Source organism: Allolucifera butyrica, assembly GCF_900476375.1.
Taxonomy (GTDB): Bacteria; Bacillota; Negativicutes; order Sporomusales; family UPPP01; genus Lucifera; species Lucifera butyrica.
Genome location: NZ_UPPP01000085.1, coordinates 1 through 44,059, shown reverse-complemented (window position 1 = coordinate 44,059; position 44,059 = coordinate 1). Strand labels below are relative to the sequence as shown.

The window sequence follows — 44,059 nt, the reverse complement described above, 5'->3', positions numbered from 1 at the left end:
GGTCGATGATTCCGTAACTGCCGTCTTCCAGGGAGAACCTTATCTGTTGCGGCGCAGCCGCGGTTACGTGCCGGTCCCGATTGCTCTGGCAAAAAATCTCCCGCCGGTCCTGGCCTGCGGTGGTGAGCTAAAAAATACGTTTTGCCTGACCCGGAAGAATCAGGCATTCCCCAGCGCCCACACAGGGGACTTAGAAAACATGGCCACCTTTCAATACTACGTCTCGGCTATCGATCATGACTGCCGGCTGCTCAATATTGCACCCCAAATCGTTGCTTATGACCTGCACCCCGAGTATCTTTCCAGCAAATATGCCCAAAAATTGGCCTTGCCTCAATTTGGTGTTCAGCATCATCATGCGCACATTGCTGCCGTCATGGCGGAACAAAATATAACCCAGCCCGTAATTGGCGTCGCCTATGACGGAACCGGCTACGGCACGGACGGCGCCTTATGGGGCGGCGAATTTCTTATCGCCGATTATAAACAGTTTGTCCGGGCGGCTCATTGCGTTTATCTGCCATTGCCCGGCGGCGCCCAAGCCATTAAAGAACCCTGGCGCCTCGCTCTCTGGCTGCTTGACCATCTGTTTGGCGCCCGGCTAACAACCCTTAACCTGCCGCTGGTGCATCAGCTTCCCGCCTACTGGCGGACCTTGCTGCAGGCAACGGCCCAAAACATCAATGCACCACTTACTTCCAGCATGGGCCGTTTATTTGACGCCTGTGCCGCTTTATTGGGCCTGCGGCAATACAACAACTATGAAGGTCAAGCTGCCATAGAACTGGAAAGGCTGGCCGGAACGGCAGCCGGTGAAATTCTTCCCTACCGGATTATAACCGGTACGCCGCATCGGCTTGATTTCTGCCCCTCCTTTGCAGCTCTGGCGGAAATGGTCCAAAAAGGAGCGGATCCTCAGTATGCCGCCGCTTCCTTTCATGACACCATTACAGCAGCAACCGTGAACATGCTTAAGATCCTCCACCGGGAAACAGGTCTGCGTCAAGTAGCGCTCAGTGGCGGCGTATTTCAAAACATGCGCCTTCTTACTCAGTTGACCACAGACCTGATAAAGGAAGGGCTGACCCCGCTCATACACCGCCAGGTTCCGGCCAACGACGGCGGGCTGTCCCTGGGACAGGCCGTCATTGCCGGGGAAAACTTTCTCTAGCTTTTCTTATCCGACAAGAAAGACCCAAAGGGTCTTTAAGTGGAAGGAAAGTATTTTACTTTTCGGCATTTATAAGAAAAAACACATATTCAGAAACAACCCGAAAAGTTATACTTTCCGATCCCACAGAAAAGGGAGCACTATGCTCCCTTTTTCCATCGCTTCAGCTGTGGTAATTGTTGATTCAGGATTTCCCGCGCTTTGGCTTCTTCCATACCATGTTCCTTCATATACGGTACACAGATCTCTATCATCTGTTCCATAGTAATATCCGGCTGTTTAAAACAGCCATTTTCATAGCAGTAAAAGCAATAGTCCCGGTTTTTTTCTCCCGTTTTTTCTGTTCCCAGTAAACTGGCGTCTGAGAGCGGCATACCGCAGCTTTGGCAAAATGGATCTTTCACGCTAAGCACCTCCTTGTTTTTCTGCCCCTAGTATACAACAGCAAACCTGACAACATTATGTCAGGTTTGCTGTTGCTTTTTTCCGTCGTATACGTCAAGAATGGCTGCCGCTCTTTCACAGATAATCGTTTTTATATGCAAAGGCTGTAAAACCTCCACATCTTTGCCAAAACTTAAGATAAATCCATATACCCATTCATCCTCCGGATAGACTACCGTTACATAGAGAAAACCGTCTTCCCCATAATGAAGCTCACCGGCGAAAAGGTATTCCTCTACCCGTCCCCGGACCCGCGGTGAAAACTTCAGTTTGAGTTCGACGCCCGCTCCTTCCCGGCCGGCTTGGCCATTATACCATTGTCCGGCGACGGCCCGTGGCTGAAATGTCGTCTCCAAACATTGCAGCTTTTTCATTCTGGCCAACTTGAAAAACCGGTAATCATTGCGCAAATGACAAAAAGCGTAAAGATACCACGTTCTTTCTTTGAAATATATTTGCAGCGGCTCGACCGTCCGCTCTGTTTCTACTCCGTTGGCTGCAATATAACGGAAAGAAACGGCCCTACAACCCTCCACCGCCTCATTTAACACATTCACTCTTTCTTTAAAGGCTTCCCTTTCCTCCCAACCACTTAAGTCAATCACTACCTGATTGCACTTTTCATTCACCTGCTCCATCTTGTTCCTGGGAATCAGACCGGTCACCTTTTCGATAATATGCAGTATCTTCTTATCGCCCAAGGAAGATTCCAGCCCTCTTAAGGCCCGCAAAATGGATATTATCTCCTCATCACTCAGTATATTTTTATCTACCCGGTAATTCTCCAAAATGCCCAGTCCGCCATTTGCACCGGGGTACGCCACCACAGGGATTCCAGCTTCATTGATTGTTTCAATATCCCGGTAGATGGTCCTTACGGAAACTTCAAATAACCGGGCAAGGTCCTTCGCCTGAATCCGTTTCCGGTTGATAAGAAGCATAACAATTGATAATAACCGGTTAAGGCGCATAGTTTGCCCCCTTTCGTCCCTTTGTTTCCTTTCTCTTTTCCTTTGCCAAACCCTCCTTCTTACTTACTTCCGACCAATTCCGTTTATAATTTTTTTACTTTTCCACCGATTTTTCTTATAATTATTAGAGAGAGCAAAGAAAGGATTGAAAATATGCTATGAAACCAATTCTATTACCCTTACCGACCTACTTGGGATTTCTTTTTTTCTTCCTGGTATTTGAATTATTTGTCTATAGCAAATTACAGCAACAGGTTGAACGCTTTAGGCTTGCCAGGGTACGTGGAGCGATTGTCTCTTCCTATATCCTTTTAGGACTGGCATTCGCCGCTATAAAAATATTACCACCTATGACTGCCTTACTGCCCGCTTTTTTGGCTTCTGCCGTTGCGTATTATGTATTGTTTATCAAATATAAGAAAAACCGCTAGTGCGGTTCTTTCGCAAAAATAAACACGCGCCCTTCTGAGGGCGCGTGTTTTAATTTTAAAACGGATTAAGGCTAAACCCGGAACTTCTCCACAGCCTGTTGTAAATCTCCGGCCAATTGAGCCAGACTTTGGCTGGAAGCGGCAATTTCCTGCATAGACGCCGACTGTTCCTCGGTCGCCGCCGATACGGTCTGCGCCTCGGCGGCACTCTCTTTACTCACCTTATCGATATCGAGAATGGACGATACCAGGGACCGGCTGCCGCTAGCCATCTGATGGATAGACTGGGAAATCCCTTCAATCTGTCCCGATAGCTGTACAACGGAATCAACGATCTTCTTAAAGGTTGCGCCGGCCGAATTTACAACTTCCATTCCGGCTTGAACTCCCGCCATGCCTGCCTGAGTGGCGGCCACAGCCTGATCCATATTGGTCTGATTCCTTTCAATCAAGGCCGCAATCTGCTGCGCAGCCCGGTCGGATTCTTCAGCCAGTTTTCTAACCTCTTCCGCCACGACGGCAAAACCTCTGCCGTGTTCGCCGGCTCTGGCAGCCTCAATCGCAGCATTGAGCGCCAGTAAATTCGTCTGGCCGGCAATTGTCGAAATAAGATTTACAATCTCAGTTATTTCCTGTGAACCCTTGGCCAGGTCTGTTATCGCAGCCTGCACGGCGGTGGACCCTGCCTCTATTTTTTGCATTTGATCAACCGCTTGCTCTATCGCCTTCCGGCCATGGTCCGCTTCCCGGGATGTCTCTTTCGCAATTTCCGCCACCCCGTTCGCTGTAGTGGAAATCTGTTCCGTATTGCCTGAGATTTGCTCCGCCACGGCACTGATTTGCGTGGCTGAAGCCGACTGTTTCTCCGTACCCACCGCGATCTCCGTAATCGACCCGGCAACCTGATTGGCGGCATCCGCCGACTGATGCGCACTCGCAGTCAGCTCTTCACTGGAAGACGCCACCTGCTCGGCCTGCGTTTGCACCTTCTTTACCAGTTCCCGCAGAGTTCCCCGCATCTCGCGGAACCCTTTGCCCAATTGGCCGACTTCATCATGGGAAAGAACTTTCGCTTCCCGTTCCCGAAAGTCGCCCTGCGTCAGAAGCAGGCATTCATCCCGCATTATTTGGATCGGCTTCACAAAACGTTTGCTCAAAATAACAATGAACAATATGGCAATTACAATAAACACCAATGACACAAAGAACAAGATCCGTGCCAGAGACGACGCCTTCTTATAGACTTCCGCCTCCGGCGCCGTAACGGCCATAACCCAGTGCTGATTTCCGGCCAGTTCAAGCGGAGTAAAAACAGCAAATTGGTTTCCTGTATCCATCCGGTATATTCCACTCACCTGTTTGAAGTTTGCATTAGCAGCTTTAAACAGGCTAATTAAGCGGTCATCCAATTCGGTCTGTTTCATTTTTAACTCAGGATTAATTTTCTTCACACTCAGATTTAACTTTCCAATCAATTCAGGGTTTTTAGGATGAGCAATGACAACTCCTGAATTATCGACCAGAAACCCATACCCCGTATCCATATATTTCAAATTTTTAATCAGACTCGATAAATTCTCCAGAGAATAGGTGGCGCCCAAAACGCCTGTCAACTGACCATTATCCAATACAGGTACGGCCAGCATTACCGATAACTTACCGGTAGCTTGCGAAACCAACGGGTTGGAAACAACCGGCTTCCTGGTGGAAAGCACTTGTTTAAAATAATCGCGACCGCTTAAATTTTCAACATGTCCGTCTTCGAGAACCGCTGAACCGTTAGGATAAATGAAAAAGACAACATCAAAATCGCTAAGCCGCTTTTTCATTTCCCCCAGAACCTCAACAATTTGATTTTTATCACTGCCGGTCCGGACCCGTTTCATGCTGGCTACTTCTTGAAGATGAACCAGCCTTTCCTGGATATTAGCCTGAATCTGGTTGGCATAGTCGGTTCCGATCGCTTTACCTGACTCGCCGATACTTTCCTTCAATGCCTGACTGGATAAATAATAACTCAGCCCGGATAATGCGGCAAATGTAAAAATAAAAAAAGGCAGCAAAAGAAGAAGAAGCTTTGCCCGAATACTGGTTATTCTCATAATTACCTCCTCTTAGACTATGGCGCGACGCTCCCCTACAATTACAACAAAAACAATGGGTCAACCCGGCTACTAAAAGCTGACTGATTTCTCTGCTATGTAATGTAGTATAGACCTCCGCTCTCAATCTTTCTTTTTTGTTCAAATTCGACATCAGCTACGAAAATCCTTTTTTAAATTACAGCATTTTACAAATAAGTAACTACTCAATAACCGTAAAAAATAAAACCAGCGGCTTCCGCTGCGCTAGTTCATGGCAGGAAAGCCGCTGGTTTTCCGGGCTCGAATGGCGTATATTTCTTTTCCTAGTTCAATCACTGTTATTTCATCAAATCCGGCTTGGGTTAAAAAATTCCCGGTTGCCTTCCGATCCAACCGCTCCGTTAGGGGAGGCCCCATAGAAGATTCCTTTTTCTCCCATTCCAAAACAGCGATTTGTCCCTCCCGTTTCAAAATCCGCCGGACTTCCTGCAAAAAAAATGCCGGGATGCTCCGTTTCGTGAAGAACAAACGCCACCAAGGCTAAGGTAGCCGTATTGTCCGGCAAGAAAAGCCGGTTCTTCTGCACTTTAACAGTTTTAATATTCGTCAAGTCTGCTGCGCTGGCCCGCCGTTCCACTTCCAGCAACATTTCAGCGGAAAGGTCCAGGGCAAGAACTTGCCCGTCACTACCTACGATTCCGGCCGCCGGCAAGGCAAAGTATCCGGTGCCGCAACCGATATCGACAACGATATCACCCGGTACCAAACCTAATTTTTGCAATGTCAACTGCGGCGGCAGCATTTTCTGCCGGGCCGGACTATCTAATTTACTTTTTTGGCTGATATCAAACTGATGTGCCATATTTCCTCCCAATTCATAATTTAGTCAGCTTGGTTGCCAATAATTCCTTACTGCCAAACGGACCAAAAAAATCCCAGTCCTTTTTGCAGCCAGTCCAGCCAAATAAAAATCCCAATAACTATCAGTATATATCCGGCGATTCGCTGGATATGAGGCAACCATCTGTAAATGTTCCGCATCCGGCTTAAATATTTTTTCAAGACGACAGCCATCACAAAAAACGGCAGAGAAAATCCCATGGCATAAATAAATAATAATAATGCACCAACACCGGCCGTATTCGATCCTCCCGCGTACAGCAGGATCGACGCCAATACAGGACCGGTACAGGGGGTCCAGCCAACGGTAAACGAAAGACCAAGCAGGAATGCCCCCAACGGTCCCTGAAACGTCCTGACAATAAAAGGACGGTATTCCCGTTCCAGCGGGGCCAGCCGGAAAAGGCCGGATAAGCATAATCCCATAAGGATAATAAGAACCGCCCCAATTTTACGAACTTCCGGCTGATACTCGAAAAACCATTGCCCCAATAGAGAGGCCGTCGCCCCCATAATCGTAAATACTAAGACAAAACCAGCCAGAAAACAAAGGGTATTCACATATATTTTCCCCCGGTTATCCGCTTCTTCCGCTGCAGTCCCTGCCAGTAAGGCGGAAAAAGTCGGCAACAATGGCAAAACACAGGGAGACAGAAAAGAGACCACGCCGCCGGCGAATGCCGCTACCAATCCGATTTGATTCAGCTCCATCGTCTTCACCTATAACTTCTTAATAACGTTTTCCAGTTCAGCTTCCGTGGTCCCGCCGGTCTTGCGGTAACGAATAATCCCTTTAGAATCGACAATAAGGGTCGTGGGAATCGCTGTAATCCGGAAAATCCGGGCCACGACTCCGTCCTTGTCGAGCAATACCGGCATAGTATAGCTATTTTGCTGCATAAAAGCCGTTACTTTCTCTGCCGGTTCCTGTAAGTTCACGGCGTAGAATTGCACTTTGCCCCCATCACGGCGGTAAAACTGTTCTAACTCCGGAAATTCGGCCCGGCACGGCGGACACCAGCTGGCCCAGAAATTTATAACGTATGGTTTGCCCGGAGTCCCAATCCGGACTGGCTTATTATCAGTACCGGCAAGCGTAAATACCGGAACCTTCTTGCCTTCCGTTACACCTGTTTCGGCCTGCTCCTGCTGCGACTCCTTAGGCCGGACATGTTGCTCCTGAGAAATAAAGTTATACCAAACGCCGACGCTGGCGGCAATAATCAGTAAACCGATCACCCAAAAACGTCTATTCAATAGAATCTCCCTCTTTTCAGTTTTGATCAATCAAATTATTTTTATACTATAGGCTTATTATACAATGCTCCTCCCCCCGGGGGCAAGGAGTCCTGTTGTAAGACCCAAAACCGCTAATGCGGTTTTGGGTCTTATGGCACCGGAAAGTATTTGATATGTATAAGCTATTGAGGATAAATCCACTTGATTATTTCACCGCCCACACTCATGACCCCGCTTAAAAATACAACGGCGGCGGCAATTTGGCGAAAAACCTGCGGAGCCATCCGTCGAAAAATCCGTTCGCCAAAACATACACCCAAAACAACCCCGGACAATAGATACGGACTATGCCGCAAGATATTCGCATCTAAAGTTCCGGCATAATACATAATAAAAAGAGTTGTAATATTACAAAGGCAGAAATACCGCACCGTGTTGGCCCGGAACGCCTGTTTATCTTGCTGCTGGTTCATCAGAAACAAGGCGACCGGCGGACCGCTCATACTTGTCGATCCGCCCATGAATCCGCTTATGATTCCGACCAGCAGTATTGCCAGCCGCGGGCGTTTGAGCGGCACGGCATAATTGCCGAACATACTTATGGACACCAGTATAATGATTATACCAATATATAATTTAAGAACCGAAACGTCAATGACCTTTAACACGTAAACTCCCGGCAAGATACCAAATAAACTCGCCAAAAACATAAGCCAGACCATTTTCAAATCCCCTTGCCCGCGTGTCTGGGAAATGACCATACAATTCAATACAAATGCGCCCATAAGCATCAAACTCACAACTTGTTTCGGTTCCATAACCAAAAGCAGCAATGGCGCCCCCACTACCGCAAACCCGAATCCGGTAATCGATTGCGCCATCGCGGCAAAAAATACGGTTAACCAAACATAAATCATTGTAATGTCCATTCGGCTTCCTCCCGGCATGACGACTGCAAGACAACATCTTCTCTTACCAGCTCCGTTGAAAATGCTGTTCCATAACAGGTTAATTATATCCTTATCGGCACCTAAATGTTAAGAGATTCTTTCATCAAATCAGCCGGAGATTACTGCAAACAACGTAAAATAAAAAAATCCAAGCCTTTCCGGATAAATTCTTACCGGTTTATGTACATCTCTGCAGGCACTCTGAATATGATACAGTAGAAAACGTTTGGAGTGATCATTGTGGATTGCTGGCTTTTTCTGCTTCTTTCCGTATCCTATTTTATCGGCATTGTATCACTTATCGAATTAATGCATGTAAGAGAACCATCCTGCCAGAAAGGTCCTTTTATTAAGCACAAATTCTAACCGCAGTTGTTCTAACCTTTATTCTAAACATCCTCCGCTTAAGCACCCGGCAATAAATTGCCGGGTGCTTTAAGCGTCGTAATCCATTTCCGTTTCACACCCTGACTTGTAGCGACAATATTTCTCCCAATTTAGCCACAAATATAGATAATGAGTTTATATTTCGTCTTACCGGGAAACTTGCTGCCGAATACCAAGATTTATACCCGGCAGCTAAAGCCACCGGGTATAATTATACAGATCCATTATGCCATTTTCACCAGGCTCCATACTCCTATATTCAGATCCCATGCCAAACGGGCTGTTTTTCCGTCTTGTAACTCTACATCAAAATATTGAACCGGCCGCTCTGTCCGTTTTGTTTGTCCTATACGATGCTGTATAATCCGTTTAATGTTGTGGCGGATATTATTATGCCGGAACATACGTGGCTCGGTTCTGCCGGAGATGTCAAAATTCACACCAACGTATACCGGTTCATCAATATACCTCACGCCGGTGTCACTCAAGCAGCGGTGATATTGGACAATAAAATGGTTTAATTTTCGATTGGCCTTAATCACTTCGTCGTCATTAAGACCTTTTTCCTGCACAATTTTATATAAATTAATACGCAGTTTTTCTATTATTTCTTCCAATTGCTTAAGTTCATCCATTTATTCTCTCCTCTTTCCATTCATAAACTTTTTAATCTTCTATCACACAGCGATAATATCTATAAGAAAGGCTAAATTAAGTTTTCTTTATTTTATATTCTACTGACAAATTGTGACAAACTTATGACAAAGACTGCTAAATATCCCACTTTTCGCAGTCCCTGTCATATGACAATAATTCTCCTGAAAAAAATGTGAGAAAATATATTCTCTTTTCCAGCATTATGGCAGAATCAGCCTATCATCGATTACAAAAATAACCTAAAAAAGGTCAAAATAGAGCCCTTACCGAAGTAAGGGCGCAAAAAAGACTTATTGATATTAACAAATGGAAGAGCTGCTTGAAGACCAGTCGTTATTGTCGAAACAACAGAAGAATAGCAGCAAAATGATTATAACAACAATAATCCAAATGCCGCCACCGCGACCAAAGCCACCAAAGCCCATACAAATTCCTCCTCCAACTATAAACTCGATACAGCTTATGATAGACGAAAGCTATCGGTTACTACCGAATAAATCGGTATTATAAAATATTATAATGTTCCAATAATGATTTTAAAGTCTTAACGGGAACCATTTTCTCACCATTTATTTCAAAAAACAAAATTAACGCAACTAGTACGTTCAAGAACGCTGCGGCACTTAACTCATCATTACCGTCCATGTTCTTTTCATCACATCCATTTGCATAAATACTTACATAATATAATATATGTTTGAAGCAGATTGCAGTGACGAATTTTTCCCAATCTACTTTCCGATCCCATAACAAAAACAGGTATGAATTCTCATGCCTGTTTATTTTTACTATGGTGCACACTTACCATAGCTTTAACTCCCTATGTATGGCGGAGTGGCCGGGATTTAAACCCGGGCCAGGATTGTCCCTGCTAACGGTTTAGCAATTTGATATTTCATATTGTTAGGTATAGTTTACAACTGTTTATGCCAGTAGTTCCGCACAGTTATGTATATTGCTGCTAATTACACAGCTTTGTTATCGTCAATATAAAACTGGCGACAAGAACGCACAAAAAGACCGTTTAAACATCATGTAAACGGTCTTGAAGTCTTTTGTATGGCGGAGTGGCAGGGATTTGAACCCTGGCGGGGCTTGCACCCCCTAACGATTTAGCAAACCGTCCTCTTCAGCCACTTGAGTACCACTCCGTGAATGAATAATCTGATTTATGAAGTTCCTGGCGGAGGGGGTGGGATTCGAACCCACGGTCCCTTGCGGGATCACTGGTTTTCAAGACCAGCTCCATAAACCACTCGGACACCCCTCCGTGTCCGACACAACTGTTATTATAACAAAGGCAAAGTACAATGTCAACTAAATTGATTATGGCAATTTTTACACTTCTATCGTAAGAAAGACCTAAAAGGTCTTTAAATGGAAGGAAAGTATTTTACTTTTCGGCATTCAAAGCAAAAAATGCGTTTTAGGGAGATAGCCCGAAAAGTTATACTTTCTGATCCCGCGAGAAAAACTGCTGGCGCGGTCTTTCGGCTCGTGGCACAGGGCTCAGGGCGCGGAAAAACCCGTCTAGAGATGCTGGCGGCATCCAGGCAGAAGGCTTGTCTGTCATAAGCGGAGGTTACGGAGCGTTGATTTAGAATTTTTGACATGAACCGGCCTGAAAATAGTTTACATAATTAAATTACTATGTTATTATACATGATATCCTGTCTATTTTCAGCATGATAATCCGGCTTCTACCCTTTTTTATAACAAACAAAGTAATGAGGTGATTTTCATGAAACAAATAAAATCAGTCGCAGTTTTGTTGATTATAGCACTTTCGGTAACCTTTGTTACGCCGGCTGTCCCCGCGTATGCATTTTCCTTGAATGACATTCTGACCTCATCCAGCAGTTCCGGCTCGGGCTCCGGTAATAGTTTCATGAATATTCTACTGGGACTGTTATTAGGGAAATTTTTAAGCAATATTGGCGGCACAAGTACCTCCGCTTCTGACAATTCCCTGCCGGCCGGTCTGACGCCCGCCAGCGGGTCTTCCTCAGCCACGGCCAATGGACAAGCCATTGTGAATACTGCAAAAAAATACATGGGCGTTCCTTATGTTTGGGGCGGTGATCAGCCCACCGGCTGGGACTGTTCCGGTTTTACCCAGTATGTAATGCGGCAAAACGGCATTACGTTGCCGCGAACAGCCGCTGAGCAATATGCTGTCGGCACTCCGGTGGACAAGAACGACCTTCTTCCCGGTGACCTGGTCTTCTTCACCACTTATAAACCCGGTGCATCCCATGTAGGTTTTTATATAGGCGGCGGTAAATTTATTCACGCCAGCTCCGCTGCAGGTAAAGTCACAATTAGTTCCCTGGATGAGAAATATTACAGCGACCATTATATTGGTTCCCGGCGTTATATCCATTAATTTCATCCCCCCAGCCTCCGGGTTGAGGGGGATTTTTTTTGCCCCCGATTCTATTGTAATCTGAATATTCTCATGGTAATATGCGGGTATAGGCACATTTTAAGAAAATTCATTTGCGGAAAGGAAGGTCGCACATGGTACTCATCCAGTATATATGTCCCAAATGCCGCTGCCATCTCCTGTGGGCCATGCGCACGGCCACTGTTTATTGCCGCAAATGTGACCGGTGGATTACGGTAAAGGAACTTAAAGAAGCTTATCCTTTGGAAATGGACCCCAGCAAAGAGAAAGAACAGCTAAAAATGTTTTAGTGTATAATAAAGAACCACTTCTATTCTGAATGGAAGTGGTTCTTAAGTTTATTCTCCCAATCCATTTTGTTTGTACCAGTTGGCTTTTCCCCGCAAAATATCGCCGCCGGATCCCGGTTCCTCCCCATTATGCAAAAACCAAAGATCCCAACGTTCCCAGGTCGCATCCGGACCGTACCCGTCTAAATTAGCCGCTTCGGCATGAGTCATAATATGCGCTGCATCAATCGGAATATCCAGTGCTTCCGCCAGGCAAACAATAACTTGTGCCATACTCTCGATCTGCATATCTGTTGGCGGCTCGTCGCCAAGATTGTTAGAGGTGGCAAAAGCGGCGCAGGCCATAGCAACACCAATCGCACCGCTGTTACGGTGCCATGTGTGCGCCTTCAGTTCGGCAAAGTTTTCCGTGGTCACATATACACTGCCGTCGGCATCAATGTTAATATGATAATCGCCATAAAACTGATGATAATGACCCGCAGACCAATGAAGATATATTATGACTTCCCGGTTTATTGACCGGGCCGATTGGTACAATGCTTCTTTAGAAGCAGCCGCAATCTGTTTTACTTCCTCTAAAGTAACATTCCGGCCCCGTACCACTTCGGAAAACATAACTTTATGCTTTTTTTTCCTTGGAGGCACTTTGACCACTTCCCTTCTCTACCATCATCCTATGCAAAGACGGGAGGCAAGGTGCCGTTTCTTCCTGAAATACGGTTATTTCCAGTGTAGCACTGCCAAAAATCAATTAATGCCAATTCCCCGGCAACACCTTAACCGCAGCAACATAATATATACAGTGCTAAACTCTTTAGAGGGGGATCTGTTTATGCAGGTGTATGCGCTATATGCCCTAATCGGTACCGGCCTGATTACAGTCGGCTATCTTGTTTATCTTTTCCTGATGTTGCCGCGAAATACCCGTACCAAATAAAAGCTTCTCTTCAGTTCCAATTAATCAAGATAAAACCCGGCAACCTACCTGCCGGGTTTACAATGATCTATAATATTAGCGAATCCGCTTTAGACAACGAGGCTGCATAAACCATTGCAGTTCAGCGTGCAGCGGCTGCCCGGCATCTATACGGATTCCGGCAGCGGCACATTTCTTATAATGCAGCGCAATCCCCGTCAAATGTTTCGTATATTCCTCCAAAAAAAACTTTTGCCCGACAATGATAAGACAGTCCTCACCGATATTTTGAGTAATAAGATCCGTAACACTCCCGTAATCACTACTCGTGAGTCCATTGGCAAACTTAATTTTAGCTCCCAGTACATCAGCCATAATTTCCGCTGTTTGCAAGCAGCGCGGTAAAGAACTGGACCATAACTGGACCTTAGTCTTGGCCGCGATGAACCTTGTCAATCCTTTGGCAATCTGTTTGGACGTTTTGCGGCCCTTGCCGGTCAAGTTCCGCATTTCGTCGGTCATATCGCCGGAAAGTTCCTCTGCTTCGCCGTGCCGGACCAAAATAAATTCCATAACTGCCTCCTCATCCTTCTTGCAATTGAATCTATTGGGGTATATTGGCAAATTATTGACAAAATCCTGCTTCATTCCAATAAATAAAATAAATTATTTAAAAAATTATAATTAAAAGGTTCTGCATCCTTTTAAGCAGTTTCAAACAAGATATTATAATCGCATCGCCGCTTCGGCTGCCAGGGGCGATCTTTCGCACTCTTCCGGCAGCATTGTTACCTGAAAACACAGCTTGGACCCTATCATTTTTTCACTTGCATAACTTAGCCCGTTTGACTGACTATCCAGTAATGGGTTATCAATCTGGGCAGGGTCACCCAGCAAAATAGTTTTTGTGCCATATCCCGACCGGGTCAGAACCGCCTTAGCCTGACGCGGAGTGGAATTTTGCATCTCGTCAAAAATAACCCAGTACTTGTTAAGAGAGCGCCCTCGCTGGTAGGCCAGTGCTTCCGTCTGAATTATGTGTTTTTCAAACAACATATTTACCGTGTCCTCTACTTGAGCGACGTCCTTATCCTCCGTTAAATTGCTGCCGGACATTAACGTAAACAGGTTGTCTTTTATGGAGCGCATATATGGTTCCAGTTTTTCCGACTCGGAACCGGGAAGGAAACCCAGCCCTTCATCAAGCATGCAGTGCGGACGGCAGATCAACAAGTGATGGTAGTCTTTGGGACGGCAATCCATAATATTATGCAATCCCACAGCTAAGGAATAGAAGGTTTTAGCCGTGCCGGCAGGACCTTTAATGATCACCAGCGGAGCCTCGGCGGCGCTCATCATGAGGCATTCCTGCAAGAATACCTGTCCTACATTGCGGGGAGTAACTCCAAATGGATTCCGGCTGCGATAGCGTAAATGAATAATCTTTTGGCCGTCATATCTGCCTAATGCGGTATGACGGTCATTATCAGTTGATTTTATAAGCAGAAATTGGTTCGTTTCAAAGGTTGCCGCTGTAAACAAACCGACATTCTCATCATAGGCGTAAAATTTTTCAGGGTCTATATAATTAGCATCATCCCGGTGAAATTCATTGATTACATCACTCGCGGCATAAACGGTCTGGCGTCCTGTATATTGCTGCTCAATACTTGCCACCTTATCGTTGCGAAAATCCTCAGCGGCGATCCCCAATATGGCAGCTTTGACCCGCATATTGGTATCGCGACTAACCAGGATCGTTGATTGTCCGCTCTCCATGAGTCCTTTACATACCTGTAAAATGCGGTTATCACCTTTTTCCCGTTCCCAGTGCGGCGGCATTTCCGTATTCATATGATTCGCTTCAATACGAATCGTACCACCAAATTCGTTCAGTGATACCCCTTCCAATAAATTGCCTTCCAGGCGGAGTTTATCGATTAATCTACTTACATAGCGGCTGTTGGCACCACGCTCACTGCTCTCCTTTTTAAACCGGTCCAGTTCCTCAATTACCACTTCCGGAATCACAACCGCATGTTCGTTAAATGCGAAAACTGCATGGGGAGAATGAAGCAGCACGTTTGTATCAATTACGTAACACTTTGACATTTTATTTCCCCCTTATGATATTTTGTTACAAACAGTCAAAGAAATGAATAGAAAATTAAATTCATCTTAACTTTCGGAGAAATCAAAACTCGCACTTCTTACTTGTTATATCCCTATAAAAACAAAATACCACCTGTCCTCAAGGGAATGTCAGGCGGCAACATGGCAAACCTCCTTATTCAGGATGGTTACAATCTCTTCATTGACGGGGCAAACAACACTGGACGAAGCTAGTAACGGGTGGGTAAGCAGTATAAAGCGTCTAGGCATGAGTCAATACCTCCATGATTCGACTAATAATCTTCTAATTAACACCATAGCACAAATAGTTTGGTTATTGATTAACAATTTGTTAAACTTAATTTAAAAATTCGCTTCATGGACATACTTTTCCTGCCAAATAAACATCCATATAGACATTTTTCTACATGGATGTTCCATATTGCGGGTAACACTCCCAGCCATAATAAGCCGGTCTCCAGCCATACCAGGGCCGGCAAGGAGAATACGGGTAACAAGAGTAGTGATAACGGGGTCGGCAAGTCACCGCCACTCCGGCTGTAGCTATCAAAAGCACGGCAATCGGCGGACAACGATTCTCATAGTCATCATAAGGGTACCGATCCTCCCATTCCCTGATTTCCGGCTCTTCCCAGCTAAAGTGACCTTTTGGCCGGATCATAGTTGTTCACATCCTTTCTTTTCTTATTACATAATATGCCGCCCCCAAAAATTGCGTGCCCGAATGCTCTCCGGTCCTGGTCCACTTAAAGGGATCAGTAGATTTTATTTTACCATTCCCTCTTTCTATGCTAAGTCGGTAAAAAATTCCGCGATTCGTTCTAAATAAATTGTATTTCTCTCGTCCCTGGCAAGCAATTCATATTGCACAATTGGCATAATATTACTATAATAATAAGTAAGTGATATTCTTAACTTGATTAATCCTAAATAATTACCTAAGAAAGACCTAAAGGGTCTTTAAATGGAAGGAAAGTATTTACTTTTCGGCATTCTAAGCAAAAAGTGCGTTTTAGGGAGATAGCCCGAAAAGTTATACTTTCTGATCCCATAAAAAAACAAATGCAGGATGAACATGTTGTTCATCCTGCACGGTGCTGATTATGAAGCTGAGTTCACCGCTCTATTCGGACGGTATCACTCTGTCTTATATTTATTTGCCTAAGATCTTCTTCAACTCATCCAGCTTTTGTTTTACATTGTCTTTATTAATAATTTCCGTACCCGTATCAATCCGTTTATCAACGGCTTCTCCTTTGGCCGCTTTAATGGCGGCTTCTACGCCTTGGAAGCCGATATTATAAGGACTCTGGGCCACGGAAGCATTCAATTTTCCTTCACTGATTGAAGTTAACCCATCGGGCGAACCGTCAAAACCAACTACGGGAACATTAATATGAGCAGCTTCCAGGGCTTTCAACGCGCCCAGGGCCATCTCGTCATTAGTGCAGAATACACCTTCAAATTCCTGTTTGCTTTGAATGATATTTTCCATAACCGTTACAGCCATAGCCCGGTCGCTGTTGGCCGGCTGAATCGTAGCTACTTCCAGACCGGCGGCTTTCAGGGCCTCAACCGCACCGTTAGCGCGGTCGTCATGAGTAGGATCGCCAAGGGCGCCGCGAAGAATCACCACTTTCTTACCTTTGCCCAGGATTTTGGCCAGGTATTCGCCGCCCAGCTTACCACCGTTCAGATTACCGGTACCGACAAAAGAAACTTTGCTATCCCACTTGGCATCGGTATCGGCAAGAATTACAGGGATTTTCGCGTCTTTCGCTTTGTTGAAAACAGGAATCGCACTGGATGGCTGTGATGGTGCCACGACTAAAGCGTTGACCTTTTTCGTGATTTGGTCCTCGATCATGGAAATCTGCCCGGTTACATCGGTTTCGGCATTGGGTCCCAGGACGGTTACATCAGCGCCGTATTTTTCGCCGGCAGCTTTGGCTCCCGCCTCAACAATTTTCCAGTAATCACTGTTCAGCGCTTTAACAACAACGCCAATTCTCATCTTCTGGTCCGTTTTGGTCTGTCCCTGCTGCGAACCGCCGCAGCCCGCGACTACCAGCGCCACCACTAAAGATAACGCCACCAATAAATACATGCTTTTCCTCATTACACTTTTCCCCCTTTTTGTCTTTAGTTCCATCCGAGTTACCAAGGTAATAAGCATGCCTCACTTGCTTTCACATCACCTCCTTAGCTGAATGCTGCGGCTTATCCCACTTTTATTTAGCCTTTTTCGCCGCTTTATGCCGCAATACATCAATGTATACCGCCAAAATAATAACAATACCAATAGCTACCGTCTGCATCTCGGCGGATACACTCAAAAGATTCAGACCGTTGCGCAGGACCGCCATGATCATAGCACCAATCAGGGTTCCCCAAACAGTCCCTTCACCGCCGAGGAAGCTGGCGCCGCCGATAATCGCTGCGGCAATGGCATCAAACTCATACCCTAATCCGGCCAGCGGAAACGCTGCATTAACGCGGCCGACAAGAACCAGTCCGCCGAGCGCCGCCATGAAACCGCTGATACTATACACAATAATCAGAACCTTATCAATATTTATACCCGACAGCCGGGTCGCTTCCGGATTACCGCCAACGGCATAAATATAGCGTCCAACCGTGGTATAGTTAAGAAAAACATGGAAAAGTCCGTAAACGATCAGTACCAGAACGAAGCTGACCGGTATAGGTCCCCAAAAAGCCGCCCCCAGATACTGAATGGACCAGGGAAAGTTGGAAATCGGCGAAGCCGCCGTCAGGATAAGAGCCAGTCCGCGGGCCACATTCATAGTACCCAGCGTGGATATAAAGGGATGAGGCAATGACATTTTTGTCAGCGTCAAACCGTTAACGCAGCCAACTAAAGCGCCTATTCCCAGGCAGGCAATGATACCGAGTATCGGAGACATTCCCATTTTTACCACCAGAATACCCATGACACATGTGCTCAAGGCGACAACGGAACCAACCGAAAGGTCAATCCCTGCTGTCAGGATGGTCAGTAGCATGCCAATGGCAATAAGACTGTTAATTGCTGACTGTCGGGCAATATTCATGATATTGTCCATCGTCAAAAAATAGGGCGATAAATAGGTCAAAATACCGGATAAAACCACCAGACTGATCAAAGCGCCCAGTTTTTGCAGAACTTCTTTAATACGGAATTTGCGGGTCCCTGCATCAGCCGGCAGCGCTTGCGGATTTGTACTCATCACTTATACCTCCCGTCGCAGCTCTCATAATTTTTTCCGGAGTTGCCTCGGACTGGGCGAATTCCGCGGTAATCTCCCCGTCATGCATAACCAGAATGCGGTCGCTGATCCCCATAACCTCGGGCAATTCCGAGGAAATTACGATGACTGCCGCCCCCTCGGATACCAAGCGGTTAATTAGATTGTATACCTCTACTTTGGCCCCTACATCAATTCCGCGGGTAGGCTCATCGAAGATAAAAATCTTCGCCTGAGAACAAAGCCATTTGGCAATTACCACCTTTTGCTGGTTGCCGCCCGATAAAAGCCGGGTGGTAATCAGAGAATTGGCCGGGCGTACCTGCAGGTCTTTAATCAGGCTTTCCACTTCGTTTTCCAGAGCCTTGGTATTAATAAACGGACCGAACGTGCAAAATCTTTTCAAGCCGGATAAAGTAGAATTAAACCGGATATCATGCATCAATACCAGGCCTTGTCCCTTCCGGTCCTCCGTTAAAAAGGCCATGCCATGCCGGATAGCATCTTCAGGACTGTTGATTTTCACCGGCTCCCCGTCGATATAAATTTTACCGCTGTCAATCGGGTCCGCGCCAAAAATAGCCCGGGCCAATTCAGTGCGTCCGGCGCCGACTAATCCGGCAAAACCGAGAACTTCCCCCTGATAAAGGTCGAAAGAAACGTTATTAAGCAGATCGTTCTGAGTAATTCCTTCAGCCCGTAATGCCAAACTCCCCTTTTTTGCAACAATTTTCGGAAACTTTTCTTCCAGCGTTCGGCCAACCATCAGTTGAATCAGTTTTTCCTGGTCGGCTTCCTGCTTATCCATGGTAGTAATTTTGCAGCCATCCCGCATTACCGTAATCCTGTCGGCAACATCCAGCACCTCTTCCAGCCGATGGGAAATGTAAACCACGGCGATCCCTTTTTCTTTCAGTTTATGAATATTTTCCAGCAGGATTTTTACCTCTTTTTCCGATAAACTGGATGTCGGTTCGTCCATGATAATTAATTTGGCATTCTCGACAAGGGCCCGGGCAATTTCGACCATCTGCCGGTATCCCATACCGTAGGACCGTACCAGTTTGGTCGCGTCAATGTCAACCCCCAGGTCATTCATCGTCTGCTGTGCTATCCGGTTCATCCGGCGATAATCCAGCAGCCCGACACCGGGGATACGCATTTCCCGGCCCAGGAATATGTTCTCCGTAACCGTCATGTTAGGAGTCAGGCTTAATTCCTGATAAATGCAGGCAATGCCTAAATTATGCGAATCTTTCGTACTCGCAAACCGCACTTGGTTTCCCTGGCAAGCCATTTCCCCTTCATCATATTGATAAGCCCCTGTCAATATTTTTATGAGAGTGGACTTGCCCGCCCCATTTTCGCCGACCAGGGCGTGAATTTCCCCCGCCTTAATATCCAAATCCACATTGTTTAACGCTTTTACACCGGGAAAACTCTTGGATATCCCCTTTAAACTCAAAAAGTATTGGTCCACGGTTGCCCCACCTCCTTTGTTTTCATCCTGCCGGACTAAGGTTCTACCACGGGTAAAATGGAACCGCCATGCGGAATCAGAATAACTTTTGCCTCGTCACCAAGTTTTTTGAATGCCTGCTCAAGCGCTTTTTGAACGTCATGGAAAGGTTCAAAAAATATATTTTCAACTTGAGAATCCGCTAAATCAGAGACTATATAGACTTTTTGCTGTTGCAAAATCATGGCTATGGCCGCCGCTTTATGTCCGCCCAATTTAAAGTCTCTTTTTATCCGCTCGACCAGTTCTCCCGGCGTCTGGGCCCCGACAATCCATTCTTCAAAGGTCTTTTCACCAAAGCCTTCTTTACAGGAGGCGACAAAGATAATAATCCCGCCCTTTTTTACGGCATGTTTGGCATTATCCAATGCTTTTTGCGCCTGATAAAGATTTAAGTCTTTGGGAAATCCGCCGGGCGAAGTAATTACGATATCCGCCTTCTCGCGGATTTTAATTTTATAGAAACGGTCGAGAAATTGGCATCCTTCCCGGTGAGCTTCGATATAATGACCGGCAACCGCCTTAATGATCTGTTTCTGTTCATCCAATACCACATTCAAAATAAAATCGATGGGTATAAATTTTGCCACGCCATCAATATCCAAGCGTACCGTATTGGTATCCATATTTCCGGCATGGGAACACTCGTCAACCATTCTGCTGTGATTAGCCTGGATGGCGGCCCGGGTAGACACGCCCGGCATAATGGCTTTGGCCCCGCCACTATAGCCGGCAAAATAATGGTACTCGATATTGCCGAGACAGATCCTGCGGTCGGCACCGGCAACCAGATTACAAATATCTACGGGAGTTCCGTTTGGGGTACGCCCAAAATTTCTAAACCCGTTAACGCCGCTGTCAACGCAGCGAATCCGGGTGTACACTTTTTCACCGACAAGATATTTCTTTTCTTCCTCCGTATGCTGCCGGTGGCTGCCCAGAGCAAATATAACGGTAATATCTTCGTCAGGAATTCCGGCTGTTCTCAGTTCGTCCAAAAGCGGCGGTAAAACCGTATGACTGGGCATAGGCCGGGTTATATCACTGGTTATAACCACAATTTTTTCACCCGGCCTTACGATTTCACACAGCCGGGAAGAATGGATTGGATTTTTCAAAGCCCGGACAACTTCGGCTTCTCCCGTCAGGCCGATTTCCACCTGATTGGCATGCAGCACGCCCAGTAGGTTGCGGTCGGGAATGGATACGTCCATTGTGGTCTTGGCAAAACCGAGTCTGTACTCCATAAAAGCCTCCTTTCAACCGGATAACAGACTTTATACTGTCTGTTATCCGGTTTCCTGCATTTACCCTTCTAATTTAACCGGTTTTCCTGCCCGGTACGATTCCTGGGCCGCCAGACCGATGAGAACCGGTTTTAAACCGTCAATACCGGCTACTGCCGTTTCGGTATTCTCAGCAATACTCTGGAAAAATTCCTTCATTTCCTCGGTAAAGGAGTCCATATACCGTTCCAGGAAGAAGTATTTCGGCTTGTCGGCCGTAACTGCGCTGCCGGTACTCATAACCACTGTGGTCGGCGTATCGTTGGTTACGGTGATTCCACCTTTCGTTCCCAGCACTTCCACCCGCTGGTCATAGCCGTATACAGCCTGGCGGCAGTTGTCAATCATACCGATGGCGCCGTTTTTAAACTTCAGGCTGATGAGCGCCGTATCCACGTCTCCGGCGGCGCCAATGGCCGGGTCCACCAGGACAGCCGCATTGGCATAGACTTCCGTCACTTCACTGCCTGTGAGATACCGTACCATGTCAAAATCATGGATGGTCATATCCAGGAACATGCCGCCGGATACTTTGACGTATTCCAGGGGCGGCGGCGCCGGGTCGCGGGAGGTCACTTTCACGATCTGGACGTCGCCGATGGCGCCGCTTTGAATCAGTTCCCGCACCTTTTTAAAGTTGTGGTCAAACCGGCGGTTAAAACCGACCTGGAATTTCACCCCCGCTTTCTTTACGGCCTCCAGGGCAGCATGAATGCGCTTCACGTCATAGTCGATCGGTTTTTCGCAAAAGATATGTTTGCCCGCCTGCGCCGCTTCGATGGTAATATGGGAATGGGTGTCTGTGGACGAGCAGATGATAACGGCGTCAATAGCCGGGTCGGCCAAAATCTGTTTGTAATCTTGATATACATCGGCAATGCCCAGACTTTGGGCCCAATCGGCAAGGCCGCCGGCATTAATATCGGCAATAGCTTTGACTGTTACAGCGGGAAAGTTTTTTACAATGTTGCCGGCATGAAGCTTGCCGATGCGTCCCGCTCCAATAACGCCGACGTTAATTTGTTTCGCCATGATAGTCTCCTCCTATAGTCCTGTCTTTTCCTTGATGTATTGCCGGGCCTTGATGGCGTATTCCAGAGGATTGGCCACCGCCGGGTCCTGTTCGGCCTCAACGACGAACCAGCCTTCATAGCCGCTTTCCGCCAGCACCTTAAAGAGCGGTCCATAGTCGATCATCCCGTCGCCGGGCACGGTGAAGGCGCCGGCTTTGACGGCTTGTAAGAAACTCATTTTTTCCGCTTTGACCCGAGCCAGGACATCCCGCCGGACGTCCTTAAGATGGACGTGCCGGATCCGGGCGGCATATTTCCGGAGAATGTATTCCGGGTCTTCCCCCGAGAAAACCAGATGGCCCGTGTCAAACAGCAGGGAAACGAGATCCGGGTCGGTCAGGGTCATGAGCCGCTCCATTTCACCCGTCGTCTGCACGCCGGTGCCCATATGATGGTGATAAACGATTTTCATGCCCTTCTCCGCCGCCAGCCGGCCCAGATTCTCCAGACCCCGGGCCAGCTTCTCCCATTCCGCCGCCGTGAATACGGGCTTGGCGTCAAACACAGGCGTATTCATCTGTCCCTGAATGCTGTGGCCCTGTTCGGCCACCACAATGACCTTCGCCCCCATGGCATGGAGAAAATCGCGGTGTTGTTTAAAAGCGGCCGCCGTTTCTTCATAGGGCTTAGTGGTTAAAAAGGCGCTGAACCAGGCGCTGGCAATGCGGATGTTCCTGAGGGCCAGCGCTTTTTTCAGTACCGCCGGCTCCTTCGGGTATTTATTGCCCACTTCACTGCCGCGAAAGCCCGCCAGGGCCATTTCGCTGACGCATTGTTCGAAGGTATTTTCCCCGCCCAGTTCAGGCAGGTCGTCATTGGTCCAGGCAATGGGGGCAATTCCTAGCAATACCTTGCTTTGGTCAAACATGTTCTTCTCTCCCAGCATCAGAATTTTTTCGTTTTTTGCACTTCCTTTACCAGCTTGGCATGGGCCCGGCGCACGCTTTCCCGCTCCGAGACCTCCGGCACGCCCACCCGCCACCAGGCTTCGTAGCCGCCGGTCATGGTTTTCGGCAGAACCTTGATATCAATGAGGGTCGATACGGTCTCTTTCTTAGCGCTGGCCAGCGCGGCCTTCAGTTCTTCCACGGTATGCACCGTATAGGTCTTCGCCCCGTAACCCTGGGCGCAGGCGGCATAGCTGATGGGAAGATCCGCACCGCTCAGGCGGCCTGTCGCGGCGTCCCGGAATTTGAACTGGGTGGCAAAGCTGGGGATGCCCTGTTCGTTCTGCAAATTTTCAATGCAGCCGAAACCGCTGTTGTCGAAGAGCAGGATGTTGATTTTATAGCCTTCCTGCAAACTGGTGACCAGTTCGGAATGGAGCATGAGATAGCTGCCGTCCCCCACCAGGGAATAGACTTCCCGCTCCGGCGCCGCCATTTTGGCGCCCAGGGCGGCGCAGACTTCGTATCCCATACAGGAAAAACCGTATTCCAGATGATAGGTTTTCGGTTTGACCGGCCGCCACAAGCGCTGCAGGTCCCCCGGCAGGCTCCCCGAGGAACCCACCACGACGGCGTCGTCGCCAATCAGTTCCTGGATAACCCCCAGCGCCCGGGTCTGGCTGAGCCCTGCCGGCCGGTCCTCTTGGTACAGCCGGTCTACTTCCCGGTTCCATTCCGCTTTGACGGCGGCGATTTCGCCGGTGTAAGCCGAACGGTAATCCGCCAGCGCTCCGGTCAGGGCGGTCAGGGTTTCCTTCGCATCGGCGACAATCGTCGTGGCATTCATTTTATAGGCATCAAAGGCGCTCACGTTGATCGCCAGAAATTCCACGTCCGGGTTCTGGAACAGCCATTTGGAGGCGGTGGTAAAGTCCGAGAGACGCGTGCCCACCGCAATGACCAGGTCGGCTTCCGCCGCCAGCCGGTTGGCCGCCAAACCGCCCGTTACGCCGATGCCGCCCAGGTTTAAGGGATGATTCCAGGGAATGGCCCCTTTGCCCGCCTGGGTTTCGCCAAGGGGAATGCTGGTTTGTTCCGCAAAGCGGGCCAGGGCTTCCCCCGCTTCGGCGTAGACTGCGCCGCCGCCGCAGATCAGCAGGGGCTTTTTCTTGCCGCGGATTTTTGCGGTCGCCCGCTCCAGTTCCCCCTGAGTCGGCAGTCGCCGGGTTATGTGGTGCACCCGTTTGGCCAGGAATTCCTCCGGATAGTCGTAGGCTTCGCCTTCGACGTCCTGGGACAGGCAGACGGTGACGGCTCCCGTTTCGGCCGGGTCCGTGAGTACCCGCATGGCGTTCAGCATGGCCGTCATCAGTTGTTCCGGCCGCACCACCCGGTCCCAGTAGCGCGATACGGGTTTGAAGGCGTCATTGGCGGTGATGGACAGGCTGGCCGGGTTTTCCAGCTGCTGTAAAACCGGGTCCGGCTGCCGGCAGGCAAAGGTGTCGCCGGGCAGCAGCAACAGCGGGATGCGGTTCACGGAAGCCGTACCGGCCGCCGTAACCATGTTGAGGGCCCCCGGACCGATGGACGAGGTGCAGGCGATGATTTGCCGCCGGTTTTTCTGTTTGGCGAAGCCAATGGCGGCCTGGGCCATGCCTTGTTCGTTTTTCCCCTGGTAGACGACCATGTCGCCCCGGTATTGTTCCAGCGCTTCGCCGAAACCGACTACCACGCCATGGCCGAAGATGGTGAACACGCCGTGGACGAATTTGGTTTCGATTCCGTCAAACTCGATGTATTGGTTGTCAAGAAACCGGAGCAGCGCCTGCCCCATGGTGAGCCGGATTGTTTTCATGCCTTACTCCCCCTTATTTATCCGGCCAGATCTTGGCCTTGGGATCGGTAACCCATAAATGTTCCGGCACAAAAACCGGATAGTCCGGACTTTTGTATGGATTGCCGTCGAGATGGCGGATCACCCAGATATAGTACATGGCATAGCCGGGGGCCGTGGTCTGCGGGTGGGTGGCATTGTTCAGAATTTTGACGGTGTCGTTGTGCTTCAGTTTGACCACGTCTTCCCCCAGCTCACAAAAGCCGTAGCCTTGTTCGGGATAGAATTTATAGTAGTAAATTTCCGGCTGCGGGTGATAATGGGGCGGATAGCTCGACCATTTTCCCGGATGATCGACGACCTCCCCCACGACCAGGTTGGAATAGGGCGCATTGCTATAATCAAACACGGTGCGGACGATACGGGTCGAAGTTTCTTTCATGGTGCCTTTGCCCCGTTCTTCGGTGGCGCATTCCTGCGGAGTGTATAGCTTGGCTGCGAACGTCCGGTCGTTGGTCGTTTTGGTCAGGCTCAGTTCCGAGTCGTCCGCCACGCCCCGGACCGTCACTTTTACGCCCCGGGGCACATGCAATACCCAAGGATTGTCGTCAAAGCAGGACTGCCGACGGATGGTTTGTTCCTTTCCTTCCCAGGCCAGGGTGACGGCGCCCTGAATCAATAAGAGGGCGCTTTCCTTGGCCGGATCGCAGAGTTCCTCCGCCTGCCCCCGGGCCAGACGCAGAATTCCGTAATCCATCAGGGTATTGTCTTCGGTTTCTTCCATGGTGGTAATGGGGGTATAGCCGTAGGCAAACGCCCCCTTCTGCCGTATTCTTAACATATTAGCGCCTCCCCGCCTGTTTCCGCCGCAGTACCGTTTCCACCTGGCTGACGATGGCCGCCGGCGTCAGGCCGAAACGCTGTTTGAGATAATCCTGGGGGCCCACTTCGCCAAACTGGTCGTTGACCCCGACCCGTTCCATCGGTACGGGTTGGTTTTCCACCAGTACTTCCGCTACGGCCGAGCCCAGGCCGTTGATGATGTTATGGTTTTCCACGGTGACGATCGCGCCGGTTTCGGCGGCACAGCGGATAATCAGTTCTTTATCAATGGGCTTGAGGGTGAAAAGGTTGACCACACGGGCCGAGATGCCTTTGGTTTTTAGCTCTGCCGCCGCCGTTAAGGCGTCGTCGACTAAGATGCCGCTGGCAATGAGGGTGACGTCGCCGCCTTCGGTCAGGGTAACTCCCTTGCCGATGGGAAAGGTCGAACCGTCCTCATAGATTTTCACGGCATTTTTCCGCAAGAGACGAATGTAGTAGACGCCGTAGCCCTCGGCGGTCTGTTTGATCAGGTCCCGCAGCATGACCGAATCCACCGGTTCTAAGATGGTGATGCCGGGTATGGTCCGGACGATACCCATGTCCTCAAAGGGCATATGGGTCCCGCCGTTATAGGCCGCCGTGACACCGGGGTCACTGCCGATTACCCGTACATTGAGCCGGGCGTAAGCGCAGGAGAGAAACAGCTGGTCAAAGCAGCGCCGGGTGGCAAAGGGACCGAAGGAATGGGCGTAGGGAATTTTGCCGGTAGCCGAAAGGCCCGCCGCCACTCCGATCATGTTGGCTTCCTGCACGCCCACGTCAAAGGTCCTGGCCGGATATTGCTTGGCAAATTTCATCATGCCCATGGAGTTCATCAGGTCCGCGTCCAGGGCCACAATATTGGGGTTCCCCGCCGCCAGTTCCGCCAGGGTTTGGGCGTAGACGTTGCGCATTTCCTGGGGTTCTTTGCTCCGGAGGGAGGTCAGTTTGGCGTTCATGCTTTCACCAGCCTTTCTTCGTCCGCCGCCAGCTTATCCAAAGCGGCTTGCATTTGTTCCGGGCTGATGGTCATGTGATGGTTGAATACCTGGTTTTCGGCAAAGGAACAGCCCTGGCCTTTCCGGGTGTCCAGCACGATCACCGACGGCCGGCCGCTGTTTTGTTTGGCCCGGTCCACGGCGGCCTGAATGGCCGCCACGTCGGCGCCGTCCACTTCCTGGGCGTACCAGTTAAAGGCGGCAAATTTGGCTTTTACATCGCCGACATCGTTTATGTCTTTGGTATATCCGTCAAGCTGCTGCTTGTTATTGTCGATAAAGGTAATAAGATGGTCCAGTTTATGCTGGGCCGCCAGCAGTACGGCTTCCCAGACCTGGCCTTCCTGCAGTTCGCCGTCGCCCAGAATCAGGTAGGTGTAGCTGGCTTTGCCGTCCAGTTTATGACCCAGCGCCACGCCGACGGCCAGGGAAGATCCCTGACCCAGGGAACCGGTGGTCATGTCAATGCCGGTGGTCAGGTTCCGGTCGCAGTGGCTGGGGAAATGAGTGCCCGGTTTATTCAAGGTCAGCAGGTCGGCCAGCGGGAAGAAGCCTTTGAGGGCCAGGGCCGCATAGATGGCCGGCCCGGCGTGGCCTTTGGAGCACACCAGCCAGTCCCGCTCTTCCCAGCGGGGGTTTTGCGGGTCGTACTTCATGGCCCCGCCATACAGGACGGCGATGGTATCGGCGACGGACATGGCCCCGCCGATATGGCCGAAGCCCAGGTTGCCCATGGCTTTAATGGTTTCCCGCCGGATATTGAGGGCCAACAGGGATAATTCCAGTTCTTTTTCTCGGGTTAACATGGGGTTCCTCCTCTCCCAGGCTGCGCTCTCGGCAGCCTGGTTGTACTACTGGTATTTGCGGTGATAAGCATGTTTCATCGCTTCCATAAGGGGCAGGCTGTCGCCGGAAAGGAAACGCACCATAGCCCCGCCGGCGGTGCACACGTAGTTGATTTGGGACGTATTAATGAATTTTTGCGCCGCACTGACCGTATCGCCCCCGCCGATGACGGAGTAACCCGGCGCGGCGGCAATGGCCTGCCAAATACTCCGGGTGCCTTCCGCGAACAAGGCGTTCTCGTACACTCCGGCCGGACCGTTGACAAAGATCGTTCCCGCCCGGGCAATTTCCTGCTGGAGAATGGCGATGGTTTTCCGGCCGATATCGAAGTAGGATTCGTTCACCGGCAGTTGGTCAATGTCAATTTCGACCCGTTTCCCGTCTTGTTCATAAGCCAGGTCTACGGGGTAAACGATCTTTTCCCCGTATTGGGCCAGATACTCCCGCGCCGGCGGAATAAATCCGTCCAGAGACCGGTCTTGGATGAATTGGGCATTTTTAGCCCCCAGATCGTAGCCTTGGGCCATCAGCATAATCTGACCGGTAACACCACAGGTAAGGATTTTGTCGGCGGAGCCATTTTCCAGGACTTGCCGCATCATGCCGAAGGCGTCGGAAATTTTTAGTCCTCCCAGGACAAAGACGTTGGGACGGTCGGGACTTTCCATCACTTTGGTCAGGGCATTGATTTCCTTCATGAGCAGGATGCCGCCCGCCGTGGGCAGGATTTCCTGAAAGGCGACCATGGACGGCGCATTGCGGTGCGCGGCGGCAAAGGCGTCATTGACATAGTAGCCCGCCAGGGGCGCCAGGCTCCGGATCAGGTAGGTCCCCAACATTTGCGGCGGCGTGAGTTTGACGGCGTCTTCGAAAGTGGAGATTTCCTCGCTTAAGTAACGCAGGTTACCAAGAATCACCGCCTCACCCGGCGCTAACGCTTTGACGGCGGCCTGGGCGGCCGGGCCGCATACATCGTCGATATAGGCCACGTCCTTTTGCAAAAGCTGGGAAAGTTTCCCGGCGTGCTCGGCTAGCGGAATCAGATTGTGATAGTCGAGGGTATCGCCCTGGTGGGCGATAATGGCGACTTTCGCTCCCCGGTCCAAAAGATATTGCAGGGTGGGAATGCTTTTTTTGATCCGGTTTTCGCTGACGATTTTTTTGGTAGCCGGGTCAAGGGGCGAGTTGATGTCCAGCCGGAGGAGGACGGTCTTGCCGGCATAGTTAAATTCATCCATGGACCGGATTTTGGTTAGTTTTGCAGCCATTTTCCCAACCCCAGATGTTTATTGGTTTCGCCAACCGCCGCCAGCCGTTCGGTCTGCATTTGCATCGCCGCCCGGATGGCGTCCATGGTTTCGGGGATGGTGACGGCCTCCTGTGGAATGTTGATGGCATACATGATATCCCGGCCCGACTCGACAATCGATTCCTCCCACAGGGCAATTTCATACATGTCGCCCCGGGGATTGCCGAGGTCTCTCGCGTAACGGAACAGAGACGCGTTGCCCTGGAACCCGTCGGCGATGCGTACGACCCGGATGCGGGGATGCCGGCCGAACGCCTCGAGTGCCTGAGCCTTGTTAATTTTTTGTTTGGTCGTGGCCACTACCGTGATGATATGGCCATGGGTAACCGGTGTATGTACGAGGATGCCTGTGGCGTCGATGTGAGGCATAATGGTCATGAGGTCGAGAGCCTGGTGGCTCGGCGCCTTATCGATTTGCAGGGCGTTCGTGAGGCCCCGGTGATAGTCTCCCGGGTCGGCAACCCGCCGGATAATGGTGATGGCCACTTTTTCCACGCCATACGCCCGGTCCAGGCAGTCGACGGAACGGATGAGTCCCGTGGTGTTGCAGGAAGTCAGTTTGAGGAATTGTTTGCCCAATCCTTTTTCATAGTTGGCGTAGCCGTGGAAGAAAACGTCGGCCACAGAGTTCTTTTCACCGCCCTGGAAAATGGCTTTTTTATTGTATTTGGCATAAAGTTCTTTATTTTTAGCGCCAATGCCGGCGCTGGTGGCGTCGAGCACAACATCCACTTTCTGCACCAGTTCTTCCAGCGTGCCCGCTACAGGGATCGCCAGCGCGTCGAATTGAGGCTTGTTTTCCGCCATGCCCAGGTAGAAGGCATAGGGCATGCCTTTTTCTTTTAACGCCCGGATCGCCAGGGTCGGCGCCACATCAGCCACGCCCACCAGTTCCATGTCTTTTTGCCGGGCTACTCCGTCCGCCAATCGCTGGCCAATGACACCGTAGCCCACAACTCCTACTTTTACCATGTAAATTTCCTCCTCGATTGTTTTGTTATCTTATTTGTTTGCTGTCAGCAGTTTTTGGGTATGTTCAGCAACCCACTCCGGCGTTACATCCTGGTTTTGGGCTACGCCGGTTGCGAGAGCCGCTTTGGCTACCGCGGCTGCCACCCGGGGCGCCACATTCCGGTCGAAGGCATAGGGAATGATATAATCCGGGTTGAGTTCCGCCGCCGGGATGCAGCCGGCGATCGCCTCCGCCGCCGCAATTTTCATGGCTTCGTTGATCGTAGCGGCCCTCACGTCCAAAGCGCCCCGGAAGATCCCCGGGAAAGCCAGTACGTTGTTCACCTGGTTGGGGAAGTCCGATCGCCCCGTGCCGATGACTTTGGCGCTGCCTTGTTTGGCTTCTTCCGGATAGATTTCCGGTACCGGATTCGCCATGGCAAAGAGAATGGCATCCCGGTTCATGGTCGCTACCATTTCCGCCGTAACGGCCCCCGGCGCCGATACGCCGATAAATACGTCGGCTCCCTGGAGGGCGTCGGACAGCTTGCCGGTGAGCTGCCGCGGGTTGAACCGTTCGGCAATTTTCCTTTTGTCAGGGGTTAAATCCGGATTTTTGAGGGAAATAATACCTTTACGGTCACAAAGAATGATATCGGTCGTACCAAAGGATTGCAAAAGTTTGGCAATGGCCGTACCGGCGGCGCCGGCGCCGTTGAGGACGACTTTCAGATCGGCGAAGCGCTTATTGACGATTTTCAAGGCATTAATGAGTCCCGCCAGGGTTACCACGGCGGTCCCATGCTGGTCGTCGTGAAAAATGGGAATCCGGCAGATTTCCTTGAGTCTATCTTCCACGGCAAAGCATTCCGGGGCTTTGATGTCTTCGAGGTTGATACCCCCAAAGGTAGGCTCCATGAGTTTGACCGCTTCGACAATTTTGTCCACGTCTTTGGTATCCAAACAAATCGGGAAGGCATCCACCCCGGCGAAGGTCTTGAATAAGACGGCCTTGCCTTCCATAACCGGCATGCCGGCCCCGGCGCCGATGTCGCCAAGCCCCAGGACGGCCGTACCGTTGGTTACAACGGCAACCAGGTTGCCTTTGGCGGTATAGTCATAAATTTTGTCGTAATCCGCTTTGATCTCCAGGCATGGCTCGGCTACCCCCGGCGTGTACGCCAGGGTCAGGTCGTCTTTGTTCGCCACGGGAACTTTGCATTGCAATGCAATTTTCCCCTGATTGTCCTTATGCAGTTTTAAGGCCCGTTCCCGCAATTCCACTTGACCCTCTCCTTTTTATACTTTATTGAGCATATTTATTTCCCATTTATATTTACAGATCGGCTCTAAAGGGTTAGCACCTATCTGTTATCTTTAAATAATCAATAGTAAGACTTAACACTTGCTGTTACAACCTCTTTAGATTAATTCCGATAATTTAACCATACGCCCTTCGTTCAATGATTTTTGCGCGGCCTTAGCAATCAATACAGGCATCAGTCCATCTATTCCTGTAACAGAAGGCTCCGTATCATTTAAAATCGCATCTGTAAATGCTTGTGCCTCGGCGATAAATGCCTGATTATAGCGTTCGAGGAAAAACCATCTCGGCCGTTCACTGTAAATGCCATCCTTCGTACTGATCATTGCCGTATCAATGAGATCATTATAATCTTGCACGCAGCCTTTATCGCAATGCACTTCAACACGCTGGTCGTATCCATAGCGGGCAGCACGGCTGTTGTCGATTACGCCGATAGCACCGTTCTCGAATTTGAGCAAAACAATCGCCGTATCCACATCGGAAAATTCTCGAATTCTTGCGTCAATTTTAATAGTACCGATTGCCGTGACCTCGGTCACCTCACTACCAGACAGATAGCGGACCATATCAAAATCATGGACTGTCATGTCAAGAAAAATTCCGCCGGATGTTCCAATATACTCCATCGACTGCTGTTCGGGGTCGCGGGAAGTTACTTTTACAATGTGCGGTTTGCCCATTCGGCCTGAAGCCACTACGTCTCTTACTTTTTTATGGTTATGGTCAAACCGGCGTACAAAACCAACCTGTAGTTTAACCCCTGCTTCCTTCACAACTGCAAGCGCCTCTCGAATGCGACCGGCATCGGTATGAATTGGTTTTTCGCAGAAAATGTGTTTTTTGGCTCGCGCTGCTTGAATGATCAAGTCGGCGTGGCTTTCTGAAGAGGAGCAAATAAAGACTGCTTCAATTGCCGGGTCGGCAAAAACCTGTGCCGGATTATCGTAAATCTTAAGTATGCCCACTCCTTGAGCCCAAGCACGCATTTCGTCATTTAGAGAGAGATCCGCTACCGCTTCAATCTTGGCGTTAGGTACAGAAAATGATAAATTATTGCCATGCAGCTTACCAATCCTGCCAATACCGATTATGCCAATTTTCAACTGCTTACTCATTTATTTCTCCTCCTTATAAAAATTGCTTAGTTTTCTCTGCTGCCAGACTAAAAACATCGTCCGGGTCCATTGCCCAATATTCCGGCCGGAAAATCTCTACGGAAGCAACACCGTCATAGCCTTTTTCATGAAGTTTCTGGGTAATTGCCTTCAGCGGGATAACACCATCACCAGGAAACAATCTGTGGCAATGATCTAACACTGACAGTGGTAAATCTTCGCTGTCGTCAATGTGATAAACAAAAATTTTTTCTGCTGGAATGAGAGTAAGGGAGTCAATATTCTGCAGTTTATTGTAGAGAAAGAGATTGAACGCATCCAATGCTACACCGACATTCCCCCGGTCTACTGCATTAATAATATCCATGCATTGTTCCAGATTTCGCACACACCAGCGCGGGTTTCCAATTGGTTCAAACGCCAATTTCATTCCATAAGGCGTAGCGATATCAGATAACTTTTGCAATACATTAACACTATCGTTAAAGATTTCCTTTTCCGTTTTTTTGATCATGTCATCGCCCATTGTGGGAACAACTACGATATAAGGGTTTTTAATTTTTTGTCCCATCTCACAGGCGAAGGTAAATAACGCCACTATCTCTTTCCATTGTTTCTCCGTACAAAAATTGATATCTTCAATCGAATTCAATGCATAGGGTTTGACATTGCTTGTTTTAAAGAAATTTTGCAATTCTTTTATTGAATGTCTTTTCAAATAGTCTTTCAACATATCCAGCCTAATTTCGATATAACTATAATGGTACTTTTCGCAAAGCATCAAGTCTTTCTCCAACGTAGAATTCTCTTTACAGGTAGCTTCATTTATACCAAGTTTCATAGCTATTTGCAGCTCCTAACTATAGCTTTATTTGCCCATAAACTTCTGGACACTCATGACTAAAAGGAATACCTGCTTTTTGGATACAATACCGAACAAAAAGCTTTCTTAATTAAACAGGTTAAAAATGGCTTCTAAAAGTGATTACAGCTTTCTACAATCAATGGTTTTATAATTTTGAAAGCAATGTTCTAATTGTTCAAGAGTACGTCCCTTGGTCTCTGGAAGCCACTTTGCAACAAAGAAAATGGCCATTAATCCGCCGAAAGCGAACGTAAAGAAGGTCTGTGACAAACCAATACTAGTCAATAAGACGGGGAAACATAATCCGACAGTAAAATTCGCTATCCATGAGAAAAATACTACCGTACCCATTCCAACTCCACGTAGGCGTAGTGGAAATATCTCCGACATCATAAGCCAGGTAATAGGAGCACTGCAGCCTTGTTGAAATGCCATAAAAGTAACGGTCATCGAAAGAATAAGGTAGGGGAAATAAGGCTGATCAGATAATGTCATTGAAAAAATCCCAATGAAACATTGCGTAATGGTGGTCATTGTCAGCCCGATGAGAAAAATTTTACGCCGACCGAGTCTTCCTAATAAGCACATACCCACTAAAGTTGCCGTTACTGAAATAACACCGTTTGCCGTATTAGCAATCAAAGCTGCCTGTACAGTAAAACCAGCATTTTCTAAAATCTGTGTTCCATAATAATTAATAGCATTTACACCTGTAATTTGTTGAACAATTCCAACTCCGATGCCAATAAATAACAGTCGGCGAATCCAAGGTGTTACAGCAATCTCCTTTATACTTGCTTTTTCCAAATGCGCTTCTGCGTCAGCAAGTTCTTTAATTTCATTTAATTCAACAACTGCACACGCTTCGTCACGTACGCGTTTTAACACCTTTAACGCTTCCGTGATTTTTCCTTTTGCGACCAGCCAACGGGGACTCTCCGGCATCATCAGCATACCCAGCCCTAGAACCACGGCTGGCACTACGGCAATCGACAACATATAACGCCAAATTCCGCCAACTGATCCATATACATTCCCCAGAATCGCATTCATTAGAAAGGCTAAAAATTGCCCTGTCACAATCATTAATTCATTTTGTGTAACCACGCGACCGCGCTCTTCCACCGGAGACATTTCTGCCAAGTACGTAGGCACTGTAACAGATGCCCCTCCCACAGCTAAGCCGAGTACGAAACGAAATGCAATCATGGTTTCCGAATTGGGAGCCAACGTACAACCGAGTGCCGCAAGAAAAAACACGATAGACAGCCAAAGAATATTTTTTCTTCGGCCGTATTTATCAGATAGACGCCCCCCCATTACAGCTCCGAAAGCCGCGCCAAAAAGAAGTGAACTGGCTACAAGGCCTTCCATAAACGGAGTAAGGTTTAATTGATCCGGACGCGACATAAAGAGTAAAGCGCCATTAACAACACCTGTATCATACCCAAAGAGTAATCCTCCAAATGTCGATATAATTGCGATCGTTCTTAAATATTTTCTTGGCGTTTGCCGGGAATGTGTTTCGCTTTCATCATTTTGAATATCCATAGTGACATCTTGACTATTCATGACCTTTATCATCCCTTCTTTATTCTAAATTTTGTGGAAACACAATTAGGCCTCATAGTGATTATTTTGTTTTATTGTGTTCAATAATTATGCTGCCAGCGTATTCCAATAGTCATCCGAAGATCATGAGTAATCGAAAAGCAATCTGAAGAGCTTTTTTAGATTTTAAGATATTTATTATTCTAATAGGCTATTTAAAAAAATGGCGGCTCTTTCTGCAGCAATTCGTCCATTTGGTTTTGGCAGACATTCCACAGATAAGTATCCTTTATAATTGATTCCCTCTAATTTTTCGAAAATTTTTCGAAATTCAAACTGGCCGCTGCCCGGATACTGTCGTGAATTATCAGCCAAATGTATATAACCGAGCTTTCCTTTACACCTTTGTATTGCTGCGACCGGGTCACATTCATCAATTCCCATATGGAAAGTATCCAAATGCACATAACAATTGTCTATTTTATAGCGTTCTAAAAACCCCATGGTTTCTTCCGCGGTTGTAAATACGTTGACTTCATAGCGATTGATCACTTCAAGGTTTAATTTTACATTGCGCTCTGCTCCATAATCTGCAAGTTCTCTTAAATTTTTAGCCAACCGGTCCATGTATTTGTCGCATTTGCCGCCCGGCGGAATGTTGCCTTTAACCCAGCCAACCACAATATCCGCATGAAGTTTTTGCGCCATATTAATGTACTGCTTCATGCCGTCCATCGCCGCTTTGACAATATAAGGCGCATCATCCATTAAATTGCAGCGTCCTTCCGTATTTAAGCGGCCTGTTATGACCATGCAAACTTTTGCGCCACATTCCTGTATAGTTTGTTCAATTGCCTGATAATCTATATTTGCGTCTTCTCTGGTATGCACTTCGATCGCATCATAACCTAAACGAGCGGCCTCTCGTAAATTGCTGACAATATCGCCGCGCAGCAAGATTGGTGCCGTATTCGGCGCTTCATCGGCGGAAGATACCGCGAGTCTCCATCGCTTCATTATTAAACTCCTTTCTCTAAACAGTTTTATGTTTGATTATACGGAAAAGGTGATGCATAGCGATCACCTTTTCCGTATATAGTTTTATAATGAGGCTCAGTGGACCGGCTTAATCTTTAAATGTCAACATTACCTTGCGGGCGATATCTTTATGGTGGCAGGCAAGCTCCAGAGCCTTGTCCAAATCAAGAAAATCATAATGGTGAGAATTCAAGGCGGCGAAATCATATTTGTTTTTGATACGAGACATAAACCGAATCGTCTTAGGGAACCATTTATTCGTACCGCCGGAACCGGAAAGCCGAAGCGTTTTCCAGATGGTTTTTCCTATTTCTACGGGAACTTTACGTCCGATAGAATGCCCTATTAAGCCAACGCGGGCTGAATGACCTGCAATATCAAACAAAGAAGCAATACCAATGTCATTGCCGGAACATTCAATAACTACAGAGGGACCGCGGCCGTTAGTCAATTCTTTTAATTTTTCTTCCACATTGCCGGCAGTCGGATCGACTACATAATTCGCACCATAATTCAAAATATTCTGCCGTCTCTTTTCCAGGGGATCGATGACAATAACATTCGCGCCAGAAGTCGCACAAACCATTGCCGCACACATACCGATCGGCCCTGCGCCAATGATGGCAACATCGTCGGAAGCATCGGGATTGCAACCGTTGCCCCAGACGCCCCAATAACCAACATTGAAAGTTTCTACCCAAGCACCCAATTCATAGTCCCAGTCATCAGGAATTACATGGGTATATTGTTCTTCCAAAATCATATATTCGCCCCAACCGCCGGGAGAATCCGGGCGAAAGCCAAGTTCACGCATATTCAGGCAAGCGGAGGGCATTTTGCCATCTTTACAATTCGCACAGTTGTTACAAGGTAATACGCAGTCCCCAACGACTTTATTACCCACTTTCATTGAGGTTACAGCACTGCCAATTTCGGCAACCTGCCCAGCCCATTCATGACCAGGTACATACGGTGCTATATCGTAACGACCCTCGGCAGATTTGCCCTCATAGCATTCAACATCAGAGCCGCAGATGCCACAGGCTTTAAGTTTAATCAGCACCTGGTTGGGCTGTAATGGCGGCAACTCTAAGTCTTCAATCCTTAAATCTTCAGGACCATACATAAAGGCAGCTTTGCATTTTGTTGGACGGTTTTTCATTACTCATATCCCCTTTTCTCTTAAGTTTATAGAATATAATTGGGTTACAATGGAAAAGTCAAACATTAATAGGTCAATGTATAAATATGACGGCCACCTTTCGTCGGGCCTTTAATAACGGCTTCGATGTCTTCCCGTTTGCGCTGGGTTACTTTTTCAATAGGGGGAAGCTTACCTGCCGGATATTTCTCCAAAATATCATTTACCAGCTTTTCCAAGTAATTCAACGTCCTTTCCACACCTTCGCGTGCTTTTTCGGCATCTGCCTGCGTAGGATCACCGATTACACCTTCCGGCGTACAGATGCATTCCATACCTACCGAACCGTAGGCATTGTACCATTTGATTGGGCCTACGCCACGTTCGGCTGAATTATTGATATGTCCCGGTGGCAACATCGGCGAAGGTTTGGTTTTAACCGCATATTCCTGTTTGCAGAATTCAGGGAATAATGCCAATGACCATGATTGTTCCACTTCATCGGCATGAATAAATGGCGTATTATAAGGGCCGCCATTTTCTTTGACATCCAGTTGTTCTTTAGCGCAATTCCAGAAGTGAACATATAAAACAATACCGGGAACTTGAAATTTTTTACCAAATTTATGAATTGCCAATGGAATTACATAATCTTGTCCATGACCATTGACAACGATCATCTTTCGAAAACCGGTATTCCAGAATCCGGCGAATACATAGCAAAGGTAATCCGCCAGCGTTTCTTCCGGTATCATTATGGTGCCGGGCATACCCAGATGATGATAAGGATGTGAACCGTACCATATTGGCTGTGCTACTGTACAACCGGTTGCTTTCGCTACTTGTTCGCAAAGGCGGGTATCAAGGTAGGTATCTTCGCCGTAAGGGGAATTGGGCCCATGGTTTTCTGTAGAACCGACTGGAATCAAAATTACGTCGTTCTTTTTTAGTCTTTCCTCCACCTCCCTGTTAGTCATATTCTGATAATAGATTCCATTATCAGCTTCCATATTGCCGCCTTTTGCGGGTATTTGCCATTTTGCCATTTTTCATTCCTCCTAGTTTATTTTTATCTTTTAAGTCCGTTTCGCATATGCGGTTGAAACCAAAACCTTACCAGCCGTAATCTCCATTCCTTTTTTAATATCTTCCAGATGATAGCGCCCCGTAACCATCTTGCGCATATCAATGCGCCCCGCCGCCATTAATGCAATGACATCAGGATAAATTCCTTGCCCGGATTGCCCGTTAGAGCCGCTGATGGCAGCTGCATTCCATTGCCAGTTAAAGATATCAACCGGCGTAATGCCAATGGTATGCCCGATTTGCACGGTCTTAGCACCGATGGCTAGCGCCTTTCCCATCACTGGGTACGTATATTTCGTTGCCCCCGCACATTCGGCAAACAACGAAATTCCTGTTCCATTGGTGATTTCCATAAGCAATTGCGCCTGCTCATCCGCTGATTTAAACTGCAGCGGATTATAAACTACGTCGGCACCACATTGTTTAGCCAGCTCTATCCGTTCAGGAATACTTTCAAAGCAGATTAGCTTTGCTGCGCCTGCCGTTTTCATAAGTGAAATTGCTGCAAGCCCAATCGGACCTGCGCCAAACACCGCTACATGCCCGCCAGGACGGATACCACCGCCGCGTACAAACAGTCCGTTATAGGCAACGCCTGTCGGTTCAATCATTGCTCCCAGTTCAAGCGCCGTCATTTTATCACCATAATAATTAACAATATCATTAAGTGGATAACAATACTTTGCTTTTATAGCGGCATATTCGGCAAAACCACCATCATAGGTAAGTCCCGGTTCCTCCAAATCCTTGCATTGATTGAACATGCCGCGGCGGCAAGCGTCGCATTCGCCACACCAATGCATGGATTCCACACTGACCAAATCGCCAACTTTTAATTTTTTGACGTTTTTACCAACTTCAATGATTTCTCCGGAAAATTCGTGTCCCGTGATAATCGGATACTTAGAATGACCGTCATATTGGGAATAGCCCTTCTCATCTTGGCGCAGAAGATGTGCATCCGTGCCGCAGATACCTGCCGCTCCGACTTTGATCAATACTTGATCGTCGTTATATTCGGGTATAGGACGATCAACCACCGACCCTCTAATATTTTTCCAAATGGAATTACCTCTCAGCGCCCGCTTAGTGCTTCGTTCACGCTCGGACAGCTGGTATCCGTCCTTAGGAGCCCAGTCTGCTTCAACATAAAAAGCTCTCATTGTTGTCCTCCTTTTTAGCTCCAACTCATACTTGAATTGTAAGTTTATTCTTAATATTTTTCTCTAGAATTCTTGCTTTTCTAGTAATTTCATATAATTCTCATAATTATCTCAGTTTCTAATTGGTTAAAACCTATTAAATAATTTACTTATTTTTATTTCTACAGTTTCTAAATAATCTTGCTATTAAAATTTTTACGCTGCAAAATTCATCATCAAAATCTGATTTATCCGTGCCAAATACGCCGAAAGAAATGGAGGCATTACCAGACCAGTACGGTCTGGTAATGCCTCCATTTCTTTCGGCCTGCCATATTTTCTAAAATTCTGTATGCCTAGTACTATTTTATGACCGAAAAATCAATGCTTTAATTAAGATACTGATGCCTCCAAGGATAAAAATCCCGATAATTAATTTCTTAACTGAATGCTCCTGCATAGATTTATCGATCCGGCTGCCACACCACACACCAAGTATAGCGGCGGGAACGGAAATTAATACGATTTGTAATGAATACGTAGTGAACATATCGTTCACTACGTATAACATACTGCGAAATATATTTTCTATCAAAAAAACGAAACAGATATTGCTGCGAAATTGCTGTCTTTCGACACTGACTCGCTCAAGATAAGACAAAAACAGCATATTAATTCCAAACAACCCGGCCATTATGCCGGAGGAAACTGAGACTATATTCCTGATGAAAACATTCGATTTAACATTCTGACCACTGTTCCGCGTTGCCATTTCTACGCCCAAGCCAATAATCAATATCCCCAAAAGTACCTTGATTACCCAGGGAGAACCTAATTTTAAAAATAGGGTACCGGGAATCACGCCAAGCATAATCCACACAGCTACCGGCAAGGCAATCTTCAACTCAAACGCTTTGCGGTTTTTCCAGACGATGTAGGCATTAACCAGCATATCCAAAATTAAATTTGCCGGCGTAATCACCTTATTGTCCAGTCGCATCGCCATTAAGGGATTAGAAAGTAACGGATTGCCGAAACCGGCCAACCCTTTAATAATAAAAGATAGAAATTGTATAATAAATAAATAAACAGCAAGAGATACCGTCATAGTAAACTCCCAGATGCATAGAAATCTATGAGTTTATCAAAATATTTTTGCAAACAGCGTCAATATACAACAAGCTGACTATATATTTTTATTATACAATGGAATTTTATTAGCGCTATACAAATCCTGCTGGAATTTCCGGCTAGTTCATTAGCATCCGGAAAGGTTGCAATAAATATATAGCTAATCTTGCGATTTACTTTTTTTTGATATATGAATTACGATATTTGCTGGGAGGCATACCAACATATTTGTTAAAAAGAATATTAAAATGATTGGGATTGTCATAGCCGACGATATTGGCAATCTGCGTTATGGAATACTTTGTGGTAATCAGCAGGCTCTGAGCCTCACCAATGCGGCGACGTATGATATATTGCATAGGAGAATAGCCTATTGTATCTTTAAATACATGTGCCAGATAATAAGGATTGATATGCATTACATCGCTAATAGATTGTAAAGTAAGCGGCTCATCGTAATGAGTATCAATATACTGCTTGATACGGATGCCCAACAGTTCGGACGGGCCTCTCTTTGCTGAGTCTTCTATTTCAGTTTTGCGGATGATCTGAATCATCATAGCAACTAAAGAAACAGCAAGATAAGAGCAGGTTTCCTCCATTTTCTCTATATCAGATGCCAGTAAGAAATAAATCATACCCATCAAATTTTCCAGAGGTTCAAACAATTCATTGCTGTGTATAATCGGACAAGCCGTTTTATGGATCAGACAGTTTTTATCTAATCCAGGAATGTGTACATCAGTTAATGTACAGCAATAGGTGTTCAGATTTTTACTTTGGGAAGGGTCTTCGTCATGTAGAACGTTACAATTGCAAATGATAATATCGCCTTTTTGAATAGAATAACGCTTTTCATCTACAATATAGACTCCACTACCACTTCGTACTAACAAAATTTCCAGCATGTTTTCATGTTTATGCAATATGCGCGGATAGATACTATAACTAGAATCTATTTTGCTGGCCGAAAACAAGCGAGGCAGATTCCCATTTGAGAAATTTACTGTGTAGTCTGATTTCATGAAACATTGTATCATGGCAGCACCCTCTTTCGCTTTAATGAAATTCCCATAACCTTATTAAAATTGTAACAATAATTCTCTTCAGCAATTTTTAAAAACCATTTGAATCAGAAATAGAACTTATTGCCCCATAAAAGCGCCTGGGTATAATCCATTCTCCGAAAAAACAGTGCCTCTTTTTGAAAATAAATATCCCTTGCGTTGATTAATAATCTGAACAAAAAAAGACGTGACTGGAACACTAATCCTTTCGAATCTGGGTTTCCAATACGTCCACTTGTACAACAAATGATTACAAACTCGTGCCTACGGGCAGCCACTTTTCCAAAAGAAACTGCCTGTGTAGAGTCATTTTTCTCACATCTTAAAACAGAAACATTTCCTATTTAAGTATACTTGCTCTATAGATTTATAGTCAACTATATCCGTTTCTTCATAAGTATTTTGCCACGCCGCCTCTCCACGATTAAAATATTAAAAAAGGTGGGTCATTTGATCATTTTTATTTTCGGAGCCGGGTTATGACTACCACATCCCGGCACTTTCCAACTATATATTGAAAAATATATACAACTAGTCCCAACGGCCTTTACTATAAGGAAAAAGCTGATTTCCGTATAGTACAGGAGTCAGCTTTTTGCCCGCTTTATTATTTACTTTACAAGGAAAATAATGCGGATTCTCCACAGAAAGCATGAGGGTTTTCTTAGCGTGCTTTATATTCCGTTTCGTGAGGTGACCCCCAATTATAGAAAACGCTCTTTACTATACCGTCCGGGTAGAAAAGTCAACCCCATTCTCCTGCTTGATGTGGGATAACGGGTTTGACTTTCTGCTTTATAGTCAGAAAACGCCTAACAGTCACCTATAGAAAAGAAAACAATATTCAAATAATCTTTTGCCTCAGGAATATCCAAGCAAAGTAAAAGACTATTTCCATTTACCGCATGCTTACGTTCTAAATCCAGTTTAGCAGTTTCATTCTTATTGATATTTATTTTTTTGCCGTTAGCGGAGAGCATATTTACAGGGCCAATACATTCATTCACAACTTTCAGGAATTCATCCATATTAAAAATATTAAGCTTTATCATCGAATCTGCCTCCCCTACCCAAATCATCTAATGTGTAAAATCAGATGGGCAAGACCGACTCAAGATTTGATTTATGCACCATCTTTTTTACAAGTATAATTATAGTGCAGTTTTCCCCTTGAATATATCTTATTTCCGCCTATTTATATCAAAATTCCGCCATTTCCTTTGGTACTCTTTCGGTGTACATCCCATGTACTCACGAAATACTTTACCGAAGTAACTGCTGCTTCCTAAGCCGCAGAATTGGCTGATATATGCTAATGATTCGTTATTATTTACCAGCATGGTACAAGCTTTCTGTATCCGGTAACTTTTTATGTATTCCACAGGAGTCATATTCAGTTTTTGACGGAATGTCCGAAAACATTCCCGTTCACTGATATAAGCCGCCGCTGCAATTTCTGACATAGTGATCTTTTCCGTATAATGTTCCTGAATATATTTCATCATTCGCTTAATCTTGTCATCCGATTTATTACCACGGCTTTTTTGTTTCCAAAGTGGTTCAGAAATATGGAGTAGCATACACCACATTTCCGAAAGCACAGAGCGCAGCTTCATTTCATAGTCAGAATCATTCGGGGATAACTGAAAGGATTCCCATAGCAGGTTTAAAATTTCTGCTTCCTTCGGATTTTGAGAATACAGTCCAATGATTTCCATATGTGGTGCAGTAATGATAGGAGCTACATATTTTTGCTCTAACAGGCTCCCATATTGACCCCCAATTAAAGAAGTGTTGAATATATGGAGTATTTGCTTGGTATTTTGAATACCCTTTGTCATATGCAGCACATTTGAATTGACAAAACCACCGGAACCTGCCGGAAAAACCATTTTTCCACTTGGTGTATAGTATTCTAAACATCCTTTTTCCATATAGAAAAGCTCAACTTCCTTATGCCAATGCCATGGGACCTGTCGCCCAACATATTTGTCCAAATCAGCATAGGCAGTAATATATGGAAAATCAGGTTCAAAATCAGAATGCAATTCTTCTTTACTTTCATCTTTATATTCTAATCTGTCTCTATATTCTAATCTATCTCTACAGTCTAATCTACGTATATTCTTCATGATAATCTCCATTCCGCCGCTGTCGCAGGCGGCATAAATAGTTATGAAAAATGGTGCACGATTCTTCACCAAAATGCTATCTTAGTTTTACTAGGAAGGTAAACTGCAAAGCACGGTAGGAGGCATCGTATGATGGTATAGTAATTCGTTGCAAGTATTACTAAAACCACTCAATTTTATATTATAACGCATTTCAAATAGACCTGTTATATAATCGAAAATGTAGCATAAAACTTTTCCTTTTAAAATCTCCCTATGTTGAAACGAGGCCACTGAAAAAGTCCCTATGATGCTAAAAAAGGTATAGTCTCTCAATAAAACTGAAGAGGCTGTACCTTTTTTCCTGTATAATTAAGGTATCAAAGGGAGCAGGTGAGTCAAATGATACAACAACAACAAGCCATGGTTTTAAGTCCCTATATAGAGCTCTATAACTTGATTATTCCCAAGGATAATATGCTGCGACAAATCAGCGAACTTGTTGATTTCTCCTTTGTGTATGAGGAATTGAAAGAGCGCTATTGTCTGGATAATGGCAGAAATGCGATTGACCCGATTCGGATGTTTAAATATTTGCTGCTCAAAACGATCTTCGAACTGTCTGACGTGGACATCGTCGAGCGATCCAAATATGATATGTCGTTTAAGTATTTTCTTCACATGGCG

Annotated in this window: 43 protein-coding genes and 2 tRNA genes; 5 read left to right on the top strand and 40 right to left on the bottom strand. The window is 46.9% G+C overall.

Going from position 1 to position 44,059, the window contains the following annotated elements:
• Nucleotides 1–1,171, top strand: a 1,171-nt coding sequence (locus tag LUCIF_RS26190; protein WP_165866044.1) for a Kae1-like domain-containing protein, incomplete at its 5' end; no start/stop codon positions are given.
• Between the two features lie 140 nt (nt 1,172–1,311).
• Here LUCIF_RS26190 and LUCIF_RS17415 read toward each other — a convergent pair.
• Nucleotides 1,312–1,575: a zinc ribbon domain-containing protein gene (locus LUCIF_RS17415; RefSeq protein WP_122629165.1), complete on the bottom strand. Its 264-nt coding sequence runs from the start codon at nt 1,573–1,575 to the stop codon at nt 1,312–1,314.
• Between the two features lie 60 nt (nt 1,576–1,635).
• Nucleotides 1,636–2,586, bottom strand: coding sequence for a helix-turn-helix transcriptional regulator (locus LUCIF_RS17410; RefSeq protein WP_122629164.1), 951 nt, complete (start codon nt 2,584–2,586; stop codon nt 1,636–1,638).
• A gap of 158 nt (nt 2,587–2,744) precedes the next feature.
• Here LUCIF_RS17410 and LUCIF_RS17405 point away from each other — a divergent pair, with 158 nt between their 5' ends.
• Nucleotides 2,745–3,017 carry a hypothetical protein gene (locus tag LUCIF_RS17405; RefSeq protein ID WP_122629163.1) on the top strand — a complete coding sequence of 91 codons (273 nt, stop codon included), beginning with the start codon at nt 2,745–2,747 and terminating at the stop codon, nt 3,015–3,017.
• A gap of 71 nt (nt 3,018–3,088) precedes the next feature.
• On the opposite strand, the gene LUCIF_RS17400 is transcribed toward LUCIF_RS17405, so the two are convergent.
• From LUCIF_RS17400 to LUCIF_RS17360, 10 genes are all read right to left on the bottom strand, one after another.
• Nucleotides 3,089–5,119: a methyl-accepting chemotaxis protein gene (locus tag LUCIF_RS17400; RefSeq protein ID WP_122629162.1), complete on the bottom strand. Its 2,031-nt coding sequence runs from the start codon at nt 5,117–5,119 to the stop codon at nt 3,089–3,091.
• A gap of 328 nt (nt 5,120–5,447) precedes the next feature.
• Entirely contained in the window at nt 5,448–5,963 is a 516-nt protein-coding gene (locus tag LUCIF_RS17395) for a class I SAM-dependent methyltransferase (RefSeq protein WP_122629161.1), read from the bottom strand.
• Nucleotides 5,964–6,010: 47 nt separating this feature from the next.
• Nucleotides 6,011–6,712 carry a cytochrome c biogenesis CcdA family protein gene (locus LUCIF_RS17390; protein ID WP_122629160.1) on the bottom strand — a complete coding sequence of 234 codons (702 nt, stop codon included), beginning with the start codon at nt 6,710–6,712 and terminating at the stop codon, nt 6,011–6,013.
• A 9-nt stretch (nt 6,713–6,721) separates the two neighbouring features.
• Nucleotides 6,722–7,258: a TlpA family protein disulfide reductase gene (locus tag LUCIF_RS17385; protein ID WP_122629159.1), complete on the bottom strand. Its 537-nt coding sequence runs from the start codon at nt 7,256–7,258 to the stop codon at nt 6,722–6,724.
• Between the two features lie 164 nt (nt 7,259–7,422).
• Entirely contained in the window at nt 7,423–8,169 is a 747-nt protein-coding gene (locus LUCIF_RS17380; protein WP_207857963.1) for a sulfite exporter TauE/SafE family protein, read from the bottom strand.
• A gap of 632 nt (nt 8,170–8,801) precedes the next feature.
• The gene (locus LUCIF_RS17375; protein WP_122629158.1) at nt 8,802–9,212 is read right to left on the bottom strand and encodes an aspartyl-phosphate phosphatase Spo0E family protein; all 411 of its coding nucleotides are present in this window, start codon (nt 9,210–9,212) and stop codon (nt 8,802–8,804) included.
• 321 nt (nt 9,213–9,533) lie between these two features.
• Entirely contained in the window at nt 9,534–9,659 is a 126-nt protein-coding gene (locus LUCIF_RS27055) for a hypothetical protein (RefSeq protein ID WP_279386971.1), read from the bottom strand.
• A gap of 79 nt (nt 9,660–9,738) precedes the next feature.
• Nucleotides 9,739–9,879, bottom strand: a complete 141-nt coding sequence (locus LUCIF_RS26185) for a hypothetical protein (RefSeq protein ID WP_165866043.1) — start codon at nt 9,877–9,879, stop codon at nt 9,739–9,741.
• Between the two features lie 415 nt (nt 9,880–10,294).
• A tRNA-Ser gene (locus LUCIF_RS17365) sits at nt 10,295–10,385 on the bottom strand.
• A 30-nt stretch (nt 10,386–10,415) separates the two neighbouring features.
• A tRNA-Ser gene (locus LUCIF_RS17360) sits at nt 10,416–10,504 on the bottom strand.
• Between the two features lie 471 nt (nt 10,505–10,975).
• On the opposite strand from LUCIF_RS17360, the gene LUCIF_RS17355 reads away from it, so the two are divergent.
• Together LUCIF_RS17355 and LUCIF_RS26180 are read left to right on the top strand one after the other, a co-directional pair.
• Nucleotides 10,976–11,620: a C40 family peptidase gene (locus tag LUCIF_RS17355; protein ID WP_122629156.1), complete on the top strand. Its 645-nt coding sequence runs from the start codon at nt 10,976–10,978 to the stop codon at nt 11,618–11,620.
• Nucleotides 11,621–11,754: 134 nt separating this feature from the next.
• Entirely contained in the window at nt 11,755–11,931 is a 177-nt protein-coding gene (locus tag LUCIF_RS26180) for a hypothetical protein (protein WP_165866042.1), read from the top strand.
• Nucleotides 11,932–11,979: 48 nt separating this feature from the next.
• Here the strand turns inward: LUCIF_RS26180 and LUCIF_RS17350 are convergent, their stop codons facing one another.
• From LUCIF_RS17350 to LUCIF_RS17220, 28 genes are all read right to left on the bottom strand, one after another.
• A complete protein-coding gene (locus tag LUCIF_RS17350) occupies nt 11,980–12,549 on the bottom strand; it encodes a peptidoglycan recognition protein family protein (RefSeq protein ID WP_122629167.1) in 570 nt (189 codons plus the stop codon).
• 397 nt (nt 12,550–12,946) lie between these two features.
• Nucleotides 12,947–13,423 carry a SixA phosphatase family protein gene (locus tag LUCIF_RS17345; protein WP_165866041.1) on the bottom strand — a complete coding sequence of 159 codons (477 nt, stop codon included), beginning with the start codon at nt 13,421–13,423 and terminating at the stop codon, nt 12,947–12,949.
• Between the two features lie 153 nt (nt 13,424–13,576).
• Nucleotides 13,577–14,962: a PhoH family protein gene (locus LUCIF_RS17340; RefSeq protein ID WP_122629154.1), complete on the bottom strand. Its 1,386-nt coding sequence runs from the start codon at nt 14,960–14,962 to the stop codon at nt 13,577–13,579.
• Nucleotides 14,963–15,386: 424 nt separating this feature from the next.
• Nucleotides 15,387–15,644 carry a hypothetical protein gene (locus LUCIF_RS25840; protein ID WP_126720608.1) on the bottom strand — a complete coding sequence of 86 codons (258 nt, stop codon included), beginning with the start codon at nt 15,642–15,644 and terminating at the stop codon, nt 15,387–15,389.
• A gap of 492 nt (nt 15,645–16,136) precedes the next feature.
• Nucleotides 16,137–17,102, bottom strand: coding sequence for a sugar ABC transporter substrate-binding protein (locus tag LUCIF_RS17335; RefSeq protein ID WP_122629153.1), 966 nt, complete (start codon nt 17,100–17,102; stop codon nt 16,137–16,139).
• 112 nt (nt 17,103–17,214) lie between these two features.
• The gene (locus tag LUCIF_RS17330; RefSeq protein ID WP_122629152.1) at nt 17,215–18,213 is read right to left on the bottom strand and encodes an ABC transporter permease; all 999 of its coding nucleotides are present in this window, start codon (nt 18,211–18,213) and stop codon (nt 17,215–17,217) included.
• The gene (locus tag LUCIF_RS17325) at nt 18,182–19,711 is read right to left on the bottom strand and encodes a sugar ABC transporter ATP-binding protein (RefSeq protein WP_122629151.1); all 1,530 of its coding nucleotides are present in this window, start codon (nt 19,709–19,711) and stop codon (nt 18,182–18,184) included. The genes LUCIF_RS17330 and LUCIF_RS17325 overlap by 32 nt, the downstream gene beginning before the upstream one ends.
• 35 nt (nt 19,712–19,746) lie before the next feature.
• Nucleotides 19,747–20,997 (bottom strand): nickel-dependent malate racemase, LarAH6 family, encoded by a 1,251-nt coding sequence (gene larAH6, locus LUCIF_RS17320; protein ID WP_122629150.1) that lies wholly within the window; start codon nt 20,995–20,997, stop codon nt 19,747–19,749.
• Between the two features lie 60 nt (nt 20,998–21,057).
• A complete protein-coding gene (gene iolG, locus LUCIF_RS17315) occupies nt 21,058–22,068 on the bottom strand; it encodes an inositol 2-dehydrogenase (RefSeq protein ID WP_122629149.1) in 1,011 nt (336 codons plus the stop codon).
• A gap of 12 nt (nt 22,069–22,080) precedes the next feature.
• Nucleotides 22,081–22,977 (bottom strand): myo-inosose-2 dehydratase, encoded by an 897-nt coding sequence (gene iolE, locus LUCIF_RS17310; RefSeq protein WP_122629148.1) that lies wholly within the window; start codon nt 22,975–22,977, stop codon nt 22,081–22,083.
• Between the two features lie 17 nt (nt 22,978–22,994).
• Nucleotides 22,995–24,851: a 3D-(3,5/4)-trihydroxycyclohexane-1,2-dione acylhydrolase (decyclizing) gene (gene iolD / locus LUCIF_RS17305; RefSeq protein ID WP_122629147.1), complete on the bottom strand. Its 1,857-nt coding sequence runs from the start codon at nt 24,849–24,851 to the stop codon at nt 22,995–22,997.
• 13 nt (nt 24,852–24,864) lie between these two features.
• Nucleotides 24,865–25,671: a 5-deoxy-glucuronate isomerase gene (locus LUCIF_RS17300; protein ID WP_122629146.1), complete on the bottom strand. Its 807-nt coding sequence runs from the start codon at nt 25,669–25,671 to the stop codon at nt 24,865–24,867.
• Nucleotide 25,672: 1 nt separating this feature from the next.
• On the bottom strand, nt 25,673–26,653 hold the full coding sequence (locus tag LUCIF_RS17295; protein WP_122629145.1) for a transketolase family protein: 981 nt from the start codon (nt 26,651–26,653) through the stop codon (nt 25,673–25,675).
• Nucleotides 26,650–27,498, bottom strand: coding sequence for a transketolase (locus LUCIF_RS17290; RefSeq protein ID WP_122629144.1), 849 nt, complete (start codon nt 27,496–27,498; stop codon nt 26,650–26,652). The genes LUCIF_RS17295 and LUCIF_RS17290 overlap by 4 nt, the downstream gene beginning before the upstream one ends.
• Before the next feature lie 45 nt (nt 27,499–27,543).
• Complete coding sequence (locus tag LUCIF_RS17285) at nt 27,544–28,806, bottom strand: phosphoglycerate kinase (protein WP_122629143.1); 1,263 nt, start codon at nt 28,804–28,806, stop codon at nt 27,544–27,546.
• Nucleotides 28,791–29,819: a type II glyceraldehyde-3-phosphate dehydrogenase gene (locus LUCIF_RS17280; RefSeq protein WP_122629142.1), complete on the bottom strand. Its 1,029-nt coding sequence runs from the start codon at nt 29,817–29,819 to the stop codon at nt 28,791–28,793. The genes LUCIF_RS17285 and LUCIF_RS17280 overlap by 16 nt, the downstream gene beginning before the upstream one ends.
• A 30-nt stretch (nt 29,820–29,849) precedes the next feature.
• Nucleotides 29,850–31,082, bottom strand: a complete 1,233-nt coding sequence (locus tag LUCIF_RS17275; protein WP_122629141.1) for an NAD(P)-dependent malic enzyme — start codon at nt 31,080–31,082, stop codon at nt 29,850–29,852.
• Nucleotides 31,083–31,220: 138 nt separating this feature from the next.
• Nucleotides 31,221–32,240: an inositol 2-dehydrogenase gene (gene iolG / locus LUCIF_RS17270; protein ID WP_122629140.1), complete on the bottom strand. Its 1,020-nt coding sequence runs from the start codon at nt 32,238–32,240 to the stop codon at nt 31,221–31,223.
• Between the two features lie 13 nt (nt 32,241–32,253).
• A complete protein-coding gene (locus LUCIF_RS17265; RefSeq protein WP_122629139.1) occupies nt 32,254–33,081 on the bottom strand; it encodes a sugar phosphate isomerase/epimerase family protein in 828 nt (275 codons plus the stop codon).
• Between the two features lie 144 nt (nt 33,082–33,225).
• Nucleotides 33,226–34,677 carry a sugar porter family MFS transporter gene (locus LUCIF_RS17260; protein ID WP_122629138.1) on the bottom strand — a complete coding sequence of 484 codons (1,452 nt, stop codon included), beginning with the start codon at nt 34,675–34,677 and terminating at the stop codon, nt 33,226–33,228.
• Between the two features lie 177 nt (nt 34,678–34,854).
• Nucleotides 34,855–35,673, bottom strand: coding sequence for a sugar phosphate isomerase/epimerase family protein (locus LUCIF_RS17255; protein WP_122629137.1), 819 nt, complete (start codon nt 35,671–35,673; stop codon nt 34,855–34,857).
• Between the two features lie 109 nt (nt 35,674–35,782).
• Nucleotides 35,783–36,856, bottom strand: coding sequence for a zinc-dependent alcohol dehydrogenase (locus tag LUCIF_RS17250; RefSeq protein WP_122629136.1), 1,074 nt, complete (start codon nt 36,854–36,856; stop codon nt 35,783–35,785).
• Nucleotides 36,857–36,921: 65 nt separating this feature from the next.
• Complete coding sequence (iolN, locus tag LUCIF_RS17245) at nt 36,922–37,881, bottom strand: 3-dehydro-scyllo-inosose hydrolase (protein ID WP_122629135.1); 960 nt, start codon at nt 37,879–37,881, stop codon at nt 36,922–36,924.
• Between the two features lie 30 nt (nt 37,882–37,911).
• Entirely contained in the window at nt 37,912–39,084 is a 1,173-nt protein-coding gene (gene iolM / locus LUCIF_RS17240) for a scyllo-inosose 3-dehydrogenase (protein ID WP_122629134.1), read from the bottom strand.
• A gap of 346 nt (nt 39,085–39,430) precedes the next feature.
• Nucleotides 39,431–40,171 carry a sulfite exporter TauE/SafE family protein gene (locus LUCIF_RS17235; RefSeq protein ID WP_122629133.1) on the bottom strand — a complete coding sequence of 247 codons (741 nt, stop codon included), beginning with the start codon at nt 40,169–40,171 and terminating at the stop codon, nt 39,431–39,433.
• A 196-nt stretch (nt 40,172–40,367) separates the two neighbouring features.
• On the bottom strand, nt 40,368–41,219 hold the full coding sequence (locus tag LUCIF_RS17230) for an AraC family transcriptional regulator (protein ID WP_207857961.1): 852 nt from the start codon (nt 41,217–41,219) through the stop codon (nt 40,368–40,370).
• A gap of 854 nt (nt 41,220–42,073) precedes the next feature.
• Nucleotides 42,074–42,313 (bottom strand): ribonuclease HII, encoded by a 240-nt coding sequence (locus tag LUCIF_RS17225; RefSeq protein WP_122629131.1) that lies wholly within the window; start codon nt 42,311–42,313, stop codon nt 42,074–42,076.
• 129 nt (nt 42,314–42,442) lie between these two features.
• Nucleotides 42,443–43,462 carry an AraC family transcriptional regulator gene (locus LUCIF_RS17220; protein WP_243638751.1) on the bottom strand — a complete coding sequence of 340 codons (1,020 nt, stop codon included), beginning with the start codon at nt 43,460–43,462 and terminating at the stop codon, nt 42,443–42,445.
• Nucleotides 43,463–43,774: 312 nt separating this feature from the next.
• Here LUCIF_RS17220 and LUCIF_RS17215 point away from each other — a divergent pair.
• Nucleotides 43,775–44,059: transposase (locus LUCIF_RS17215; protein WP_133306302.1), on the top strand; the 285-nt coding region annotated here is incomplete at its 3' end.

What these genes read in the sequence shown, in the direction of transcription:
- LUCIF_RS17410 (WP_122629164.1), bottom strand. Translation starts at nt 2,586, where the DNA reads ATGCGCCTTAACCGGTTATTATCAATTGTTATGCTTCTTATCAACCGG.
- LUCIF_RS17235 (WP_122629133.1), bottom strand. Translation starts at nt 40,171, where the DNA reads ATGACGGTATCTCTTGCTGTTTATTTATTTATTATACAATTTCTATCT.
- LUCIF_RS17395 (WP_122629161.1), bottom strand. Translation starts at nt 5,963, where the DNA reads ATGGCACATCAGTTTGATATCAGCCAAAAAAGTAAATTAGATAGTCCG.
- LUCIF_RS17375 (WP_122629158.1), bottom strand. Translation starts at nt 9,212, where the DNA reads ATGGATGAACTTAAGCAATTGGAAGAAATAATAGAAAAACTGCGTATT.
- LUCIF_RS17355 (WP_122629156.1), top strand. Translation starts at nt 10,976, where the DNA reads ATGAAACAAATAAAATCAGTCGCAGTTTTGTTGATTATAGCACTTTCG.
- LUCIF_RS17350 (WP_122629167.1), bottom strand. Translation starts at nt 12,549, where the DNA reads ATGTTTTCCGAAGTGGTACGGGGCCGGAATGTTACTTTAGAGGAAGTA.
- iolM (WP_122629134.1), bottom strand. Translation starts at nt 39,084, where the DNA reads ATGAGAGCTTTTTATGTTGAAGCAGACTGGGCTCCTAAGGACGGATAC.
- LUCIF_RS17250 (WP_122629136.1), bottom strand. Translation starts at nt 36,856, where the DNA reads ATGAAAAACCGTCCAACAAAATGCAAAGCTGCCTTTATGTATGGTCCT.
- LUCIF_RS17340 (WP_122629154.1), bottom strand. Translation starts at nt 14,962, where the DNA reads ATGTCAAAGTGTTACGTAATTGATACAAACGTGCTGCTTCATTCTCCC.
- iolN (WP_122629135.1), bottom strand. Translation starts at nt 37,881, where the DNA reads ATGGCAAAATGGCAAATACCCGCAAAAGGCGGCAATATGGAAGCTGAT.
- LUCIF_RS25840 (WP_126720608.1), bottom strand. Translation starts at nt 15,644, where the DNA reads ATGATCCGGCCAAAAGGTCACTTTAGCTGGGAAGAGCCGGAAATCAGG.
- LUCIF_RS17330 (WP_122629152.1), bottom strand. Translation starts at nt 18,213, where the DNA reads ATGAGTACAAATCCGCAAGCGCTGCCGGCTGATGCAGGGACCCGCAAA.
- LUCIF_RS17390 (WP_122629160.1), bottom strand. Translation starts at nt 6,712, where the DNA reads ATGGAGCTGAATCAAATCGGATTGGTAGCGGCATTCGCCGGCGGCGTG.
- LUCIF_RS17345 (WP_165866041.1), bottom strand. Translation starts at nt 13,423, where the DNA reads ATGGAATTTATTTTGGTCCGGCACGGCGAAGCAGAGGAACTTTCCGGC.
- LUCIF_RS17335 (WP_122629153.1), bottom strand. Translation starts at nt 17,102, where the DNA reads ATGAGGAAAAGCATGTATTTATTGGTGGCGTTATCTTTAGTGGTGGCG.
- LUCIF_RS27055 (WP_279386971.1), bottom strand. Translation starts at nt 9,659, where the DNA reads ATGGGCTTTGGTGGCTTTGGTCGCGGTGGCGGCATTTGGATTATTGTT.
- LUCIF_RS17380 (WP_207857963.1), bottom strand. Translation starts at nt 8,169, where the DNA reads ATGGACATTACAATGATTTATGTTTGGTTAACCGTATTTTTTGCCGCG.
- iolD (WP_122629147.1), bottom strand. Translation starts at nt 24,851, where the DNA reads ATGAAAACAATCCGGCTCACCATGGGGCAGGCGCTGCTCCGGTTTCTT.
- LUCIF_RS17280 (WP_122629142.1), bottom strand. Translation starts at nt 29,819, where the DNA reads ATGGTAAAAGTAGGAGTTGTGGGCTACGGTGTCATTGGCCAGCGATTG.
- LUCIF_RS17405 (WP_122629163.1), top strand. Translation starts at nt 2,745, where the DNA reads ATGAAACCAATTCTATTACCCTTACCGACCTACTTGGGATTTCTTTTT.
- iolG (WP_122629140.1), bottom strand. Translation starts at nt 32,240, where the DNA reads ATGAGTAAGCAGTTGAAAATTGGCATAATCGGTATTGGCAGGATTGGT.
- iolG (WP_122629149.1), bottom strand. Translation starts at nt 22,068, where the DNA reads ATGGCGAAACAAATTAACGTCGGCGTTATTGGAGCGGGACGCATCGGC.
- LUCIF_RS17230 (WP_207857961.1), bottom strand. Translation starts at nt 41,219, where the DNA reads ATGAAATCAGACTACACAGTAAATTTCTCAAATGGGAATCTGCCTCGC.
- LUCIF_RS17290 (WP_122629144.1), bottom strand. Translation starts at nt 27,498, where the DNA reads ATGTTAACCCGAGAAAAAGAACTGGAATTATCCCTGTTGGCCCTCAAT.
- LUCIF_RS17300 (WP_122629146.1), bottom strand. Translation starts at nt 25,671, where the DNA reads ATGTTAAGAATACGGCAGAAGGGGGCGTTTGCCTACGGCTATACCCCC.
- LUCIF_RS17225 (WP_122629131.1), bottom strand. Translation starts at nt 42,313, where the DNA reads ATGATAAAGCTTAATATTTTTAATATGGATGAATTCCTGAAAGTTGTG.
- larAH6 (WP_122629150.1), bottom strand. Translation starts at nt 20,997, where the DNA reads ATGGAGTACAGACTCGGTTTTGCCAAGACCACAATGGACGTATCCATT.
- LUCIF_RS17260 (WP_122629138.1), bottom strand. Translation starts at nt 34,677, where the DNA reads ATGAATAGTCAAGATGTCACTATGGATATTCAAAATGATGAAAGCGAA.
- iolE (WP_122629148.1), bottom strand. Translation starts at nt 22,977, where the DNA reads ATGTTTGACCAAAGCAAGGTATTGCTAGGAATTGCCCCCATTGCCTGG.
- LUCIF_RS26185 (WP_165866043.1), bottom strand. Translation starts at nt 9,879, where the DNA reads ATGGACGGTAATGATGAGTTAAGTGCCGCAGCGTTCTTGAACGTACTA.
- LUCIF_RS26180 (WP_165866042.1), top strand. Translation starts at nt 11,755, where the DNA reads ATGGTACTCATCCAGTATATATGTCCCAAATGCCGCTGCCATCTCCTG.
- LUCIF_RS17285 (WP_122629143.1), bottom strand. Translation starts at nt 28,806, where the DNA reads ATGGCTGCAAAACTAACCAAAATCCGGTCCATGGATGAATTTAACTAT.
- LUCIF_RS17400 (WP_122629162.1), bottom strand. Translation starts at nt 5,119, where the DNA reads ATGAGAATAACCAGTATTCGGGCAAAGCTTCTTCTTCTTTTGCTGCCT.
- LUCIF_RS17265 (WP_122629139.1), bottom strand. Translation starts at nt 33,081, where the DNA reads ATGAAACTTGGTATAAATGAAGCTACCTGTAAAGAGAATTCTACGTTG.
- LUCIF_RS17295 (WP_122629145.1), bottom strand. Translation starts at nt 26,653, where the DNA reads ATGAACGCCAAACTGACCTCCCTCCGGAGCAAAGAACCCCAGGAAATG.
- LUCIF_RS17255 (WP_122629137.1), bottom strand. Translation starts at nt 35,673, where the DNA reads ATGAAGCGATGGAGACTCGCGGTATCTTCCGCCGATGAAGCGCCGAAT.